61 protein-coding genes are annotated in these 57,671 nt (G+C 37.1%); 47 read left to right on the top strand and 14 right to left on the bottom strand.

Annotated features, from left to right (window positions below; all coding sequences use genetic code 11):
* Positions 1-85 precede the first annotated feature (85 nt).
* Positions 86-286, top strand: a complete 201-nt coding sequence (locus H6G83_RS25590; RefSeq protein WP_190477215.1) for a hypothetical protein — start codon at positions 86-88, stop codon at positions 284-286.
* Positions 287-332: 46 nt separating this feature from the next.
* Here H6G83_RS25590 and H6G83_RS25585 read toward each other — a convergent pair whose 3' ends face one another.
* Both H6G83_RS25585 and H6G83_RS25580 read right to left on the bottom strand, forming a co-directional pair.
* Positions 333-1,358 (bottom strand): hypothetical protein, encoded by a 1,026-nt coding sequence (locus tag H6G83_RS25585; RefSeq protein WP_190477214.1) that lies wholly within the window; start codon positions 1,356-1,358, stop codon positions 333-335.
* A gap of 84 nt (positions 1,359-1,442) precedes the next feature.
* The gene (locus H6G83_RS25580) at positions 1,443-2,459 is read right to left on the bottom strand and encodes a protelomerase family protein (protein WP_190477212.1); all 1,017 of its coding nucleotides are present in this window, start codon (positions 2,457-2,459) and stop codon (positions 1,443-1,445) included.
* 366 nt (positions 2,460-2,825) lie between these two features.
* On the opposite strand from H6G83_RS25580, the gene H6G83_RS25575 reads away from it, so the two are divergent.
* The gene (locus H6G83_RS25575) at positions 2,826-4,793 is read left to right on the top strand and encodes a UvrD-helicase domain-containing protein (RefSeq protein WP_190477210.1); all 1,968 of its coding nucleotides are present in this window, start codon (positions 2,826-2,828) and stop codon (positions 4,791-4,793) included.
* Positions 4,794-4,795: 2 nt separating this feature from the next.
* On the opposite strand, the gene H6G83_RS25570 is transcribed toward H6G83_RS25575, so the two are convergent.
* From H6G83_RS25570 to H6G83_RS25555, 4 genes are all read right to left on the bottom strand, one after another.
* Positions 4,796-5,020: a hypothetical protein gene (locus tag H6G83_RS25570; RefSeq protein WP_190477208.1), complete on the bottom strand. Its 225-nt coding sequence runs from the start codon at positions 5,018-5,020 to the stop codon at positions 4,796-4,798.
* Positions 5,021-5,068: 48 nt separating this feature from the next.
* Positions 5,069-5,275 (bottom strand): hypothetical protein, encoded by a 207-nt coding sequence (locus H6G83_RS25565; protein WP_190477206.1) that lies wholly within the window; start codon positions 5,273-5,275, stop codon positions 5,069-5,071.
* Positions 5,276-5,432: 157 nt separating this feature from the next.
* The gene (locus tag H6G83_RS25560) at positions 5,433-5,615 is read right to left on the bottom strand and encodes a hypothetical protein (protein ID WP_190477204.1); all 183 of its coding nucleotides are present in this window, start codon (positions 5,613-5,615) and stop codon (positions 5,433-5,435) included.
* A 149-nt stretch (positions 5,616-5,764) separates the two neighbouring features.
* On the bottom strand, positions 5,765-6,070 hold the full coding sequence (locus tag H6G83_RS25555; RefSeq protein WP_190477202.1) for a hypothetical protein: 306 nt from the start codon (positions 6,068-6,070) through the stop codon (positions 5,765-5,767).
* A 730-nt stretch (positions 6,071-6,800) separates the two neighbouring features.
* On the opposite strand from H6G83_RS25555, the gene H6G83_RS25545 reads away from it, so the two are divergent.
* The 13 genes from H6G83_RS25545 (at position 6,801) to H6G83_RS25485 (ending at position 20,388) form a co-directional block, all read left to right on the top strand.
* On the top strand, positions 6,801-7,301 hold the full coding sequence (locus H6G83_RS25545; protein WP_190477199.1) for a hypothetical protein: 501 nt from the start codon (positions 6,801-6,803) through the stop codon (positions 7,299-7,301).
* Entirely contained in the window at positions 7,255-7,866 is a 612-nt protein-coding gene (locus tag H6G83_RS25540) for a hypothetical protein (RefSeq protein WP_190477197.1), read from the top strand. The genes H6G83_RS25545 and H6G83_RS25540 overlap by 47 nt, the downstream gene beginning before the upstream one ends.
* A gap of 107 nt (positions 7,867-7,973) precedes the next feature.
* Positions 7,974-8,375: a hypothetical protein gene (locus tag H6G83_RS25535; RefSeq protein ID WP_190477195.1), complete on the top strand. Its 402-nt coding sequence runs from the start codon at positions 7,974-7,976 to the stop codon at positions 8,373-8,375.
* Positions 8,341-8,778: a hypothetical protein gene (locus tag H6G83_RS25530; RefSeq protein WP_190477193.1), complete on the top strand. Its 438-nt coding sequence runs from the start codon at positions 8,341-8,343 to the stop codon at positions 8,776-8,778. Before H6G83_RS25535 ends, H6G83_RS25530 begins: the two co-directional genes overlap by 35 nt.
* Before the next feature lie 15 nt (positions 8,779-8,793).
* Complete coding sequence (locus H6G83_RS25525; protein ID WP_190477191.1) at positions 8,794-9,012, top strand: hypothetical protein; 219 nt, start codon at positions 8,794-8,796, stop codon at positions 9,010-9,012.
* An 80-nt stretch (positions 9,013-9,092) separates the two neighbouring features.
* A complete protein-coding gene (locus H6G83_RS25520; protein ID WP_190477188.1) occupies positions 9,093-9,410 on the top strand; it encodes a hypothetical protein in 318 nt (105 codons plus the stop codon).
* A gap of 9 nt (positions 9,411-9,419) precedes the next feature.
* On the top strand, positions 9,420-10,904 hold the full coding sequence (locus H6G83_RS25515; RefSeq protein WP_190477186.1) for a hypothetical protein: 1,485 nt from the start codon (positions 9,420-9,422) through the stop codon (positions 10,902-10,904).
* A 469-nt stretch (positions 10,905-11,373) separates the two neighbouring features.
* Positions 11,374-14,874: a plasmid replication protein, CyRepA1 family gene (locus H6G83_RS25510; RefSeq protein WP_190477184.1), complete on the top strand. Its 3,501-nt coding sequence runs from the start codon at positions 11,374-11,376 to the stop codon at positions 14,872-14,874.
* Positions 14,875-14,943: 69 nt separating this feature from the next.
* Complete coding sequence (locus H6G83_RS25505; protein WP_190477182.1) at positions 14,944-15,516, top strand: hypothetical protein; 573 nt, start codon at positions 14,944-14,946, stop codon at positions 15,514-15,516.
* A gap of 10 nt (positions 15,517-15,526) precedes the next feature.
* Positions 15,527-17,542 carry a tRNA-guanine transglycosylase DpdA gene (gene dpdA / locus H6G83_RS36295; protein ID WP_199328596.1) on the top strand — a complete coding sequence of 672 codons (2,016 nt, stop codon included), beginning with the start codon at positions 15,527-15,529 and terminating at the stop codon, positions 17,540-17,542.
* Between the two features lie 183 nt (positions 17,543-17,725).
* On the top strand, positions 17,726-18,025 hold the full coding sequence (locus tag H6G83_RS25495; protein ID WP_190477180.1) for a hypothetical protein: 300 nt from the start codon (positions 17,726-17,728) through the stop codon (positions 18,023-18,025).
* Between the two features lie 80 nt (positions 18,026-18,105).
* Entirely contained in the window at positions 18,106-18,765 is a 660-nt protein-coding gene (locus H6G83_RS25490) for a DNA-methyltransferase (RefSeq protein WP_190477178.1), read from the top strand.
* 81 nt (positions 18,766-18,846) lie between these two features.
* A complete protein-coding gene (locus H6G83_RS25485) occupies positions 18,847-20,388 on the top strand; it encodes a winged helix-turn-helix transcriptional regulator (RefSeq protein ID WP_206759004.1) in 1,542 nt (513 codons plus the stop codon).
* A gap of 87 nt (positions 20,389-20,475) precedes the next feature.
* Here the strand turns inward: H6G83_RS25485 and H6G83_RS25480 are convergent, their stop codons facing one another.
* Positions 20,476-20,694 carry a hypothetical protein gene (locus H6G83_RS25480; RefSeq protein WP_190477174.1) on the bottom strand — a complete coding sequence of 73 codons (219 nt, stop codon included), beginning with the start codon at positions 20,692-20,694 and terminating at the stop codon, positions 20,476-20,478.
* 171 nt (positions 20,695-20,865) lie between these two features.
* On the opposite strand from H6G83_RS25480, the gene H6G83_RS25475 reads away from it, so the two are divergent.
* From H6G83_RS25475 to H6G83_RS25385, 19 genes are all read left to right on the top strand, one after another.
* Positions 20,866-21,174, top strand: a complete 309-nt coding sequence (locus tag H6G83_RS25475; protein ID WP_190477173.1) for a hypothetical protein — start codon at positions 20,866-20,868, stop codon at positions 21,172-21,174.
* Positions 21,175-21,179: 5 nt separating this feature from the next.
* The gene (locus H6G83_RS25470; protein WP_190477171.1) at positions 21,180-21,563 is read left to right on the top strand and encodes an ASCH domain-containing protein; all 384 of its coding nucleotides are present in this window, start codon (positions 21,180-21,182) and stop codon (positions 21,561-21,563) included.
* 42 nt (positions 21,564-21,605) lie between these two features.
* Positions 21,606-23,003, top strand: coding sequence for a DNA cytosine methyltransferase (locus tag H6G83_RS25465; RefSeq protein WP_190477169.1), 1,398 nt, complete (start codon positions 21,606-21,608; stop codon positions 23,001-23,003).
* Between the two features lie 29 nt (positions 23,004-23,032).
* The gene (locus H6G83_RS25460; protein WP_190477167.1) at positions 23,033-23,542 is read left to right on the top strand and encodes a DUF1392 family protein; all 510 of its coding nucleotides are present in this window, start codon (positions 23,033-23,035) and stop codon (positions 23,540-23,542) included.
* Positions 23,543-24,148, top strand: coding sequence for a DUF488 family protein, N3 subclade (locus H6G83_RS25455; protein WP_190477165.1), 606 nt, complete (start codon positions 23,543-23,545; stop codon positions 24,146-24,148).
* Positions 24,149-24,191: 43 nt separating this feature from the next.
* Positions 24,192-24,638 carry a hypothetical protein gene (locus H6G83_RS25450; RefSeq protein ID WP_190477164.1) on the top strand — a complete coding sequence of 149 codons (447 nt, stop codon included), beginning with the start codon at positions 24,192-24,194 and terminating at the stop codon, positions 24,636-24,638.
* Positions 24,639-24,662: 24 nt separating this feature from the next.
* A complete protein-coding gene (locus H6G83_RS25445) occupies positions 24,663-24,917 on the top strand; it encodes a hypothetical protein (RefSeq protein WP_190477162.1) in 255 nt (84 codons plus the stop codon).
* Between the two features lie 244 nt (positions 24,918-25,161).
* Positions 25,162-25,533 carry a response regulator gene (locus H6G83_RS25440; RefSeq protein ID WP_190477160.1) on the top strand — a complete coding sequence of 124 codons (372 nt, stop codon included), beginning with the start codon at positions 25,162-25,164 and terminating at the stop codon, positions 25,531-25,533.
* A gap of 933 nt (positions 25,534-26,466) precedes the next feature.
* Entirely contained in the window at positions 26,467-29,526 is a 3,060-nt protein-coding gene (locus H6G83_RS25435) for a helicase HerA domain-containing protein (RefSeq protein ID WP_190477158.1), read from the top strand.
* 3 nt (positions 29,527-29,529) lie between these two features.
* Entirely contained in the window at positions 29,530-30,084 is a 555-nt protein-coding gene (locus H6G83_RS25430) for a hypothetical protein (protein ID WP_190477150.1), read from the top strand.
* A gap of 100 nt (positions 30,085-30,184) precedes the next feature.
* Positions 30,185-30,775 (top strand): hypothetical protein, encoded by a 591-nt coding sequence (locus H6G83_RS35530; protein ID WP_242044803.1) that lies wholly within the window; start codon positions 30,185-30,187, stop codon positions 30,773-30,775.
* On the top strand, positions 30,772-31,812 hold the full coding sequence (locus H6G83_RS25420; protein WP_190477147.1) for a type IV secretion system protein: 1,041 nt from the start codon (positions 30,772-30,774) through the stop codon (positions 31,810-31,812). Before H6G83_RS35530 ends, H6G83_RS25420 begins: the two co-directional genes overlap by 4 nt.
* Entirely contained in the window at positions 31,809-32,528 is a 720-nt protein-coding gene (locus tag H6G83_RS25415) for a hypothetical protein (protein ID WP_190477145.1), read from the top strand. The genes H6G83_RS25420 and H6G83_RS25415 overlap by 4 nt, the downstream gene beginning before the upstream one ends.
* 2 nt (positions 32,529-32,530) lie before the next feature.
* The gene (locus H6G83_RS25410; protein ID WP_190477143.1) at positions 32,531-34,045 is read left to right on the top strand and encodes a TrbI/VirB10 family protein; all 1,515 of its coding nucleotides are present in this window, start codon (positions 32,531-32,533) and stop codon (positions 34,043-34,045) included.
* Positions 34,042-34,974: a hypothetical protein gene (locus tag H6G83_RS25405; protein WP_190477141.1), complete on the top strand. Its 933-nt coding sequence runs from the start codon at positions 34,042-34,044 to the stop codon at positions 34,972-34,974. The genes H6G83_RS25410 and H6G83_RS25405 overlap by 4 nt, the downstream gene beginning before the upstream one ends.
* Positions 34,974-36,158, top strand: a complete 1,185-nt coding sequence (locus H6G83_RS25400) for a hypothetical protein (RefSeq protein ID WP_242044802.1) — start codon at positions 34,974-34,976, stop codon at positions 36,156-36,158. Before H6G83_RS25405 ends, H6G83_RS25400 begins: the two co-directional genes overlap by 1 nt.
* 60 nt (positions 36,159-36,218) lie before the next feature.
* Complete coding sequence (locus H6G83_RS25395) at positions 36,219-38,066, top strand: type IV secretory system conjugative DNA transfer family protein (protein ID WP_190477137.1); 1,848 nt, start codon at positions 36,219-36,221, stop codon at positions 38,064-38,066.
* Positions 38,063-38,470: a hypothetical protein gene (locus tag H6G83_RS25390; RefSeq protein ID WP_190477135.1), complete on the top strand. Its 408-nt coding sequence runs from the start codon at positions 38,063-38,065 to the stop codon at positions 38,468-38,470. Before H6G83_RS25395 ends, H6G83_RS25390 begins: the two co-directional genes overlap by 4 nt.
* A gap of 7 nt (positions 38,471-38,477) precedes the next feature.
* Complete coding sequence (locus tag H6G83_RS25385; RefSeq protein ID WP_242044800.1) at positions 38,478-39,917, top strand: GumC domain-containing protein; 1,440 nt, start codon at positions 38,478-38,480, stop codon at positions 39,915-39,917.
* 795 nt (positions 39,918-40,712) lie between these two features.
* Here the strand turns inward: H6G83_RS25385 and H6G83_RS35005 are convergent.
* Positions 40,713-40,991: a hypothetical protein gene (locus tag H6G83_RS35005; RefSeq protein ID WP_206759003.1), complete on the bottom strand. Its 279-nt coding sequence runs from the start codon at positions 40,989-40,991 to the stop codon at positions 40,713-40,715.
* A gap of 301 nt (positions 40,992-41,292) precedes the next feature.
* Between H6G83_RS35005 and H6G83_RS25375 the strand changes: the two genes are divergently transcribed.
* Positions 41,293-41,577, top strand: a complete 285-nt coding sequence (locus H6G83_RS25375) for a hypothetical protein (protein ID WP_190477131.1) — start codon at positions 41,293-41,295, stop codon at positions 41,575-41,577.
* On the opposite strand, the gene mobF is transcribed toward H6G83_RS25375, so the two are convergent.
* Positions 41,578-46,821 (bottom strand): MobF family relaxase, encoded by a 5,244-nt coding sequence (gene mobF, locus H6G83_RS25370; protein WP_190477129.1) that lies wholly within the window; start codon positions 46,819-46,821, stop codon positions 41,578-41,580.
* A gap of 362 nt (positions 46,822-47,183) precedes the next feature.
* Between mobF and H6G83_RS25365 the strand changes: the two genes are divergently transcribed.
* The 4 genes from H6G83_RS25365 (at position 47,184) to H6G83_RS25350 (ending at position 49,981) form a co-directional block, all read left to right on the top strand.
* Positions 47,184-48,305, top strand: a complete 1,122-nt coding sequence (locus H6G83_RS25365; RefSeq protein WP_190477119.1) for a ParM/StbA family protein — start codon at positions 47,184-47,186, stop codon at positions 48,303-48,305.
* Positions 48,298-48,738, top strand: a complete 441-nt coding sequence (locus tag H6G83_RS25360) for a hypothetical protein (protein WP_190477117.1) — start codon at positions 48,298-48,300, stop codon at positions 48,736-48,738. Before H6G83_RS25365 ends, H6G83_RS25360 begins: the two co-directional genes overlap by 8 nt.
* 17 nt (positions 48,739-48,755) lie before the next feature.
* Positions 48,756-49,586, top strand: a complete 831-nt coding sequence (locus H6G83_RS25355) for a hypothetical protein (protein ID WP_190477115.1) — start codon at positions 48,756-48,758, stop codon at positions 49,584-49,586.
* A 167-nt stretch (positions 49,587-49,753) separates the two neighbouring features.
* Complete coding sequence (locus H6G83_RS25350) at positions 49,754-49,981, top strand: hypothetical protein (RefSeq protein ID WP_199328595.1); 228 nt, start codon at positions 49,754-49,756, stop codon at positions 49,979-49,981.
* A gap of 62 nt (positions 49,982-50,043) precedes the next feature.
* Here H6G83_RS25350 and H6G83_RS25345 read toward each other — a convergent pair whose 3' ends face one another.
* The 3 genes from H6G83_RS25345 to H6G83_RS25335 all read right to left on the bottom strand — a co-directional run bounded on the left by H6G83_RS25345 (position 50,044) and on the right by H6G83_RS25335 (position 52,171).
* A complete protein-coding gene (locus H6G83_RS25345) occupies positions 50,044-51,006 on the bottom strand; it encodes a DUF3560 domain-containing protein (RefSeq protein ID WP_190477114.1) in 963 nt (320 codons plus the stop codon).
* 135 nt (positions 51,007-51,141) lie between these two features.
* On the bottom strand, positions 51,142-51,912 hold the full coding sequence (locus H6G83_RS25340) for an antirestriction protein ArdA (RefSeq protein WP_199328594.1): 771 nt from the start codon (positions 51,910-51,912) through the stop codon (positions 51,142-51,144).
* An 85-nt stretch (positions 51,913-51,997) separates the two neighbouring features.
* Positions 51,998-52,171: a hypothetical protein gene (locus H6G83_RS25335; RefSeq protein ID WP_190477112.1), complete on the bottom strand. Its 174-nt coding sequence runs from the start codon at positions 52,169-52,171 to the stop codon at positions 51,998-52,000.
* A gap of 250 nt (positions 52,172-52,421) precedes the next feature.
* Here H6G83_RS25335 and H6G83_RS25330 point away from each other — a divergent pair, with 250 nt between their 5' ends.
* The 7 genes from H6G83_RS25330 (at position 52,422) to H6G83_RS25300 (ending at position 56,075) form a co-directional block, all read left to right on the top strand.
* Positions 52,422-52,637 carry a hypothetical protein gene (locus tag H6G83_RS25330; protein ID WP_190477110.1) on the top strand — a complete coding sequence of 72 codons (216 nt, stop codon included), beginning with the start codon at positions 52,422-52,424 and terminating at the stop codon, positions 52,635-52,637.
* Positions 52,638-52,681: 44 nt separating this feature from the next.
* Positions 52,682-53,083 carry a hypothetical protein gene (locus H6G83_RS25325; protein WP_190477108.1) on the top strand — a complete coding sequence of 134 codons (402 nt, stop codon included), beginning with the start codon at positions 52,682-52,684 and terminating at the stop codon, positions 53,081-53,083.
* A gap of 163 nt (positions 53,084-53,246) precedes the next feature.
* Positions 53,247-53,663, top strand: coding sequence for a hypothetical protein (locus H6G83_RS25320; RefSeq protein ID WP_190477106.1), 417 nt, complete (start codon positions 53,247-53,249; stop codon positions 53,661-53,663).
* Between the two features lie 84 nt (positions 53,664-53,747).
* The gene (locus H6G83_RS25315; RefSeq protein ID WP_190477104.1) at positions 53,748-54,035 is read left to right on the top strand and encodes a hypothetical protein; all 288 of its coding nucleotides are present in this window, start codon (positions 53,748-53,750) and stop codon (positions 54,033-54,035) included.
* A 41-nt stretch (positions 54,036-54,076) separates the two neighbouring features.
* On the top strand, positions 54,077-55,147 hold the full coding sequence (locus H6G83_RS25310; protein WP_190477102.1) for a phosphoadenosine phosphosulfate reductase family protein: 1,071 nt from the start codon (positions 54,077-54,079) through the stop codon (positions 55,145-55,147).
* Between the two features lie 158 nt (positions 55,148-55,305).
* A complete protein-coding gene (locus H6G83_RS25305) occupies positions 55,306-55,650 on the top strand; it encodes a DUF2958 domain-containing protein (RefSeq protein WP_206759002.1) in 345 nt (114 codons plus the stop codon).
* Positions 55,651-55,742: 92 nt separating this feature from the next.
* Positions 55,743-56,075: a GIY-YIG nuclease family protein gene (locus H6G83_RS25300; RefSeq protein WP_190477098.1), complete on the top strand. Its 333-nt coding sequence runs from the start codon at positions 55,743-55,745 to the stop codon at positions 56,073-56,075.
* A 504-nt stretch (positions 56,076-56,579) separates the two neighbouring features.
* Here the strand turns inward: H6G83_RS25300 and H6G83_RS25295 are convergent.
* Entirely contained in the window at positions 56,580-56,786 is a 207-nt protein-coding gene (locus tag H6G83_RS25295; RefSeq protein ID WP_190477096.1) for a hypothetical protein, read from the bottom strand.
* Between the two features lie 250 nt (positions 56,787-57,036).
* Here H6G83_RS25295 and H6G83_RS25290 point away from each other — a divergent pair, with 250 nt between their 5' ends.
* Positions 57,037-57,201 carry a hypothetical protein gene (locus H6G83_RS25290; protein WP_190477094.1) on the top strand — a complete coding sequence of 55 codons (165 nt, stop codon included), beginning with the start codon at positions 57,037-57,039 and terminating at the stop codon, positions 57,199-57,201.
* Here the strand turns inward: H6G83_RS25290 and H6G83_RS36055 are convergent.
* Positions 57,198-57,332, bottom strand: coding sequence for a hypothetical protein (locus H6G83_RS36055; RefSeq protein WP_277876423.1), 135 nt, complete (start codon positions 57,330-57,332; stop codon positions 57,198-57,200). The genes H6G83_RS25290 and H6G83_RS36055 overlap by 4 nt on opposite strands.
* Positions 57,333-57,671: the final 339 nt, after the last annotated feature.

Here is a 57,671-nt window from a genome sequence, read left to right as displayed (position 1 = left end):
TTAGTATTTTTATCAACAATGAAAATTTGGAAACCAGTTTACGAAAAACTTACAGTCCTATAAATTAAGAAAATCAGGAGTAAATATGGAGCAGATAGTACCTGATAACATAGAATTAATGCAGCAGTCACCGTCTGTAAAATCTCTAGGGCTACTAAGGGGCAAGGAAGATATTTCAATTTTCATTCCTACAAGTATAGCTGATGATTTTAGTATGGTTTGTGATTATAAAAATCTTCTAAAAATAGAGCCTGAGCCGGAGTTGATTGTTCTAAATTATAAGTAATTCCTGACAAAATAAAGGGTAGATAAATATCTACCCTTTATTGAATTTAAGCAACATCTAAACCGTCGGGAACAACCTTAGCTAAATCAATAGCTTCTGTTATTTTTATTTTTTTATTACGGTTGTCGTAGGGGTTTAAATCATGTTTTTTGTTATGGTCATCGAGCCTAGTTTGATAGGATTCTAAGATTTTGTTAATGGTAGCTGGTTTACTTCCAGTTAATTTCTGAATGGCAGTTTGATTAACGTGCCATTTTTGTTCTTTTTCAGTGCATTGATTATTGTGATTCTCTAATGCAAAAATAGCTCTCCTGGTGAGTTCAACCGCCCTGTTAGGATGGGTTTTGTATTTTTCACTTGTTAACAATTCCTGGGTAGGAACTGCACTTAAATCTTCGACCGCCATTTTACTCTTACCCGCTACTGTCTTGGCATAGACAGAGCAAGCCCTTTGAACAAATTCAGGCAAAGGAATACCTGCTATGGCGATCGCTTCTTCCACCAGTTGAGTGTCTTCCTCGCCCAGCAATAGCTGAGGTAAATCTTTTATGTCTGTTACGGTTACTTCCTTCACCTGCGGCATTATTTCCTCCGCCTGCTGATTGTTAGTAGCTTCCTGGGACGGCTGATCGACTGCCTGCCCATCCTCAAAGCTTGCCCTATACTTTTCTCTTGCCTCATCCCCGACAACATCCCATCTGCTTTCATTGCTAGTTGCAAACCAGAAAGCCAGATGCTCATATCTCTGTCGCTGCTCCTTTGGAAGTTTGCTATATTCCCTTTCTCTAGAAGATGTGTAGTAATAGCCGGGGGTTGCTTTGTCTACATCTGGAAACACAGATGCAATTTGAGCAACAAATGTAGTCCTGACTCTTCTAATAGAGTCAGTGCGAATTTCTTCTCTAATCGGACTCCAGTATTTTAATACAATTTCTCTTATAGATTGTTCATCAGTAATACCGTTAAGTTCATGGGCGCAGATGCCCCCTAATCTAGCTCCCCAGGCATCATTGCTTTCTCCGCGTAGTTTTTGTATATTTTCGCTCATAACACTAATAACACTTTGGTTCATAATTATATATTGCAACTTTAAGTTTGTATCCCTATACTAGTTAGCTTGTTTTTAAATGTCAAGAGGATTAGTATAGGGATTTAGCTATGCTTTGGTCACTGTCCCTGCCTTGATTGAAAATCGTTGATAGGTTTGGATGGTATTTTCGTCCTCGTCTCCCAAAATTTTCTTAGCATAGGAGATGTAATCAAACGGATCAATCGCAGCATTAATAATGCTTGCTCTAAAATAAGCAGCTCTAAATTTGTGGTAGGTCATTTCTGGAATAATTTCCCAATCCTTGGCGGCTTGATTGAGAACTTTAGACCAACGGCGATTAACCCTGTCCGTGTCTTCGTCAGGTGGCAGGCGTTTATTTTTACTGTTCAGCCAGTTTAAGGCAAAACAGACAAGCTTGGCTGGTAAAAGGGTTGGTATGCGAAAAATGACATCTTTAAGGCTTTTACCTTCAATTCGCCTGCTTTTACCCTTAAGTTGACCATTAAACGCGATTTCATACTCACCAACTAGCTCAAACTTAGCTGATAGATGAACTTCTGCCATTCGGCGGCCTGTGGCCAGTGCGATCGCGCAGCTAACATCTTTCCAATCAATACCTTCCTCATCCCCGGAGGCAATCCTAGTTAATAAGTTGTTGGCTCTATTTAGGTAAGAGGTAAGGTCTATTTCAATCCTAGACTCTGGTTGGCTTCGTTCTTTAACCTGCTGTTTGTAAACAAAATTTTGACGCTCCTTGTAACTAGCAAACTGATAAGAGAGTGCTTCCCCAAAGTGAGTAATAATCGTTAAAACTGGATTGTAAAGCGCTTTGTCGTTAAGCTGTGTTTTTGCAGATGCCCTAAGTGCTTTTTTGAGGGCTGTAATCTGCCTCAAACAAGTGCCATAAGTTTTCTCATCTTCCGGCCTATCGTCTGGATAGGCAATTTTAAGATTTTTCGCTTCAATCGCCGCTAATCTCTCCCAGCCCAGTAAATCACCAGTTCCTTTTTTACGCTGGCTTATCTTAAAAGGCGCTAGTGCCTCAAATTGAGGTAGTAAACTTGCAACACGTTCATCTATGTAAGTGTTTTCTACCTGACAACCAAGTTTAGCTTTATTCATTCCTTGTTTACCTACTAAATAACTAGATAATATACTTATTTTAAAGTAAATAAGGAATATACAAAAGTATTTATATATAGATAAATCTTTTAATACAAGAATGTGGAATAGATATATGCTTATACAAAACCTCTTGTCATAAAATTACAAATGGTTTAGTATATAAATAAATTTTTCGGCACTCAAAACTAGAGTGTTAGAAGAAATAGCAGTTAAATTCAGATTTTATTAAATTGAATAATATAGCCAATTCGGAAAGTAAGAATGTAGTCGTAATTTAGTGTTATTCAGACATATTTAATAGCTGATATGCCGTGTACACAGCATATAAGCTATTATTTACTTAATATTAAAAAGCCAAATGCTATGGCAAGAGGAAATCCAAATCCAAAAACAGATCATTTACCAAAGCAGAAGACTATTTGGAACAATCTACCTACAGAACTTGGGAGATATCCCCAAGTTTTTAAAGAAAACATTTCAACATATGCCAGGGCGCTTGATGGGCAATGTAGCCCGTTCGAGGCGATTATTCCTTTGTTAGATAAACTTAGCAAGGATGAGTTAGAGCAAATTAAACTGGCTATAGAATGCTTGTCTAGTGCTAACACCACACAAGAATCTCAGAAGCAGGAAAATTCGCCTCCTACAGTTGAGCGATCGCTTCAAGTCACAGAGTCTTCCCATAGCCTAAAGAGTGAAATTGCTGTGTACACAGCAAATAAGGACACAACAGAGTTAAACCCTGTAGAAATAGAAGAACTACGGTCGAAATATGGCTTTTTACCTTCCAAATACCAATTAGGGATTATTGAGTGGGTGCTGAGTGGAAAGGGAAACGGCTGCTGTAATGCGGTCGCGGGTTCTGGGAAGAGTACCACGCTTCTGATAGTCGCTAAGGCCCTTTGGCAAGCAGGTTTCAAACCTAACGATATTAAGATTTGTGTTTTTGGGAAAAATAACTCAAATCATTTAATTAAGAAGTTTGGCCCCCTGTGGAAAAGCTCAATAAGCACGCTTCATAGTGCAGCGTTTAGTTTGGTTCGCCGGGAGCTTAATGTTAAACATAGTGAAGAAATCACAGTTTCTAAGCTGAAATATCAACGTATTGCCCAGAGCCTAGACTTAATTCCTAAACGTGGTTTGAAAGTAGGTAGACTTTGGGCAGAAAACATAATTAGCAATGATGATGATTTTCTTAAGTTAATTGATTTAGTGCGGCTGTCTCATCAACAGCCCACAGCAGAAGTTGTGAATGCGATCGCTGCACATCACGAAATTGAAACTGTACAGCAGCCTCAGCTAGTTGCCCAGTGGATTGCTCGTTGCCTTCAGATTGGCGAAGAGTGGGCAATTACACAAAAAAAGCTAGATTTTACTGACCAGATTTGGCTGGCTGTTAAATGGCGATTACACGAACGTCCTTGGTTTAAGCCTTACAGATTTGTCCTTGTTGATGAGTGCCAAGACCTGAACCCGTTGCAACTAACGTTTGTTTTAAGTCTCATAGGTAACATTGGTCGTATTCTAGGGGTCGGAGATCCGCAGCAGAGCATCTTTGGCTATGCCGGGGCTGATAATCAAAGCTACTATAATCTAGTCAGGCTGACCCAAGCAGCAGAACTCCCTTTATCAATATGCTATCGTTGTCCGCGCAGCCATATTGCGTTGGTTAAAAAGATTTTTCCTCACATCCCAATTGAACCGGCCCCAGATGCTATTGAGGGAGTAATCCATCAAATAGAAGAAAAAGGTGTTGAAAATTTCCTTCAAAACGGTGACGTAATCATCAGCCGCAAAAATGCTCCATTAGTTAGCTTGTGCATTAAATTAATCGGCTTGGGGATGAAGGCAAATGTTTTGGGTCGTGATGTTGGCGATTCTCTTAAAAAGGAACTCGATTTAATAGCAAAATTACCAGGGTATAGTTTTCAATTTTTTAATGATGCGATCGCCCAATACCAAGCTGTGAAACTAGAGCGTTATCGTGACTTAGATAATGAGGATGAACTGAGACAGAAATTGTTAGATAAATTGGAAGCAATTTTAACTATCTACCAATCTCACACAGCAGCTACAAGTATTGAAAATTTAAAATCTTATATCGATGAAATATTCAGTGATGAGAAATCTGCAATAACTTTATCTAATATCCACAAGTTTAAAGGAGGTGAAGGTGAAAGAATAGTTATTTATAAACCTAAAGATGTGCCTATGACATGGAGAAATCAACTTGCTTGGCAGGAGGAGCAAGAGAGAAATTTATTATATGTTGCGTTAACCCGCAGTAAAAGAGAGTTATTTATTGTTGGTGAAGCAAATTGGTTTAATTAACATTACAATTGAGTTTCATCTATTTCTTCTTGCTGCCAGGGTCTTTCAGCTTGAGTAATAGCATTTTCCAAAAAATTACGTGCATCGGTAATACGTCCTTGATTTATTTCATGTAGTGCGTATCTACAATACTCTAAAACTTCGATAAATCGGGTTTCGTAAGTATCGGGAATATTTTTTTTATTTATATACTCTAGTGCATCGCCGCCGATGTGGGGATTAGTCATAAATTTAAAGTAAGTAAACAAAAACAAATATTAGTATTATACCCTTGATCAATCAGGAAATTTTAACTCTCTCTTATCATTGCATTGAATTACATCGAAGATAAACTCAGGGTCTATTCCAAGCATCTCTACGGTTTCCTGAGCTTTTTGATAGTCAGGGGTACTCCAAGCAGCTTCTAAATCAGTAGTACGCCTACCATTCTTTGCCAACCAAGCACCATTTAGTAAAATTACAAATTCTGACAATGGAACCATGTTAAATCTATGTAAATAACACAATTATTTGTCCCGATTACCAATACTGTATCTTTATAGAAAGACGAGTTCAACTCGCCTTTTTTCTATTCAATATGGTTTCCGGCTTTAATTAAAACCGGAATTAAACCACAATATTCTGAAAGAATGAAACTAATTACTCAATTATTTCTACTGCTGTCTCTAGGTCTTGAATTGCAAAATCTAACTGTTCAATAAAATTTTCATCTACATTTTCGTCATCTTCATCATTAATAATTTGCTGAATTTCAGCAATTAAATTATTAACTTTTTCTACAAGTTCTGGTTTCTTTTTCATGGTGTCAAGTAGATAATTCATTATCTATACACTAACCCATTTATAAATAGATTACAAGGGAGTTTGTATAGAGATATTTACAGGTTTTATGTTTAAACCAATTGATTTATCTATGGACTAGTGCTTTTATACAGTTTTAACTTTGAATCCTACGAGGATTATGGAAACGTCTAATTTATTTCTTGAGATTCGATTATATCCCAAGCGACAATTTTGGGTTCGTGGGTAAAAATATCAAGGTCAATAATAAATTCATAGATATTGAGACTTTTTTCAATTTCGTCTTCGGCAAGATGTTTGAAAGTAATGACGGCATCTACCCAAAATTTTTTGCGATCGCCGTCATCATATTTAATTTCTGTATCAATAATCTCAACAGATAAACATAAACTTTGCTCAAATAGCAGCCCTTGTAATGACAGCAGCCATTGATGGGCTAAAACTAAAAATTCGTCACTTTGACTAGGTGGACTCATATAAAGTTGATGCAGCTTATATGGTCTTCAAAATACCCCTTTTTAGGCATTTTTCAGCATTTTTGAGTATGGTTGTATAAAGCGGCGAAAATGCTGTTAGCCTGCTACAGCAAGCGATGTATGAGTCTGCATCACTATAAAAGCATCAAAAATATCATTATTAAATGGTAAAATTTTGCGCCGAGCCAGTTGCTTGTAACATGACTGTAACTATTGCTAGAAACTAAATGTGCAGGTGTGCAAGGATAAAGCAGAAAGGTCTGCATAGTACAACGAAAATTCAATACTTCTGTACTATGAGCAAAGATAATTCTAGCGGCGCTGCGGCGGCTCTAGGTTGCTAATCCGATTTGCCCAAATTGTCATAGTAATTAGTAAGTATGTATGCGGCCTGGGACGAAACACTTCTCATCTCCTGCTGTGATTCACTTACAAGCTTTACGTAAATATCTTCTGGCAAGATAACAGTAACTTTCTTCGGTTTTTGGCTTTGATTTTCACTCATGACATTAAATATTTGTACTCTTAACAGAATAACCCCATACCAGATATTCCAAGCATTTATCAGAATTTTCCAGATTCTCTTACCGGATATTCTAGTGATTTATAACAATTTTCGGCTTTTTTCTTATAGAATATGAGTTTTTCAGCTTTTATGAATTTTTCGGAGTTTTTCAGAACTTTTCAGAATTTTCTGCTATAGTGAATCCATGCAGACAGGATGAAGGAGATGATTAAGACGAAAAAATCGGCTGTTTACCGCTACGCCAAGGAACATAAGCAGTATGAGAAGTTTCTAGGAAGCAATAGACGCAAAGTCAAAGTCTCTCAAACTGCTTTCAGGCGTATAAGAAGGTTATTGGAATCTCAGAATATGCCAATAACTACAGAAAACTTATACATTATTGCGAAATTGAAGCAAGAAGCTAAGGCACACAATTTGAGGTTGGATTTTCTACTTTCCTCATTCTTAACGTTCTCAGCTTTATTGCCTGCTGAAAAAAACGGGCAATTGACTGGTGAGGCGCTGTATTTGTGGCTAAGTAATGCCACTAAAAATAAGCCGCATCGGACAACCATTCAAAGATGGATACCGAATTATAAGGCCTTAAATAATTACAATTTCTATCAAGTTTCAATAGCAGTGGTTCACGCATTCTCTTACAATCTCAGGAGTAATACCAATGGCTTTAGAACGGAAGGATTACGAAGCAGTAAGATATCAGCTTAAGAAGCTTGTTGGGGAAGACAAGTACAACCTCAACAAGTATACTAATAACGAGATTAGAATTGCAGCCGAAAATTTTCAAGAATTTGACCCTGTAGCAATAGCTAACCAGGTAGTAGCAAATCGCTCTACTGAAATAGTTCAAGAAACAAATGCAGAGATAGAAAGTGAACAATCAAAAGCACTGACTATTTCTGAGAAGCGTTCCCTAGCAAAGATGCAAGCTAGTTATATGGGAATTGCTTTAAGTGAAATTGAAATAGAACAAATAGTAAGCAGTGCAAGCAATGAAATAACAGATAATATTGAATTTCTATTAGAAGTTAAAGGGCTTATACAAGCCTACTTGGCAAATAGAAATGCCATGTTTCAAAGACAAACATCTGGGATTGTTGAAGACATTGTAGACGTGATAAACGCTGGCAACGATGAGTTAGCCAGAATTACAGAGGACACCAATGAGACATTGAGAGGCATTGTTGAAAAATGCAATGGAATGAAAGAGGATTACAAAAGTCCCTACAAATCTCGTTTGGAAAGTATACGAGAGCTACTTAAGGTTCCTTAAATTCCCGTATTATCAATCAATTCATACCAAGGAATCTAATAATCTATGTATGTCTTACAAATTGATACTTTCAATAATTCTTGCCTTTTCTATAGCGGTTCTTTTTTATGGAACGGCCTCCCATAGACCAAGAGCAGACCGAGAAACGGAGACAATCGGCATCCCGGTTTATCCGGCCACAAATTACCCTATCCGATAATGGGGATTTGATAATTAAGGGGGAAATTCCCCCTGAACAAATTCAAGCCCTTACAGATGCAGCTATCCTTAAACAAAAGCTGTTTCAGGAACAGAATAAGGCTCTTAGAGATGCAGCGATTCTTAAGGAACAGCTATTTCAGGAGTACCAGCAAGAAATTAAACGTTCAAGCGATCGCACAGCTTTATTAATAGGAGCAATGTTAGCTGGTTTGTTAGGGTTATCAGTTTTTATGGTTTGTAACACTAAACCGCAACCAACATTAGGAGATAACAATGCTGTCCAGTCTGTTCCCGTCTTTTTTCGGTAAAAGCGATAATGGAGGTACAAATTTAAGCTCTGGAGGAACCCCAGGACAACTTAATGGCGACACTAAAAATGTAATCTTTAGCTATGCAAGTATTCCTGATACAGTAAGCCAAAAAGATGTCGATGAAGTAGCTAGAGATTGTGGTGAAATTGAAGCGGATGGAGTTCTTATGAAAGTCTGGAGCGAACACGCCCTTAACGCACAGAGGGCAGCTTTAAGTAATTTGGATACCAGAATTAATCATGCCCAAGCTGCAATGGGCAATGAAGAAAATTACAGGAAAAAAATTTCTAAACATGGCAAAAACTATTTAGCACATCGAATAGATGTTAATGCCACTAAACAAAATTTTGACGGTTATCAAAACGTTTTGAGTAACGCTGAATCAACGATTGCATTCTAAGAGGTAAAATGACCAATGGCTAGAGATATAAGGATGGTAAGTAATTGTGTTTCGATTGAATTAACTCTGATAAATAAAATTGAGGTTCTTAAGGAGACAGCAAGGCTTATCTTAGAAGATAATCAATATAAGGAAATCGCAAATTCATACTCTCCTGATGTAGCAATTCCAGATGTAATTACTGCATCAGATGAACTGCTAAGTGAGATTGCAAGCAGAAATCAAATTAAGTGATTAATGAAATGTCATTAATCACAGCAATTAAGCAACTTAATTTGTATTTAGGTTGCTTAATTTACTTAAAGGGTTAATATATGGAAAACAAAACAGAAGATAAAAAACAGCGAATTGATGACATAACTAGGATGATTTCATATAGTTTCGCAGGATTTTCATTATCCCAATTATTGGGATTTTTACAGACTGCATTTAACTTTTGGCAAGCATCATTAATTATGGGATTAATAATGATGGTTTCCCTAGTACCGGGATTGCTAGAGCATTCGACAACACAATCAAAATTTAATGGAAACCTGCATAAACCATTAATTATCAGCTTTTACATTCCTTCACTAGTTTTAATTGGAATACTTTTTGCTGGCTTTGTTATAGGTTCAATTGTAGCATTATGAGAGTTATTTATGAGTAGCATACTTGATTTTGATAAGATTTCTCTTTCTCTAAATAGGAAGAAAACACTCAGAAATATAATAATAATTAGTGCAATAATCCTAAATTTTCTTCCCCTATTCCTGAAAGACAAAATTAATCAAAATGCAAAATTGATGCTTATGTTGGGAGGAGTAATCACTTCTTTTATGTGTTTAAAATTGCCTGATATTGAGCATGAGAGCAAGATAGAAAAAACACGTAAAGACACAGAATTAAAGTTCTTAAAAACTGCTCTTACTGGAGAGGTCGCTAAAAAACAGACAATCTTGGAGATTGCAAATCAGCAAGAAATTACCCAAATAGTAGAGCGTGTACCTTTCTGGCAGAAAGGCTATTTTGCCGTAAAATATGGTGTCCAGAACCTTCTTACACCTGAAATATCTCATAGTGAAGATGAAGAACCTATAGAAGAAACACCATCTGTAATTGTAAAAAAAAGTATATTTGAATCTACTATAGAACGGGCTGAGGAAGAAAGCGGTATCATCCTTGATTGGATGAAAAAAGCTTTAACACAATCCTGTTTTCTAGGCGGTAAAAAACGAAGTGGAAAAACTTATTTGATGAAGTGGTTATTGGGGGCATATACTTCTCAATGCCGAGAGCATGATATATTTTTTATAAGTGACCCTCACTATGACAATGTTGATTTCGATGATCCCTGGATTAATGAAGAAGCTGATAAGAAGCTAATTTCAGTAGGTCGTTTGGTGAAATCTGAGAAAGACACCCTAAAAATGCTGAATGAGGTTTTAGGGCTATTTGAAACTAGAAAAACTAAAGGATTAACGATTAAAAAAGGTGTGGGCTTAGTTAGGTTGTTTTTAGATGAGGTAGATTCTTATTCTCCAGAGAGCCAGGAAGTAATATCAGCTATTGTAAAAACCATTGAATATGAAGCGGCTAAGTACGGCTTTACTTGTGTTGTTGGTGTCCATTCCATCAAGAAAGGCGAAATGGGAATAGATTCGTCAGTTGTTGATTCTATGTTACAGATACTATTCGCCGGAATAGTTCTTGATTCTAATAGCGTTTTGTCCGGGGCCTTCCCCGGAATGCCAGCCCGTAAAAGGGCTATAGAAGCCTATAAGAGAGAGTTCAATACAAGTCGTATTGTTTACATAAAATACGATACCGATTGCTTTATTTCACACATACCTGATTTGGTTTTACCTCAAATCGAAATAGTTGATGAAACAAGCGATGTTGACGATTCAAATGAAAATTATCAACAAGCGGATAATCAATCTGATAAATCTCCTGAAAAAGAAAAAATAGACCCGATAGCACGAATTGAAAAATGGTGCATCCTCTGTATGGATGAGTTTCAAAGATATCCTAATAAATCGCAAATCAGGCAAGCATGGAAGGAATATACAGGAGTTATCCTGCATGATCTGGGGCTAGAATTGCTATTGAGCGAACTTAAGAAAAAGGGTATTGACATAACTTGACAAACGCTTAGTTTTGCGATCGCTCAATAAAGCCAAAGAAAAGTAATTTTTTGATTTTATCTTTGTAGTTCAACTAAAAAATGATTAAATATTTCTATATACAAAATATGTACTTTATGAAAAAATACTGAGTTAATTTAATACATCGGTTACAGGCAGGTAAAAAAAATGGCAACCTCTAGATAAAAGGGCGTTTCCTGTCCTGTAGGTAGTAGAACTAGATCCGCGTACAGATTACCAGTCTGTCCTTTAACTAGAAGAAACCACTTCTAAGTTAATGTTATTCAAAAATTCTACTATCTACATTAGCAAGAAATTGAAAATTTATCTAGTGGTTGTCCAAAAAAATGGACAACTATATGCGTAAAAACCTTATTTTTCGTCAAAATCAGAATAATTCAGAAATTATTAACCCATTTCAGATAATTTCTTTCAATCAACTTAATAAAGCATCCCAGGAGGCAAGTGTATGAAGCCTCAAGGGTTTGCGAAAGTAAAATCACTACGGAAATCACTACAGCAACAGACCAGACAGATTTTCAGGGATATAAGGCTAGGGGAAAGAAAATACAGTCTAAGCCCCTTACAGGAAATCTCACAAATTGAATCTACTCATCAATCCCCTGATAACATCGGACAGCCAGAAAAACCGATTTTAATTGAGGCACAAGAACTAAAATATCCAGCCTTAGAAGAAGATTTGATTTTTGGCGAAATCAACAATGCCCTATGGAAAGAATTTAGGGAAAGCGCGATCGCCGACGACATCGCCCTTTTAAATTTCAAGGAACTGGAGGGCAACACACCATTTGAATATCTCCTGTACTCCGATAAAATCAGCCGCCGCAATGACGGACGGCTGCGCGACGGCGACATGAGGCGATATGCCCACCTATCAAACGGCGGCTGGTGGTGCAGTGGTATCAATATCCTGAATTGGCAAGATGCCGAGTGGGGATGCTTCAAGCCAAATACCCCCCGCATCGATGAGGAGAAAGGGAAGCCAATTAAGTACGAACACCCACCCAAAGTTGACACAGAGATTTTCGCCCTACGTGTCCCCCGGCGCATTTGGGAGTTGGTCAGCCGCCGCTACGAAGTGGAGTTGCCAGATGATTATCTGGAGTCGTCAACTTACAGTGATTTCTGGTATTGGGTACGGGATGATGCCAGGATTCCCATAATTATTTGTGAAGGCGCTAAGAAAGCTGCTGCTATTCTCAGCTGTGGGTATGTGGCGATCGCATTGCCGGGGATTCGGAATGGATATCGCCAGCCTAAAAATGAGTACGGCGAAATTTCCGGCCCTCCAAGATTAATCCCCCAGCTTGCGGCCTTAGCCCAGCAGGGGAGACGGATCTATTTCTGCTTTGATGCCGACACGAAGCGGAATACCATTAGAGATGTAAATCATGCGATCGCCAAAACTGCAAAGCTTTTCTCCCTACGGGGCTGCGAAATTAGAATCATGGCTTGGCATTCGGCGTTGGGGAAAGGGATTGATGATGTGTTGGCTGCTTATGGCAGTAACCAACTCGACAAAATTTATATTGATGCTCTTACCCTTGACGAGTGGAATACTAAGCAGCTAAAGCGCCTCACATACACGCCGGATTTGAGCCTAGACCAGCGATACCTGGGGGAAATACAAATTCCCCAAGATAAGCAGCTAATAGCCCTTAAATCCCCAAAAAATACAGGAAAAACTTATTTCTTCGCCTGGGCAACAGACCCAGTGATACGCAGTGGCGAGAGAAAGGTACTTGTCATTACCCACAGGGTACAGTTGGGGCTGCAAATAGTTGAGCGGCTAGGACTACCCTTTGTTACGGAAACTGGGCAGAGTTACCAGGGTTCTCATTTTGGCATGGGGCTTTGTATTGATAGCTTACACCCCAAATCACAGGCTAAATTCAATCCTGATGATTGGAAAGGATGCTGGATAATTTTAGATGAAATCATGCAGTTGATTTGGCATCTTATGAATAGTTCTACTTGCTCAAAAGAGCGAGTAGCTATTATCAAAACGTTTAAGCAATTACTTTTTAATGTTGTTAATTATGGTGGAAAGATTTTTATTGCTGATGCCGACTTAAATGATATTGCAATTGATTTTATAAAAGGTGTCTTAGGGGAAGATATTGACACTTTTATAGTAGAAAACACCTTTAAATTTGTACAGCCCTGGAAAGTCAGCTTAGTTAGTGGTCGTAATCCAGCAAGATTAATAAACATCCTAACTGAGAAAATAAAAGAGGGTAAAAAATGCTTTGTCTGTCTTTCAGGTCAAAGACCTAGTTCTCGCTGGGGTTCCTCTAATCTGGAATCATACTATCAAAAGAAATTTCCTGAATTAAAAATATTAAGAATTGATTCCAAGACTGTAGAAAATCCTAAGCATCCTGCTTTTGGTTGTACTGCTAAATTGAATGAAATAGTTAAAGATTATGATTTAATTCTTAGTACACCAACTATTGAAACTGGTGTATCAATTGAGGTTGAACAATTTGATTTCGTTTTTGGTATATTTCAAGGTGTCCAAACACCGGATAGTGTAAGACAACATCTATCACGTTATCGCCCTCCGGTTCCCAGATTTATTTGGTTAAATGGCATAGGAATTAATAAAGTTGGCAATGGTTCAAACAACGTTAAAGTCCTGCTGTCTGGGGAATACAGGAAAAATAGGGCGAACATTAAAAAGCTGTCTGAATTAGGTTTTGAAGATGAGATAGAAACTGGGTTTGAGAACATCTATGTGAATACTTGGGGCAAACTAGGGGCAATAATTAATGATGGAATGAACAAGTATTCTAAACAGATTATTGCTGACTTAAAAGAGGAAGGACATATAATTTCTGAGTACGAAATCGAGGAGAATAAAGAGGCTGAAGTAGAAGCGACAAAGCAAGAAGTTTACGAGAATAGGGATGAAGAATATTTAAAACATTGTGAGAAAGTGGCAGCATCCGAATCTGTCTCTGATGAAAAATTTCAGAAATTAGATAAGCAACGGTGTAAGACAGAAGAAGAACAGTTGCAGCATCGAAAAGGGGAGTTAGAAAGGCGATACTTAACAACAATTACGCCCAATATAGTTGAAAAAGACGATAGTAAGTGGCACTCGCAAATTAGATTACATTACTATTTTGATGCTGGTAGAGAGTTTTTATCGGACAGAGACAAGGGGTTGATGTCTAATGCTTTGAGAAATGGTGACGGCGACTATTTCATGATTGATACAAATAAAAATTTTATCAGTAAAAAGATAGACGCTCTGAATTGGTTAAAATTTGACCAGTTGCTCAAGTCCAAAGAAATTAGTAATAACGATGAATTTGCGATAGAATTATTCAATAAATGTAAGAGATTCTCTTATGATTTAAAATTAATCCTGGGGATTAATTTCTTAAAAACAAACACCCCAATTGAGGTAATTCAGAGATTACTTTCATTAATTGGGTATAAACTCCCAATGCTACGCAAGCAAGGGAAGCGTGGCAATCAGGTAAGAATTTACGGTACGCCAGCACCAGATTTCAAGAAAAAGGATGATGGTAAGTTAATCCTTGTTGACGGTGCAGCCGTACCAGTCCCCGATAATCGTGATGATGTATTTGCTGCATGGTTACAACGAGATGCCCTAACCAGAGAAAAAGCTTTAATTGCAAAACTGGAAGCAGAGGCACAGGCGGCCGCCATGATGCAAGATGTGATCGCAGATATGCCAAAGCTTTTACAAGTAGGAAGTGAGAAATCATCAGTTCAAATGTCGCACAGTATTTCATTTACTGTAGAGGAATGGACTGAAGAGAATAGCTTGAATTACTTAATTGAGTGCTTACTGCTGTGCGATTCGGCGGAAATGTTAGGCGAATTGAAAGAGGTTTTCCCTGCGATCGCTGTCAAAGTAGCCGTTGAAAAGCTGCCCATAGAAAAGCAGGAGATGATAAACAGATGGCAAGAATAAGCCTCTACTAGCAATTCATTTCATTAATTTTATTAGGCAAACCAAAAATTTACTTTCTTGGAGTTAAACATGAATAAACTTAGTAATTTGCAACAACAAAGAAGCATAAGTCTGTTGCTAATGATAGCAGGTATTGGAATATTGTTGTTTACTAGTATGTCTGGTTATGATAGCATTAATAAAAATAGTTTAAGCCAATTTATACTTATTATTTTTTCGGGGATTTTCTCAAGTCTTGTTACTATTTTTATATTGAAATTCAAGCATAGACAAGAAATAAAAAAATTAGAACAAAAATATAGTCAATTAGAAAATACTATAAACTTTAATTTTAGTACAAATGGAGTGCAAATATATTCCTCATCAGTAGTTGTAATTAACTATGATGGAAGTTGTAATCATTGCCCTACAGTTAGTGCTATTGGTAAATATTCTTCTTGTGAAGATTATTTAAAAAATGGAGTGATTCGTTATTTAGAAGAGGAATCGTTAGCTATTACTCCTAGTGCTAGTAAAGTATTAGTCAGTATTGTAGAAGGAAAAATCTCACATAACGGATTAATTGAAAAAACCGGAGGGCTAGATAAAATTTTGTATGTGTATTTTTATATAGGGTCTAGAAAACTAATAGAGTTTAATTAGGAGAATAATTGTGATTCGTACATTAATAATTACTTCGTGTACTGGAGAAAAAAGGCATCAAGTTAGTAACCAATTAACAATAAATGATTTTAAAGAACCATCTAAAATTAATGACCGTTCAGAAGAATTATCACAATTTCGCCAGCCAGCAGCGCAAATGTACACAGGCTTACAGCATTTAAAGGTAATGGACGCTGTAAATACATTTAGGCTATCTCTTGGGCAAGATGCCGTATCGCTGAAAATAATTTCAGCAGGATATGGTTTAATTTCAGAGAACAAAGAAATCGTTCCTTATTCAGTCACTTTCAATACTATGAAAAGTGCTGAAATAGATTCATGGTCAAGCTTTTTAAAATTGCATGATGATTTTCAAGCAGCTATTAGTGAATATGATTTAGTTTTTGTTTTATTAGGAGATAAATATTTAAGAGCTTTGAATCTGCCTGTACAAACAAGACCAAATCAAACTTTAATATTTCTATGCTCTAATCAAAGTACAAAATTTATAGACCCTGGTAAAGCGAAGTATTATGTATTGCCATTATCAAATAGTGATGCCTCTCGCTTTGGTTGTGCTTTGGTAGGGTTGAAAGGTAAGTTATTAGAAAAAATTTCTAATGAAGTTGCAAAAAGAAAGGGTGTACTAGAAGAAATATATCACGAACCTGCTATGGTTTCGGAGATATTTAAACCAAAACAAAAACAACTGGAATTGTTTGTAATAGAGTCGGATATCTCTGAGGAAAAGCAAATTAAACTGAAAAAAAGCAATGACCTTGAAAAAATTCTATTGTTACCAGCAGCAGTAAATCAACATTTAAAAATGGAATACTTTATTCCAGACTGGGATGATAAAGTTGATGAATTTTACGATTTTATAAATGATAAATTCAGTCCTAATCGCAAAACTCAAAATGATATATATGCCCATGAATTATATTCAGAACCTACTTATGATGGGATTTTGGTATCTAAGACTGTTATGGACAAGTCTAAATACAAAATTGCCCATATCCAAAATTTAGGAGGCATTCACAAATATCTAAGATTCCCTGGTAAAGTTATGGGTGATTGTGGGGCATTTGGATATATAAAACTTCAAAACCCACCTTACACTACTGGAGAAATCTTAGACTATTATGAAAAGCTAGGATTTGACTATGGAGTGAGTATCGATCACCTTATAGTCGGGCCGTTTAAGGAACCGGGAATTAGAGAACATCGATATGAATTAACTCTCAGCAATGCAGAAGATTTCATCACCAAACACAATAATTTAGGCTATAATTTCACTCCTATTGGAGTCGCGCAAGGATGGAACGCGGAAAGCTATGGTAACGCTGCTAAATCCTTGATTGAGATGGGTTATCAGTATATAGCAGTAGGGGGAGTTGCTATGTCCCCGACCATAGAGATTTTAGAAATTTTACAAGAGGTCTACAAACATTTAAAACCTGATACTAAACTGCATCTATTTGGAGTAGGGCGTATTGATGCACTACCTTACTTCCGCCATTTAGGGGTAACAAGCTTCGATTCGTCTAGCCCCTTACGTAAAGCATGGCTAGATGCAAAAGATAACTATCATTTGGATGGGAAAGCCTATGCAGCCGTCCGTATCCCATATGTGGATAAACCTTCTTCTACTATCAACCATTTACTATCTGAAGGTAAGTGCGATCGCGTAAAGCTTAAGGAGCTTGAACAGAGAGCATTGGAAGTTATTCGTAACTACGATTCAGGCATTGTGTCACTAGAAGATGCCCTTAGTAGTTTGATGGATTATGATGAAGTGCTACAAATTGCTCGTAATGGTAAAAAACAATCCAGAAATCGGGAACTTTATAAAGAATTATTAGAAGTAAAACCTTGGCAAAGATGCGAATGTGAAATATGTAGAAAATACGGAGTAGAGATAAGTATTTTTAGGGGTAGTGACCGCAACAGAAGGCGAGGATTTCACAATACTTACATTTTTTATAAGAGATTTCAACAGTTTCTTGCAAGTAAAGGTTTTGAATAAGGTGTATTTATGAGGCCATCTAAGCAATTCTTGGTAGTAGATATTTGCTTCTCATTTACGTTGTTATTTTTAGGAGGTATAAATTTAGGAAATGAAAACTATTTGCTTTCTTTACTGTTAATATTGCCGTCTATAATATTGTTAGTCAGTATCTATAAAAGGATTAAAAAAGGGGTCTAAAATATGTTGCTTCTCATTAAAGTTCCAATTAAAGAAAACTGGACAGAAGAAATTCAAGAAATAATTGCGCCTGTAGTTGCTTATCAAGAAAATCATGCTTTTAAAATTTGGCATTTTCATAATTTTCCTATTTCTTTAAAGAATCATAACAATTACCCTTTAATTGCTAGTCTTACAAAAACTAGAAGTGGTGAATTTATTTTGTTCATTAAAATAGTTGATGGAGGAGAGGAAAATATAGGCTTCACTCAATTTAGAAATATTGAAGTGAAAGAAGTTGACAATTTTACGTCAATTTATTGAAGCATATTAAATCGTATTTACCGTTATGTATTTGCTGTGTACACAGCAAATCAGCAAAATCTAGCAAAGTTTATTTAGTTATGAAGCCATACTATCAAGATGAGTACGTTGTTTTATACAACGATGATTGTAGGAACGTATTACCTAACCTTAAAGGAAGTTATTTTGGCTGGACTGATCCACCATATAACACTAATAAAAACTACGGGGTATGGAATGACAATTTACCAAATTATGAATACTTAATATTCTGCGATTACTGGATATCTCAGTATAAGTCATTATGTAGTGAGATATGCGTTTTTGCTCCTCATAAATATTTCTTAGATTATTGGCAGATGTTAGGCAGAGAATATAAGCCAATAATCCTAACATGGAGTCCAGAAGGGGCTATTAGAAATGGATTTATAAACCAGTATGCTGGACTTTTAACAAATGCCAAGCCCAAGAAACGAACAAAAGATGTCTGGCATAATTTACAACTACCGGGGCTGGGGTGGTTTTTCAAAGAAGAGAAGTACGGGCATCCTGGTTATACTTCTCAGCATTTGACAAATCAAGTTCTATTAAATTTAGCTGAGGAATCAACAGTAATACTTGATCCGTTTGCTGGTACTGGGACTACGCTGAAATGTGCGAAAGATTTTAATAGAAAAGCAATTGGCATTGAAATCAGTGAACAGTATTGTGAGATAGCTGCTAAACGCCTATCTCAGCAAGTTCTACCACTATTTCAATAAAAATATCTCAGAGTAATTGTTATAAACAGGGTGCAGAAAATAGTGATTGTAAACATTTGAATTAATTCATTGGTGATTAAAATGATGATTTTCCCCTTTACTCCTAGCCAAACTTCCGAAGAAGCATTAGAAAATATTTTCGTGCAACATCAAGAATTAGTGATTTATTTAATTCAAAGTATTCGTAATAGTGCTTTGACAGAATCAAGACAATATCACTTATTAATTGGCAGAAATGGAATAGGGAAATCTCACCTCATCTCTCTCATATATAATCGCCTCCGCAGCATGGAGGATTTACAAGGCTTGTTGATAGCTAGGCTTAAGGAAGAAGAATTTGGTATCAATTCCTTTCTTGATTTATTGATACGGATTATTAAGGCTTTAGATGAATCCTTACAGAATCAAAGGCTGGCAGACTTATATAAGATGCCAGTAGAACAAGCTCAAGCAAATGCCCTGCAAATACTAAGGGAGGCGGCAGGGGGGCGGAAAATTGCTCTTATTGTAGAAAACTTACAAGAGGTCTTTGCTGGTTTGGGTGCGGAAGGACAATCACAGCTTCGTAGCTTTCTGGATGAGGGTACTTGCTGCACGATATTGGCAACCTCTCAAAGCTTATTCAGTAATGTCACTAGCCACAAATCAGCATTCTACGGTTTTTTCAGTGTAAGGACTCTACCCGAACTGACAACAGAAGAAGCAGCACACCTACTAGCTAATATTGCCAACTTAGAACAAAAAACAGAGTTAGAGGATTTTATCAAAACATCCAATGGGCGCGATCGCATCCGGGTAATTCACTATTTATTAGGCGGTATTCCGCGCTTTTATGTCGTCCTGTCAAGGTTCATTGATAATTATCAATCTCTAGACGAGCTAGAAGAACCATTACTGGCAATGGTTGACGCTGTAACGCCATACTGTAGCGTAAAAATGCAGTGGCTATCACGCCAGCAAAGAAAAATAGTGGAAATCTTAGCTGATTATGGATATGCGCTATCAGTAAAGGAAATTGCACAAAGATGTTTTACCTCTCACCAAACAGTGTCTAGCCAGTTAAAAGATTTAAGAGAGATTAACTTTGTGGTTTCAGAAGCGATAGGGCGAGAGTCATTTTACGAACTGAAAGATCCCGTTATAGGATTCTGGCTAAATTTAAGAAGAGGACAAAGTAAACGCATAGGATTATTAATACATTTTTTGAAAATCTGGTTTGATGAGGAGAAATTAATTGATCAATCAACAACGTCAATAAACGAAGCATCTTTACGTTGTCGGATTGTATTTGGTAACTATAGTGAAGAAAATGCCTGGAGAAGCGCAGTTAGAAACCTAATAGAGTTTTTCAGTATTAGCAATTCCGTAACATTATTATCACAAGGATTAGTAAGAACTATCCCTATTATCATGAGTGGTAATGTTACCAATGAATTAGCTCAATTGTGGCTAAATATCTGGCAAGATTCAGTTGGGTTAGATGACAACTTTTTCATTGCCTTGGAAATGTTACATATTGCAATTCAATACAAACTGGCGAATGGCGATCGCAGGATATTATTAAGACTTCCTATCAGCGAACGTTATTTGTTAAAAAGCTTGTTACTTATAAGCAATAATTAGTTTCTAATTTGGCAAAGCCAAAGTTTTCGTAATCTATGAAATTGTAAAAACTTTGGCTAACAGATAAAAAAATAGTGAACAACAAGATTATTCATTAGATAGAAATGACTGTAATTGCTCAATCAATTGTACTGCTTGAGCTTTTGTAATCGCAATATCAACAGATAGTTCTTCTTCTACGTTTATTTTTTTGTGTGCTTCCCCAGTAGCCGCAAAGCAAACCATACAAAGATATTGATCATATCCGTTCCTACCAGTTAAATCACCAACTAGAATATTGCTTGAGGGATTGGCTTTAAATGACATATTTAGGGCTTGATATTTTACAAATAACTATTATAATCCACTTGTACATAGATTGCAGGTGGTTTAGTATAAAGAAATAAAAGGTTTTGTACTTTAATAACAGGATTTATCTATAGATAAATCCTGTTTTGCATGATAAAATCGAAATGTAACGCACTTATGGGCATAACGATGAATAAAGTAATAACTACAGAACTCCCAACAAGAGAAGAATTAATCGCATTATGCCAAAGGGCAATTGTTAAAGAATCGAATTGGAGAAATAGAGATTCGTTTCTTTCACAGGAAAATATCGGGCGTTGCTGGGCGCTCTTGCAAGCTGACTGCCAATATGAAATTGTAGAAAATAGCCGGACATGGGATTTAGAGTTTGAGGTTAGGGGATTCCAGTATTTTGAAATTGGAGAAATAGAAATAGTTTCAGGTTATATACCCAAACAAGAATTATTGGATGCTAAATCAGGAAACGATTGGTATTAATAAATATGAAGGCGTTGTCTGTTCGTCGCCCTTGGTCATGGGCAATAATTTATGCCAACAAAGATATTGAAAACAGAGATTGGCCTATTCATTACCGGGGCGATATTCTCATCCATGCGGGATTAAAATGCACCAAAAAAGAGTATGTATTGGCTAAAGAATTTTGTCAAAGACTCGGCGTTATCGTACCACCCCTAGAACTGCTTAGTTGCGGTGAAATTATTGGTGTGGTTAGAGTTGTTGGTTGTTTATACTCCACAACTGCCTCTGGTTGGGGGATGCCCGAACAATATCACTGGAAATTGGAAAATCCTCGTGCCATTACCCCTATTCCCTACACCGGGCAACTGGGGCTTTTCAATGTTCCTGATGAATTAATTAGTGCTTGAGTGAAACTCTCATAGTTGGTTGCTGTTGCAGGGTGTTTAGTTATGGCAAAGTCATCTTCAATACACGAAAAATTCTTAGAGGATGACTCCAAAGCGTTAAATCTTCAAGGAAGGGGCTGTCTTTATCAGTATACCGAAACTAAAAAGCTACTCGATGGCTCAATAGTTGTTTATCCGCGCGTTATTGGAGAGCGTGATCCCAATAATCCAAAGCATTGGCGCTGGGGGTTTAATTGGGAGCAGAAAGTTAATGGAGTTTGGAAAGGGCGCAGTATTGGCTCTATCCCGAATGGCGCAATATCAATGATTCGTGAGATGCAGCTTCAAGGAGCTAGTAGGGATGAAATTATAAGCTTTATTAAACGAGCAAAAGCCAAAAAAACAAATCTTAAACCAAAATTACCCACCCATGCACCGACAGCCGTAGTTTTGTTTGCTGGGGGTGGTGGTCTTGACGCTGGAATGGTGGATGCTGGCATTCGCATAGAGGTTGCTGTTGAATATGACCCAACGAAACCAGAGTTGAGTCGGGCGATCGCTCAAGCACACCACCATAATTTCAGTGAGTACGGCTGTAAAATCATCCAATTAACAGTACAAGAGGTCGCAAAAGAAGGATTCATCGGATTTCCACAAAGACCCGACTATCTTCATGCGTCGCCAGTCTGCTCTAATTTTAGTCAAGCTCATACTGCAAAAGCAGGTATTGGCTTGGAATCACCAGATGACCTGACAGCAGCGCAAGCTGTAGCCCTTGCTATTCAACAATTACGCCCAAGGGTTTTTACTCTTGAAAATGTCCCACGATACCAAGATAGTCAAAGCTTCGCCATTATCCTCTTCACATTGGAATCATTGGGGTACAAAGTCAATTACAGCGTGGTCAATATGGCTGATTACGCTCTACCCCAGGCGCGGAAACGTCTAGTGCTTGTGGCCTGTGAAGATTTGGCACTGACACTACCACCTACATCTAAAAAAATTGGATGGTATGAAGCGATTGGTCATCTCATCGCCACGATGAATGACTCCTATTTATTAGCCAAACAAAAACAAGCTCTAGAGATATTTTTAGCAACAAATGAACCAACACCGCTTTTGATTGAAAGAGTTGGGGTGCGGGGGCTGCCAAAATTAAAGCCGGGGGCTGAACCAGCCAATACTATACTGCGATCGCAATTCACAGATCACAAAGGTGGCAACCGTAACCTATTCGCTGATATTTGGCTTCCTGATGGAACTGTCAAGTCTCTATCTATCGAAGGAGCAGCAGCTTTGCAAGGATTTCCCCCTTGGTATCAACTCCCAAAGGAAGCTGCTGTAGCAGGTTCCATAATTGGATATTCAGTACCCCCTTCTTTTGCTTATCAATTATTCACGGATATACAAAAGCAGTTAAGAAATCACGATTTATCAAGAAATTTACTACACCAATCATAGAAATCAAAACATTAAAACTGGAGTGGTTTATGTATTATCAGAGTAACATTAGTTTTTTAGAAACTTGCTGGTATCTATCCCCTCCTTGGGGGTCAGAAATTCCCCAAGCGAAAGTCAACATATTTGAAAAAGTGTATATGTCAATAGCTTCTAAGATGGAAGAAATTGGTTATTGCTGTGGCTTCGAGTGCGATAATGGGTCTTTGAGGTATTTGGTTGTTAGCGATGTAGGTATTGTTCCTCTAATGCCAGAGGAAGTTATTTCTTCAGGGGAATTGAAAAGGCTGAATATTGAGAAACCTAAATTTAAGTTAGGTCAAGTCGTTGAATATAAATTTGCATCAGAAATATCAAAAATACGCATTATCCAGGGATTACTATTTATTAATAATTCGTATTTTTACCAAGTAGAAGTACGTTCTCCTCAACTGCCTTATTTACAATTTCCTGATGAAGAATCTTGTGTATTTCCTAAATCTTCCAAGAAAAATCTTAGTACGACTTCGTGGGCTGCATCTGAGGATTTAAAGGAGTTGTAAATGATTTACACATCATATTACGGTAGTAAGAAAGCTATAGGTCGAAAAATTTCTATTTCTCTCTATCCCCCTAATGGATGGGAAGGAGAACACCTAACATTGTTTGCGCCTACACCAAATTTGTTGAAATGGTGGAAGTCTTCAGCCAAGGATAAGGAAGCTGAGGAAGAATATAAAAGTAAGTTCAGAGAAATTCTTCATTCTCGGAAAGTTTTGATAAAAGCTTGGATTGAAGCTCAAAAAGAAAGTCCCACAGACATGACTTTCTTCTGCTTTGAAGCAAAAGGATTATGTCATCGTCATCAGGTAGGAGAGGAAATAATACTAAAATATTTACCAGAAATGTGGGGTGGCGAGATTAGCATTGCTCCTGAGTATAGAGTTCCCGCTACCTATCCTAGAGAAATTATGCAGATGATTCAGAGATGCCATCAAACAGGGCATCAGGTAATATGCGATCGCATCCCTTGCGGGTATTATCAAATATCTCTAAATGGGCAACACTTGGGGGTTTGGTCGGAATTAGGTACTAAGCAAATTCTTTCTCAGTTAAATCATGATTTCTATCAGAAGCGTATAATTGCTACGACAGCAGCCAACCAATGAAATCAAACGAATGTAAACTTCAATAAAATTAAAGTAATTGAAAATGAGCAATAATAACTTCGTTTGTTTATATATTAAAACTTTTAGAGGATGGAGTTTTCAAGGTTTTTACAAATATCGTGCATATGCTATGAAGACTACTAGGCTTTTAGAAGCCAATGGCAAGGAGGTAAAACTTGTTCAATTTTGCTATGATGGAGAGTACACTTTTTACAGAACATCTGAAAGAAATAATAGATACTCTATGAAGAGACATTTTATTTATAAACTATTACAAACCTCAGCAATAGTTTCTGCTATTAGCGTGGTTTCTTTACAAGCAATATTGTTTGCAAGATTTAGTGAAAAACACAACATTAGTCGTGAATTTCAATTTCAAAATCAAAATTATGTTTTGTTACGGCAAATGTGGATAGGCGTTGCAGTTTTTGGAATAAGTACATTAATCGGAGGACATTATTTTGGTTCTAATCGAAGAATTGATAATTAAATGTTACTAAAAGGAAATGTTTGTATGAAACAAGAATACTTAACAGAAGATTATCCATATCCAATCGAAGTATTGGATGACATGACTCAACTAGTACAAAGAATAAGATTTAAACTTTATAAGAAAAAATGTTCTTTTGGAGAAGCTTGCCAAGTGGCAGCAATAGTTTTAAGAAAAGCTATTAGCAAAGAAATAGATTTGGAAAGTTTAAAATCAATGCTTCCAAGTTTCTTAGAGAATGTAAGGATGAGTAACAAATTTTGTGAGTTGGAGGACTAAGATAGTTAATTGCAAATACTGGGACGGTGTGTGGTTGTCGCTACTAGCTTGCTTTTATATAGTCAGTTTGTAACCAAAAGTATTTTATTGAATTGCGTGTCATTGGCATTAGACGCAGAGTTTGTGTTTCATTGCTGAAGACACGCTTTAAAATTAGTGGTTAGGGTCGCAAGTGGCGATCGCTTGCTTCAAAGCACAACAATCAGCAAAGCAGTACAATATTTTTATTTTGAAGTAACTAATAATGATAAAAATTTTAATAATTGAAGATCATGAAGATATTCGCACCAACATTAAAGAAATCCTGGTTGCGGAAAATTTTGAAATTGTGGACACAAATGACGGAGAGGCTGGGATTGAATTAATACAAAGAGAAATTCCAGATTTGATTATTTGCGATGTCACCCTGCCTAAACTAAACGGATATCAAGTAGTATCGTGGGCGCGTGCAAACCCAGCGACTGAAGCAATTCCTTTTATTTTCATGACGGGGAAAGGTTCTCAAGACGATATTCTTCAGGCCAGAGAATTAGGAGCGAATGATTATTTGATTAAGCCATTCACGAGAGCAGAATTACTAAAGGCAATTACGAGCAGGCTAGAGAAAAGAGAGTAAACATATTGTGTTTTATAAGTTTCTGCTTCCTGAGCCGACTTCCTTAAGTAGATAATTGCAGATATACGTCACTTTCAACTGATATCTGCTTACTAAAACAATTGCAGATATACGTCACTTTCAACTGATATCTGCAATTGTAAGTAATCCAACTGAGAGGTACATAAATAAATCTAATGGTTCAGGGGTAAACCATTGCTAGACATAAATGATACTGCTTAAAAAGTAAGAAAAATTAAGTATAAATTCTGATAACAACTATCGAAAGTCATAAAATATATGTAATTTTCAGCAAAAATTACTAGTTTGTGAAGAAATGTATCTTTTATGACTTTTTGCTATTTCGATTAATTTATGTTATTTATACTTAAGTTCTTGTTAAAAACGTAAAGAACGCTTAAAGTTTCAAGACAAAAGTAATTTCGAGTAAAACCAATCTACTTGGTCAAATTATGCTAATAAAAACATCTTTTTCGTTCTACCGATTACTGTATAAATATCGGTGGCAGATAGTTTCTGTTGTTTGCAGTTTGTTAATAGTTTTACGCCCTACTCCGGCAAAAGCAAATATATTCACAACTGCAAGAAACGCCATGACCTGCATGATAACCAAAGCATCATCAGGGGGTGAGATCAGTACAACAGTTTTGAATAATTTGCCAGTCTTTTTGTTTACAGGACTAACTGTAATTTTATTCGGATATTTTTGCTTTAGTGTTTATCAAGGTGTGGCGGCATACGGAAGAGGTGAAGAGGTGTCAAATGTCATACAGCAGCCGATATTTACTTTCATTTCCGTAATAATAATTGTGCTGTTCCAGTCTCTTCTTTTCGGTTCGGATCTATGCACTTAAGTTAAGAAATTAAATCGCACACTTTCCATATTCTCTATATGAGGATATGGAAGTTAATATATGCAAGGATAAGCTGAGTATGAGTGGTGAAGCAAAAAAAATCAATCAAAGCTTAGGTGAAAGTCCAAAGTTTGGCCCATTCACAGGGAGACAATTTGTAATTTTTGCCGGGGTCTTTTCTGTGATTTTTGGCATTCTTTATCTTATTCTTGGTATAAACGTTTTTTGGAGTTTGGGATTTACATTTTGGGCTAGTATGTCCGTGGCTCTATTATCAGGAGATAAGCCTCATATTTACTGGTCTAAACTGTATCCAATAGTTCCAAAATGGACAAGAGGATACCTAACTTATAAAACTCCTGAAAAGAAAGAAAAAATAGGAAATAAAAGGGTCAAATTAACTCGTTCTTCTAAACCAAAAATACTGAACCCGTTTGAAGATTTTTTAGATTTAACAACAATAGTTAGACTTAAAAAAGATTCTTATGTAATAGGAGGTTATTTATTAAGCAAAAAGAATTTAGGAGAAAGTAGTAATACTTTACAAGTTATATTTGGGTTTTCCTGTAATGGGATACACCCTGTCTTCGCGTCTGAAGGGGAAATCAAAGCAGCAGCAGAAAAATTTGAAAATGGCTGTAAGGAAATTCCTCAAGGGGAAAAAATAACCTTTAGGTGGAGTTCATTTTGTGATGATAGTGATGCTGAAGAATATTTAATGAACCGGATTAAGAATCCATATTCACCAGAATGTGAATTTTTAGATTGGGGCAGGCTTGCCCGAACTAAAAAATTAACTAAAGAAAAAGTAAGAAAAGATATACAATTAAATGTTTACATATCATTTACGATAAATTCAGAATTATTAGAAACTTCAGATCCAGTAGATAAATTTTTGGCTAAGTTAGCAGCTTTTGTTCAAAGGAGATTTACCGATTCAGGGAGCAGCCAACTAACCAAAAAGAAATTTACTCAAATTCTAACTAAAGCTCTAGAAGCCTCATTGAGATATAGGCAAATATTAATAGGAATGGGGCTAAATCCGCAAGTTAAAACAGATAAAGAATTGTGGCAAGAGCTTTGTAAAAATGTGGGTGGTATGGCTGTCATTCCGCCACATACTTTAGTTTTTGACACTCAAGAAGGACTTACAGAAGAAATAGATGAGAAAGCAGTATTTGATAAACCAGTTGAGGTTGTTAATCAAGCTCATTTAAGCTCAATAGTTCTTAATAATGGGGTTCCTTTTGCTGATAAACGTTGGGTGTGTCTGACAAAGGGAGATAAGAAAAAATTTGTAGCAGTGATGGTACTGACGCGCAAGCCAGAAATTTTTGCGTCTACTAAACATCAGATTAGATTTCTATGGGATATCTTCTCAAGGAATAACATCTACGATGTGGAAGTTATTACAGAATTTACTCCTGCTGACAGGGGCATAACCCGTGCAGCACAACAAATGATTACTAAACGCTCAAGAGCATTAGATTTAAACGTACAGCAGAAAAAATCAATAGATGTTTCTGCCCAGATCAATGTGGAGCGTTCAGTAGAAGCGCAAAGGCAACTCTATACAGGAGATGCGCCTTTGAACTTAAGTTTAGTAGTTTTAGTTTATAGAGATACACCAGAGGAATTAGATGATGCCTGCCGATTAATTTCTGGCTACATTGCTCAACCTACGGAACTTACCCGTGAAGCTGAATACGCTTGGTTGATCTGGCTGCAAACTTTATTGATTCGGCTGGAACCAATTTTGCTACGTCCATACAAGCGAACCATAACTTTCTTTGCCAGTGAAGTTTTAGGACTAACCAACTTAGTACAGAATACTAGAATTAATAATACTGGCTTTGAGCTTCTTGCAGATGAAGGCCAATCACCAATTAATATTGATTTGTCAAAAACTAAAAATATTTTAGTTTTAGGAACTACAGGTTCAGGGAAATCAGTCCTAGTATCTTCCATCCTTGCAGAATGTCAGGCTCAGGGAATGAGCGTCTTGATGATTGACCTTCCAAATGATGATGGTACAGGAACATTTGGCGACTACACGCCATATCATAATGGATTTTATTTTGACATTTCTAGAGAATCTAATAATCTCGTTCAACCATTAGATTTATCAAAAATTCCCGAAGAAGAATGGGAAGAAAGAATCAAGGATCATAGAGACGATGTAAATTCAATTATCCTTCAGTTAGTATTAGGTTCTCAGCAACTAGATGGCTTTCTATCAAGTACAATTCAGTCTTTAATTCCATTGGGAACGAAAGCATTTTATGACGACCCTGATATTAAAAGGCGATTTGCAGAAGCCAGAGCAGGAGGCTTAGGGTCTAGTGCTTGGGCTAATACACCAACACTAGTGGACATGGATAAATTCTTTAGTGAAGAATATATAAAATTAGGATATGAAGATGAGAATGTTGAAAAAGCATTAAACTACATAAAATTGCGTTTTCAATATTGGCAGAATAGTACAATCGGAGATGCAATCTGTAAGCCATCAACTTTTGATGCAGATGGTAAATTAATAACTTTTGCGCTGACAAATTTAAGGTCTAGTAGTGATGCAGAAATATTTGGTATGTCAGCTTATATAGCCGCATCTCGCCAATCCTTATCATCTGCAAATAGTGTCTTTTTTATGGATGAGGCAAGTGTTCTATTAGAATTTGCGTCACTGTCGGATTTAGTAGGTAGAAAATGTGCAACTGCTAGAAAAAGTGGATGCCGTGTCATGCTGGCTGCACAGGATATCAGTTCAATAGCTAAATCAAAGGCAGGAACTAAAATATTAGATAATATGCCCTGCCGATTAATTGGAAAAATAGTTAGAGGAGCAGCAAAAAATTATGTACAGCATATAGACATTCCTAAAGAAATTATTGAGCAAAACGAAGGCTTTGCGCCGAACCTACAGGAATTGTACACTTTATGGTTGCTAGACTATGAATACAAATATGTTAGGTGTAGATATTACCCATCATATGTAATGCTGGCACTTGTTGCTAACAATAGAGATGAACAAGCAGCCCGTGACAGATTTAAAAACAAATACTCAGATAAGTTTAAATGGGTATCTGAGTTTGCAAAATATTATTTAGAGTGCATTCAACAAAATAAACCTTTATAAACTATGAAAAAACTAGAAATTGCAACTGGGTTTGCACATTACAAAGTTTTACTAGCTATTTTAGGAGTTTTAGTAAGTGGATTCTCATTTGAAGTTTGGAAGTGGAATAAAGAACGAAATGAGAAAGAAATTGCTGAAAGAGAAAAGCAGTGTCAACAAAGGTTAGACAGTGCTAATAAATATGTTCAAGGAGATAGATTTTTAAAAGCAGCCTATTATGCTGCAAAGTCACTAGATACCGTTGATATTAAACTTAATAAACCTAGAGAAGATAATTTTAAAGTGGGGAAAGAATATGTATTAATATATGATAGACCAATAAATTTAATACCTGATAATCCCAGGTATGAAGGTAAGCTTTTTGAAACTTTATCAAGAATGCCTGAGAAATACCCTCCTCAGCCATTGTTGGTATCTGGAAATAAATTTTTAGGAGACAAGATAGAAGTAATTTCAGTTTGTTCTCCAATTCCTTTTTTAGTACCTACTACTTACTTGTATGAAATCAACCAGAAGTTGGATATTACCCCCTATTTATCTCCGTTTAGCAGTTTTTAGTTTTGCTGTAGGATTCAGCATATTTTTTAATTTACGAGCTAATGCACAACTTTCTTTTTTGGAGCAAGTTCAGCAAATTGTAACTAGCCTCCAGGGATACATGAACGAATATAAAGAAGAATTTAGCAAACAGTGGGAAGGACTAAATTCAGATATTAAAGCCGCAATTGACTCAACCGTTGGAGATTTAGGGATACCTGATCCTTTAGAATCAGGCAAAAAAATCAGGGGAATAGTTGAAGGGAGGGAAGTAGATTTAGTGCAAACTAGCTCCCAAGCACAAGGGAGAGATGCACAGAGGAGTTGGAATCAATCTTATACATATAGCCTATCTCAGTCGGTTTTAGGTGGTGACGGACAAAAGACACAAGCAAGAGAAATTGAAGTTGGAAATGATGCTGTCCAAACCTCATCTGATTTGTCAGATGAAGCACAAAATGATGTTATAACACAGGACATTTTGAAAAAAATGGCAGTTCAAAATGTTCAGTCTGTATCATTACAAAAGTTATTGCAAAGTGAAGAGCAAAAACAAACCAGACTTATGGCAGCAGCAGGAATTAACTTAAGTGATATGTCCTCTCGACTAGATGAGCAGTCCAGAAGAGAACAAGCACAAAGTAATAGTAGTGCGGTTCAAATCCTCAATACTGCTGCTTTTGCTGATGCTTTTTGGGAAAAAAGGCCATGATTAATTTTTATTCCTTATTGACAGTCACAGGCGATACTAATGCAGAAGATATTGTAGAGGGAGCTATTAACGGTTCAAGGTTGGTAGTTTCCTCGTTTAATCAAGATTGGCAAGATTTAGCTACTGGACAAAGTGAAGCTTATAAAGCAGTAGTATCTGTTTCAGCATTAGTTGCAGTAGTTTTAGTAGCTTTTTGGTCTGTAGGATGGGCATCAAAATTATCTGAAGAGGGATTGAATCATGAAATAATTAATGAAATAGTTTACCCATTAATAGTGTGCCTGATGCTAACAATTAATAATGGAGAATTACTTGCAAATACTTCACTAGCATTTAGAAATATAGCAGTTAATCTTAATGACAGGGTATTGAGCATAACGCGGAATGGCGTTACTTTGAGGGATGCCATTAGAACTACAAATATGGATCAAGCATTCTCAATAGCCGTGCAAAATCAGCTACAACAATGCGAGTCCGAACCGGAAAGCGGAGTAAACGACCAGGGAGATCAAATCAATCCTAGAGAGAGATGTAGAGAAGAAAAAATTAATCAGGCCAAGCAAGCTGCTCAAGAATACAAACAAAAGAATGGGCTATCCTCTTATTCAAATAGCTGGAATCCTGTAGAAATAGCTGGACAAGCTATTAATTCAGCCGTCCAAGCTCTTTCATGGATTATCTTTAGTGGTTTGCAAGCAGCTTTTCAGTATGTGGTGCAAGTGGCTTTTTTATTAAATGCTTATACTGCACCTATATTTTTAGCTCTTTCGCTTTTTCCATTTGGATCTAAGCCGATTTACGCATGGATAGCTGGGTGGGTAGCGCTCACTTTAGTGCTGATATGCTACTCAATTTTGTGTGGCATAGCTGCAAGCTCAATCGTAAATTCTAGCAATAGCAATCCGTTATTTTTGCAATTGGTGCAGGCAATCTTATCGCCAATTTTAGCAGTAGCTATGGGGGCTGGAGGGGGAATGTCGGTGTTCTCTGTTTTTTCTAGTAGTGCTAGATTAGTTGCTGGGAGGATATTTGGATGAGGGTACTAGACAAGAAAGAAATAAACCTTACCCCACTTCTATCAATAGGGCAGACAATAATACTGATACTAATATTTTTTATAAGCCTAGCTAATTCAGGTAGATTAGGTAAAATTTCTAGTACAAAACCAACTCTAGTTGAATTACAAGATGGTACTTCTATCAGAGCAATTCCAATTGGAGAAAAAGAGCGTTCTAATGCCGCAATTATGAATTTTGTGGGTAGAACAATGATGAATTTAATGAGTTGGAATGCCGTTCCCAAGGTATCAGAAGAAACCGATCCAAGAAAGATAAAACTAGATAATGGTGTCCCCGTTGGTACTGGCGATAAAAAGTTAACTACTAATGCCTGGGAAGCTGGATTTGCGTTATCAGAAGATTTCCGAGCCAGCTTTTTAAGAGAAATAGCTAGCTTAACTCCTACTGATGTTTTCAGGGGAGATACCCAGTCGGCTTTGTTAGTTAGACACATCTCTGAACCAGAAAAGATTTCTGAAGGTAATTGGAGAATTAAACTCGTATCTACAATAGTTTTTTTTCAAAAGAAAGACGAGTCTGGTAAAGGTATCTCATTTAATAAAGATATTTATATTAGGGCGGTAGATACTCCTCCTCTACCAAATAATCCTTCTAGGCAGCTTATAGCTGCATATAATGCTAGAAAAGCAGGAATGGAGATTTATAAAATTCAAGATTTGGATTTAGGAAGGTAATTATGTCAAATACTTTAGTTAATAAAGATAAAGAGCAAAAAAATGAAGGGCGAAGTAGTGAATTTGCTCAAATGAATGGGCTGGAAATAAATGAATTAAAAGTGGATTCAAATACTGATATTAATATTTCACCTTCACCCCAAGAGGAAATACAAGTAGAAGAAGTTGTAACAACTCGTCCGGTGGCAGGGCATCCCTTGTTAAAAGGAATGACAGTATCAGGTGGGGTATTGATATTAGTTATAGTATTTGGGTCAATGATTGGTGGTCTTTCATCATCTATATCTAATCCGACTCAACAACCTGTTGCTGATAAAAGTAAGGAGGAAACTAATTTAAAGGAAGAAGATGATAAAGGGGAACTTAAAACAGCGATCGCAATTACATCTCAGAAGGGGGAATTGGCAGCGATCGCAAACAGGAAGAGTAGCAGCAGCCCTACACCATCAGTTTCACCTTCTCCGGCCCAAACACAGGCTATACCTACAGCTACTCCTACTACAAGCCGCCCTATTACGGTGAGGAGAGAACCACCATCACGTACTTATCAGCCGACATCACCAAGGACTACAACAAACAACTATAATCCTCAACCTATACCTCAGCGTCAGCCTCAAATTCAACGTCAGCCTCAAATTCAAAGACAGACATTTGTTCCTAGAGCAGAACGTACAACTTTTTCTCCTCAATCTTTACCTTTCAATAGGGCAAATCAAAAAGACCCTATGCAGGAATGGCTAGCGGCCGGAAATGTGGGGAATTACTCTGCTGGAGATGGCGCTGTAAGTGATTATGAGCAATCCAATTTAAAAAATGCTCAAGTGGAAGGTGGGACAGGAAATTTTAAGAATGTTAATCAAACGACAACACCAAACTATGAAGGTAAAAGGGTTCTTGTAGGCACTCGTGCATCTGGTGTACTAGAAACCCCAATAGCATGGGTAGGGAGTGTTCAAGGACAAGGACAACCGCAGACATCTTTAATTAGGTTGTCACAACCCCTGAAAGGATTTGACGGGCAAGAAGTTTTGCCGAAGGGTTCTTACATTGTTGCCAATTTTAGCCCAAATAATTCAGAAGTTGTGCAGATGACGGCAGTGGCAGCTTTGGTTATTAATCTTGAGGGTAAGACTCAGGAAAAACCGATAACACCAAATTCGATTTTGGTGTTGGGTAGAAACGGTACTTTATTAAAAGCCCAATCACGCAGAGGTGGTAGTGGATTAGGAAATTCTTTAATGGCATCACTACTATCTGGATTATCAAGGGCATCTGAAATTCAAAATCGTAGTAATTCTCAAATCACAGTTAGCAACGGAACAACAGTAACAAGTACCAGCAACGAAAACAGAAACGTCTTGGCTGGGTTCACTGAAGGAAGTATAAATGAAATTTTGAGCAGAATGAAAAATTCAAATGAAAGACAAATTCAAAACGTACAGCAGCAACAGCAAGTATTTGTTCTTGATGCAAACACAGAAGTACAAATTTTTGTAAATAAGACTACTATGATATGAAGATTTTAGGAGCTTTACTAAGTGCGGTAATTATACTCGATGCAAATGATACACTTGCATTGCCAGCAGCCAGAAATGTATCTTCTCAAGATGCACAAGCAACAACAGGTAGAGGAATAGACTTAAAAGTTTGGCAAGGTTACGGACTAACTATAAGTTTTATTCCGGTAGGGGAAACTATTAAGCAAGTTTGGCTTGGCGACCCTTCTAGATTCGCTCTAAGCTCCAATGGCAGTTTATGCCAGCAAGGTTCTAACAATCAAGAAACCTGTGGAGTTGGGGGAGCTACTGTACTTTTTATCAGGCAAATAAAGCCAATAAGTTTCCCTTCGCTGACTAACAGCAAGGATGGTAGCACTGTCATTACTATACTAACGTCTAGTGGAGAGGGACAAGGACAAAAACATTATCAATTCAAACTAACTCCGGCTACAGGAAATCCGCAGTATACATCATTAATCATTCATCCTTCTGATTCTAAACCTAGAACAATTTTAGTTGATAGTCCTATTAGAAATGTTCCTAAATTGGCACAGGTTAGGACACAGGAAAAACCTAGTAATAATGAAAATCCTCAACCTACTTCGGAACCAGAAAAACTGAATAATTCAACAAATTCTCAGAGTAATTCAAGTAACAATGAATTACCCAAAGAAAATAATTTGCAGGTTGAAACTAAGAAAAATACTATACAATCCAGCAGTTTACAAGTAGGAACTGTATTAAAAAGAAATGATGCTAATGCGGTTGCTTATGGGCTAGGTGTGGCACTCAACAGGGGGATAATAAAGCCGCAATCGAAAGAATGGAATAAAGCACAAGATGCTATCCGCTTGCTTAGAAGGGGAAAAAATAGGACTGATGCTGTAAGGCTATCAGGAATTAGCCAAGAGCTTTTTAATAAATTAGTTGAATGGGGGCAAAACTGATGCTTCTGAAAAAAATAATTTTATCAGCTTTTTTGACTGCTGCTATATCCTTATGCCCAGGATTATCATTAGCAGAAGTTCCAACAGTTACATACAATTCTGGAAAATTTCAATTAAAATCACCTGATTGGTCGAGAATATCTTGGTCTAATTTAGATGCTGTCCAAGAAGGTGGATTTATTAATGTATCCTCAGATATTGTAAGACAATTAGGATACAACCCCTCACGCTCTTGGAATGCTGGGCAAACTATAGATTCTATTATCATGCTAGGAGACGTAGACGAAGCATTTGAGCAAAGCAAATTTACTTTGAATAGGATATCTGCAATAACTAACATTTCTACTAAGGAATTAACATTAGACAAATTTGGGTTAATGAAGTGGCAAGATTTAGGTTCTTTAAGTAGGGCTGTCCCTAACTTAAGAAATGTTAATATTAGTAGAATAAAACCAGTACAAGATTTATTACAAAGAAACGGAATAAATGCGGGTGGCACATTAGGACAAGTGCTATCTTCTTATAATGAAGCTAGTAATCTGTCTTTGGGAGATTTAGACTTATCAAAATATTCAATAAATTCAATTCCTAGATTGGGAGAAACGCAAATCGGCAGGTTTCAAAATTGGCAGCAGACTTTGATTAAAGAAATACCTGGATTAAACAAAGTTCCCTTTGATAAAATGCCAATACCAATTGATTCAGGCTTAAATGTTGTGGGGATAGCATCTGTAGTTTTAGGTGAATCGGAGCGTGGAGATTCTAGAGCTAGGGATAATTATTTTGTTTCTGGAAAAATAAATCGTTCAAATGAAACAGTAATAGTTCCTTGTGAAGTAGGTAAAGAATGTTCTTATTTAGAATTAGGAGATGTAGCTGGTTCTCAGGGACTTTACGGTAAAAGGTGGGCTTCTGGTTCTTCACAGCAAGTAGATGGTGGGTTTGGAATATTGCAGGCTGTAAACGGAGGGAAAGAACCCACGGGAAGGCTTGTTTATGGCCCAGCTTTTAAAGTTGTGCTGACAGGGGTAAATGAGGCTACAGGTACGGCTAATTTTGGTATATTTTTTAGAGTTTGTATTAGATTTTTCTGGGGTGGAAGGTCTTGTACTCCGTACTTTATTGGGCCTGTCCCTTGGATTCCAGTTAAAGAGAATAATTTAGTTATTCTTGGAGGCAATTGAAGAAAATAGCTGATTTAGGATTTATAAGTAGATATTAAATAATTTTAGAAGTCAAATTTTATGAAACAAGAGACAAGAAGAAATGTTAATAATAACAAATTAGTTGACATATCAACTGATGCTTCTGTATCTCAGTCTTCAAAATCTCAGACTTCAAATGTTGACCAACTGCTACCAAAGGAATTTCAGGATACTCTATTTTCACCAATGGGTTTCGGGTTGATTGCAAGTATTGCAGTATTAATAATAGCTAAGGTAGTAGACGGAAGAGGAAAAAACAACAAACTGGCAAGAGCAAGATGGGCAGGAGCTAGAGAGAGAAATGTAGCCCGGAAAATTGCTTGTAAGCAAATTAAGGAACGCAGACATAATAGGGTAGCTCTGTACATAGGAACTCCTAAAGGCGCTACCTTTGAAGTAGTGGGCAATAGAAGAATTACAAACCTGCCAGAAGATAAAACCAGACTATACTTACCAGACGCGCAAAGAGGTATTTTTATTAGCGGCGGGCCTGGCTCTGGAAAGACCTTTTCAGTAAATAATCCTTTGGTGCGATCTGGCATAGAGCAGGGAAAACCAATTATTCTCTATGATTTCAAATACGCGCATCAGGAATCAGAAAATTCTCCAGCCAAGGGACAAGCAGCTAAGTTAGCCGGATATGCAGCAATGCACGGCTACGAAGTAACGGTATTGGCTCCTGGATTTGAAGAATCTTGCATTGCAAACCCTCTTGACTTTATCAAAGATGAGAGTGACGCAGAAATGGCAAGGCAGCTATCAATCGTTCTGAACCGTAATTTTAAATTGTCCGGTGGCGATTCTTCAGATAGCAGCTTTTTTGCTAATGCAGGTGATCAACTGGCACAGGCTATTTTCCAATTAGCAAAACTTACTAGGTATCCCGATATCATGATGTGCAGTACGATTCTGGGCCTACCTAATCTTATAGAGAGGATTCAAAGGGCAGATTTAAATTATTGGGTTAAAGTTGCATTTAGCCAATTTTTATCGGTGGCTGGCAGTCCTGAAACGGCAGCTAGTATCGTGGGTACTACAAGCGGCACGTTCAGCAGATTTATGACTCCATCATCACTATCAGCGTTTTACGGCAAAACAAACATACCCTTAGATTTAAAGGGTAGAAAGATGGTGGTTTTTGGGATGAACAAAGAGAAGCGTGATGTTATTGGGCCTTTGCTAGTTTCAATACTTCACCTTCTCGTAAGTAGAAATATTGCTGGTAAAAGAACAGATCCCTTACTTTTGTCATTGGACGAAGTTCCGACAATATACTTGCCAGCAATCGTTGACTGGTTGAACCAGAACAGAGAGGACGGACTTGTTTGTATATTGGGACTGCAAAATTTGTCACAGCTTGAAAAAGCTTACTCTCCAGAAATTACAAGTGCCATATTCGGCGGCTGTGCTACTAAATTTTTCTTCAATCCACAAGATGATACTGCGGCCAAGCGATTTAGCGAATTTTTAGGTAAAGAGCAAATTGGCCATAGAGAGCGATCGCGCAGTAGTGGGGGGAAAGGAGGATCAAGTACATCAATATCGGAACAGAACAGTACAAGGGATTTATTTGAGCCAAATCAGTTTAATACTTTAGGGGAAGGTAGGGCTGTAATTATTAGTCCGGGATTCGCCAACCGAAAGGAAATTTCGCTGCCACTGTTAGAGAAAATCAATATTCCAAAAGCTGATATTGATTTGGAAGCAAAAAGTGTTGCTGAATGGTACAAATTACAACAACGTTTAATTCAAAATTCAGTTTTAAAACAGCCAACAGAAAAGGAGTTAAGGGATAGACTATTAGAGGCAGAAAGAATATTGCCTTTAAATCCAGAAAAAAAAGATGCAGTTAAGGATAAATTGAAAAAAATAGGAGCAAAAAAATGAATAATTCTACCAACAATTTTAATGAATATGAACTAGGATTATTGAGCAAGTTGCCATTAGATATTGTAGCTCTTGCTGGAAAGTATCGAACAGATATTTTAAATGCAGCAGAATTTTGTGATGAGCCGCCTTTTGAAAATGGTTACGTACCAGAGTTGATAGAAATTTATTATGGGGACGCAGAAAGCTCCCATGTATTTGTCAAAGACGGCATTTTGCAAGAGTACAACTTAATCGATTTAGATTCTAATAGTAAATCTATATCGGTTCAAATTGATAGCCAATGGGCTTACATCGAAATTGAAGGGCAGGTAATTCTTGATAGACTTGGTGGAGTAAAACTACCAGAAGTCATTGTTAATCCTGCTGCTTTAACTAAATCTGCATTACAAGTTCAGGAGTAAATAAATCATGGATGAGGTCAAAGCTGAAAAATCACAGGTGCAATCAGATTACCTGGAAATATTGAATGATATCCTTTCAAAAATTCAAGAAAAGGGAAAATTCAAAGAAATTGATACTAAAAATGTATCAATTTTGATTGGGAAAGACCTTAAATATAAATCTCAAGATGGAAAAGTTCTAACTAATTCAATGTCACCTGACCTTGTTGATAAGCTAAATAAGGCCATTAACCAGCCGGAGCAAGTCAAAGGTTCAGTAAGAATTATGATAGGTAAGGAAGTTGCTTATCATGTAAGAGACGGTAAAGTTTTAACTGACAAGCTGGGGTTAAATAATCAAGTTAATGAAGCCGAAAAACAAACTAAAAGTCAAAGTACCCAAACAAATGAAACTGTAGAACCAACTGTAGAACCAAAAAATGAGAATGAAAATGTAACTGTTGAGGATTTACAAAAGCAAATAGACTCATTAAAAGAAAGAGTCAAAGAGCAAGAAAAATTCATAGACAGTATAAAAATGAGTTCAGTTTCACAAGATGATTTAAAAGAATTATCTGAGAAACTGACTAATGATATTAACAGTTTGAAAAATACTCTTCAGTCACAGCAGGAGGCAATTAATAGAGTAGAGCAAGGGTTAAATAAAATTAGTAATTCAAAAGGAATTAAGGTACAAAATAATTCCTTAAAAGATTGGCTGAACAAGGTAGAAAGTAATATTAAGGAGTCCGCGCAAGGAATCACTGAAAAAGTGAAATCTACGTTGACCCCAAAAATAAACGAGATAAAATCTCAGATTCAGTCTGCTTTAACTCCAAAAGTAGACAAGGTTAAGGCAGACCTTGAAAGACAAATAGAATCTCTTAAATCTGAAGTACAATCTCAGATGGAAGAATTTAAAAGTACAATCAAGAATGAGCTAAAAACTCAGGGAGAGGTTGTAAAAACAGGGATTGAAGAGGTTAAAGAGATAATAAATAATGAGATTAAAAAAGGTGCTGAACGTCATGGAGAAGCAGTAGGTGCTGTTACTGGAAAAATAAATGAAGAAATAAGTACAGTTAATAAACAGTTTACTTCTGCTGTTGCAGACATAGGCTCTAACCTCAACAATACGGTCAAAGAAAATGTAACTAAAGTTACTAATGCAATAAAGGAGACAAAGGCGAAAGCGATCGCAAAATCAGTAGACACTATGTTGAAAGTTTATGGAGATCGGAATGCAGACGGGTCAATGAGCTTTCAAAGTGAAGGGTATAATTTTACTCAGAAGGAGAATAGTATTACGATTACTGCAAAAGATGGCCGCCCAGTAATGCAGGATAATCAGCTTACATCTGAGGCAAACGAGGATGATATTGAATCTTTAGATTCAATTGAAGGGATAGTTTCAGAATCCTTAAAGCCAGAGGAAAAAGAAAATATGTCTAGGGCAGCTAGAAGATAACTTTGTTTAATAAAGGGGAGTTATAAATTCTCTCCTTTATTAAACTAATGTCTATTACAAAATAATTATGAAATTAAGAAAACAATTTGATACATCTTTATTAAAAAGAATTAATATTTTATCATTTAAATAATCTATCTATTTAATACAAGATAAAAATAAATTAGAATCTCCTATAATTGACGTTATTCTTAATATAAGAATCATAACCAAGATAATAAAAACTCTATTGTATTCTTGCAGAATTTTATCTGAATTAGTAGTAAAATATTCAGTTATTTTAAAAATAATATAAATTAAATAAACAAAAATCAACATTTGAATAGAAAAGTCAATAGATTTCGCAACTGAAATGATTAATGCTTTATTAGAAATGAATAGAGGCGTAAAACAGTTGAGAATTTTTAAAATAAGGTGTATCATTTTATTATGATAAATATGGGTGGGTAATAGAAAATGAAAAATAAGAACGAAAATCAAGATGCTAACCTAGACCTAAATAATAATATGTATTTGAGGTTTTGCAAATGCAAGGCTCTTCCTGATAGTAAGAGTTCTACTCCGTACTTTATTGGGAGTATAAATATTATCAAAAAAGTCCTAAAAAGTTGATTAAAATCTGACTTTTCACGGGAAGTTATCAAACAGGAAAACAACGTAAATTTTCCATAGCTTAATTGTCGATAGCTTTAAAGTAATGAAAATGGTAACGTAAATATCAGGGTTTGAGAAAATCTCAAAATAGCGTTTTCCAAATGCGGTGAAAAGTCAGATTTTAATTTCATATTTAAATTTTTAATTTCTATCTAAATAGTTTATTTTTGTTTGGTATTTATTTATTCTACTATTCATTAATACAATTTGTTGTTTGAGATTATTGACAGTTGATTCGTGTTCAGCCATTTTTATTTGCAGTCGGCGCTGATTAATAGTAGTTAATAAAAGCGATATAGCTAGTGGTAGTGCCATGATAAGAAATTGATTAGTTGTAGTTCCTAAAATGATTCCTATAAATGAAACAACAACTGATGCACATTGGCTCAAATATAGCCAGTCAGGATTGCTTTTAAACATTGATATATTTCTCAAAGTATAATAAAATCTAGAAATCATATATTTTAAGGGGGGGTTTAAGAGTTTATCAATAATTTTGATTGTGTATGTATTACCATGATGTTTAATTATATAAGATTATAAGATATTGTAGTATAACAAAAGTAAATAAAAAGAATTGTCACACTTATAAAATCAATAGCTTTTGCTATTGAAATAATTAATGTATGAAAATGAAATGATGTATCAAAGCATTTGAGTAACTTAAAAAGGAGATATACTATAACGAAACTCCTAATTTAGATATTAAAAGGATTTTAACATGAGCGAAAAGAGTATTAAAAAAGTTTTTACTTATATTATATTTTATTTGATGCTTTGGATGCGACCAATTATTATAAGGATTGGTAAATTAATTGCTGGGTTTTTAATGATTGTTTTTATTGTAGGGGTGATCCAATTGTTTGTGCTACCTAATAATATTGGTTGGTCACGTATTTTGGGATTTGGGCTAACAAGTTTTATTATATTTATGCTAACTGAATATTATGATAATATTCTTTTAAAAATAAATCCCACAGGTAATAGATTATTTCTAGGTAAATAGTTATCTTCTTAATCTAATAGATTTAGATGGTTTTAAGGTATTATGTATTGTAGTTTCTATATTGGCTTGTTGTTGCTGTTCTTGCATTATGGTATTTAATCGTTTTTGAATCTGCGGAGACTGTAGAGTTTCTGAGAAAAGGTTCATTTCAATAGTTTCCTTTTTCTGCGCCCAGGCTTCATAATTTTGAGTCTGGGTTTTCCATTCTTGTATTGAGTTTTCTAATTGTTGTTTCTGAATAAATAATTTATTAATAGTATTAATAGTATTTAATTGTTGATTCACAAGAGAATTGTATTTTTTGCTTAATTCATGTAGTGGTAAACGTTCCATGAATTTAATAGTTTTTTCTTGTTCAGCGTGCTGCATCCATAGACTGTCAATCTGAGATTTTAAATTATTAACTTGATGCTCAATACTTTGTTTGTCAATTGGTGTAGGAATTTGAGTTTCTGAGAGATATTCGTTTACAATTTGTTCTAAATAAAGTAAATCTTGGTCTGAAAGGGAATCTATAAAAGAGGCGATCGCTGGTAATTGATCCAACTCTTTACTGCTGGGGAGTTGCTTCAACTGTTCTATGACCTGACCAGCAGCCTGGGCAATTTCTGAACTCTCGACTTGTGACAACTCAACGTATTCTGAAATCGCTTTCAACGCTTTGTCATAGGCTAGTTGCTGACTGCTGGGGAGTTGCTTCAACTGTTCTATGACCTGCCCGACAGCCTGGGCAATTTCGGGCCTTTCAACCTGTGACAACTCAACGTATTCTGAAATCGCTTTCAACGCTTTGTCATAGGCTGGTTGCTGACTGGGGGGGAGTTGCTTCAACTGTTCTATGACCTGCCCGACAGCCTGGGCAATTTCGGGACTTTCAACCTGTGACAACTCAACGTATTCTGAAATCGCTTTCAACGCTTTGTCATAGGCTGGTTGCTGACTGGGGGGGAGTTGCTTCAACTGTTCTATGACCTGCCCGACAGCCTGGGCAATTTCGGGACTTTCAACCTGTGACAACTCAACGTATTCTGAAATCGCTTTCAACGCTTTGTCATAGGCTGGTTGCTGACTGGGGGGGAGTTGCTTCAACTGTTCTATGACCTGCCCGACAGCCTGGGCAATTTCGGGACTTTCAACCTGTGACAACTCAACGTATTCTGAAATCGCTTTCAACGCTTTGTCATGGACTGATTCATTGTCTAGCTTGGGTCGTTTTTCTCTTTCTCCAACAGTGACATTACTTTCTGGGCTGCTAGGAATTGTTGTATTGAATTGTTGAGCGCTGTCGCTTGCTGGCGCTGCTCCTTCACCTCGAAGCCCACTTCTGATAATGTCTCGGTTAATTTCTCCAATAATTCCTGCAATCCGCTCGATTTCTTGGAGTTCAATATATCTGCTAATTGATTCAAGAATTCGGTCAAGGCCGTTGATTGAGATTCTTCGAGATGCTGAATTTTCGATTCCAATTGCTCGATCCGTAGTATCAGCCTCTCGTGATTCGCTAATAGCTGTTCCATTTCCCCCGATGGCTGATTGCTGGGATTGTTGGTAGTTGTCATTGTTTTGCTCCTGGTCAGGTTTTTGAGATTTGGGTAAAGGTTGCTGAAAGGCTTGCTTTGTTTGATTGCGCCATTCTCGTAGGGTTTTGGCTTCAAAATTCACCTTCTCATAAGCAAGCGCCCCCTGGGAAACAATCAAGTCATCAACACCTTTATCTGTCCCTGGCAAGGTTGCAACTTTAACCTTTGCCCCTTGTTTTTGTAGCAACGCCCCGGTACGCGAGATAGCAATATCTATATTGCGCTTAGTATCGGGCTTGGTTTCATAATCAAAGCAGAAAGTTATTTTTCTATCTGGAGTGCCGAAAACAGCTAATTCATCCATGAGCTTGGCCTTCACCTTTTCGCCAAATTCATCTTTACTGCGGTAGCCAGCATAAATCCCAGGCAAGCCGATAGCAGCGTGACCTTGGGTTAAAAGACTAGCAGCTTTCTTAGCTCCCTCAGTAATTGTGACTGGAATGTTGTGTTTCCAAACACAGTACCAAAAACCACTAGCGCGATCGCTTTGGCTTGGTTCTACTCCATACTTCTTATATATGCGATCCGCTATTTCATCGGGGACATCAAGAAGGAAGATACTTAAGTCAGTTTTGGGTGGATGCTCATATTTAATGAACTTACCGGGTTTGTCGGGTTTTTCTCTGGGATTGTTGGGTTTGTAGCATCCCCATAATGTCTTATCAGGTTTGTCCCCCGACTGTAAATTAGTAAAAGATTTAGGGTTAACCCCAGCATCACACCACCAGCCGCCATCCTCGATGTGAGAATATTTGGTAATCATGCCTGTTGAGAGTCGCCCTGTGTTTGTGCGTGGCAGATTTTCACTATACATTAGATACTCCCACGCTTCATGCTCCCACTCGAAACCCTGTTGCAGAGATTTGAAATTAAGAGTTGCGATCGCTGGATGAATTGCGCTTCCTTCTACAAGTTCCCGCCAATGTTTAGGGTCAAGTCGTTCCGGTGGCTCCTCGGTATTGGTAGGAGTCCAAAATGGTATTTCAGGTAATTTTTTAAGAATTGGTGGGCTGAAAGTAGTGGAATTTTCTGATGATGTCTTGGCATCACTTGGAGAACTGGTTTTTGTTTTCGTAGCGACAGTTCCACCATTCTCAAACTGCTCTAATCGCTGTTTTTCTAATTCCTTCTGACGTAGTAAATATAGTGCATTTTCTTTGGATTTGCTGGACTGAGCCAAAGATAGTAATTCTTCTTTGTCTTCTGTATAAATTTTTAAGTCATACTTAGCACGACTAACAGCAACATAAAAGCTTTCTTGCCCAATAGTAGTATCAGCCGACACTAGAACCTTATCAGCCGTTTTTCCTTGGCTACTATAAGTAGTGCTGACAAGTGCATAGTCTAAATGCTGTGCATCGGATAAATTAATTGATTCAGTTTGGTTACTGTCTAAATATTGAATTTCAGCAGTATTTCCAGAAATTGACCTAACTATAAACTCTTGTCCGTTGCGTCGCCCTAGTTGTCGGTCGTTTTTCGTCCAGCGTAGGCGATCGCCCTCAGCTATTTCGATATGCTGTAGCTGATAAACTGCCTTACGAAATTCCGTATCTACTTGAAAGTGTTGCCCATCAGGAGATTCGAGGGTTAGTTTATCTTTGGCTTTGCCTACCACTTTATAGAGCTTGCCTTTCTCCAGCCCCCGGCGTTTGTAACTGCGAGTGGGCATCACTGTATCACCCACCTCAAAATTGTGGGTGTAGCGCATTTGTACTGAAGTTAGGTCTTTGGCTTTGAGTTGGGTGATGCTGATAGCAGTGCCTAAAGTGCCTTCAGCTTTCAATTTTTCTCGAATGGCTTGTGTGATTGCCAAGCGTTCAAAGTTTGTTCCTGCTAGTACAAGCGTTCGCTTTCTTTCTGAAGGGGTAGCGGCTACATAGTCATTGGCGATCGCCTCGACCTTGGAATCTGAAGAAACAATATTAATGTAGCCATTTTCATCAAGGCGCTTAAAACCCTCCTCAATAGCACCGGAAGCCACCAAATCAACGGCTAATTTTAATTGCGGCGCACGTTGCCGATTTGATTGGTTTAAGTAACTGGTTTTGATTCCTGCCTGTTGCAATGATTTGAATGGGTTCCCGGCGTTGACACTAGATAATTGTTTTGTGTCGCCCACCATCAAGAGCCTAGCCTGTTCAAGTTTAGCCCTTTGTAAAAGCGTAAGTGCATCTTCGGCACTGAGCAATCCAGCTTCATCCACCAACCAAATTTGATTAAGCTCAATTTCTTCTGGAGGTTCGGAAGATAACAAACTGGCGACAGTCTCAGCTTGTATATCAAGCTCTTTGCCCAAAACATTAGCAGCCATCGAACTAGGAGCAAAGCCCTTGATGGTGTACCCTGAAGCGGCGGCGATAGCTTTAAATTCTTTAAGAGCAAAGGTTTTTCCAGCACCAGCTACCCCTTGCCAAGCAACAAACTGGTCAGAGGTTGTGGCTGCATCAAAAACAGCTTTACGCTGGTCGCTGTTTAAAGATGTTTGTTGTAAATGAGCTTCGGCAATTTCTGGGTGAGCAATCGAGGACACTTTATCTTGTCCAGATTGCATCAATCTAATGGTGGCTATTTCTCGCTGAACCGCCTTAAGGGTAGTAAAGTCTCGGTTTTCGGTAGATAGGCTAAGTAATTCCGAATTTTCTTTAATTAAATCGTCTATTTGGCTAATATCAGTGGCTAGTCCTTGCTCAAGGATAAATTTTTCTAAGTCTTCTTGACTAAAAGCTACATCTCTCTCAGAGCAGTGAGCGATCGCTGCATCTAGGTGTTCTTGGGTGATGATGGCTGGACGAAATTCAGGTTGCGGGGAATGAAAATCTACAAATTGAATATCTAAAGCCTCAGCTTCTTCTTGCCATTTAGCCTTTAATTCCTCTGGGGGAACTTTCTGTTTTGCTTTGCGGGTGATATTCCAAGCCCCCTCTCGTTGCGCCCATGTTGAATTTTCGGGGACAACTTTCAATATCTGCTGTCTGCGTTTAGAGAACTCTTCTAAATCCTGTTCGCGGAAACCCTTAATTTCAAATTGCCCGTGTCGTCTAGGTTCCACTTCATAGCCCAGCCGTTGGACTTCAAGGGCTAGATTGTGCTGGTAAACCATGCCCAGGAATTTCTTATTCCTGAAAATATCCTGATTCGATAGACTCTGCCATTTCCCATCCTCAAGCTGAGTCATATTGATAACCAAAGCATGAGTATGTAAATGGGGGTCTAGTTCTCTACTTTCAATATGGTCAAATTCTGCCACTATTAAATTGCCCGTTTTAACTACTTTCCGCCCTGCATCTGTAGTTATCCTGGTGTGGCTGTAGCGTTCCTCAATGAGTTTTAGGGTTTTTCTGACAGCTAAACGGTGAGCATCAATCAGCCTTTCATCTCCTCCTACTAAAGCTTGTAGGCTGACGCTTTTGGGGGCGGAGAAGGTAAAATCTGTAGCTGCACGGCGTTCTGATGAGTTTAGTGTCCTGGCACATAATGCTTGAGTTCCATCTGGCGATCGCCCATTAACAATATTGGCGAAAACTTCTTTATTGTTAATGGGGCCTGATAAACCTAGTTTCTTAGCCGCCTTACCAGACCAGCGAGAATTTAGTTCATGGTCGGCATCCTCCATGAAGTAATCTACTGCTTGCTGTGGTTGGGTGTTTTTGGCGGTCAGCATTAACCCAGTAATACTACTTTTGTAGTTTTATATGTTTCAAAAACTCAATGAAAGATTTTTGGCTAATTAAATTTTAAAACTTGGGGGTGATTTTTGGGACAAATTTTTAGGCGTAATGTGCGAAACCGAGAAAATTTAAACTGACATAAATTTGACATGGATTTAACATGAAAATAACGTCAACTGACATGAATTTGACATGGATTTAACATTGTTCCATTTTGGACAGATACGAGTTACCATGAATTTGACATGGATTTAACATGAAAATAACGTCAACTGACATGAATTTGACATGAAACAGGCATTGTACACTGATAAGTTTTAATACTGGTTTTTTACTGTACTGAGTCATCAAAATTATGAGTCAAATTACGCTGGCAATAGATCCGGGCGGTTCTTACTCGAAATGTTTTTACACGTTAGAGAGTTTCAAACCAGAACTGATTCTAATGGAGCCAGAAGTAGCGACTGTTCCGTTAGAGAGTTTGCAAGCATACGAAGAAAGTAAGATAGGAAATTCATCCCCAGAAAATAGTGCTTGGATACAGTATCAGGGTAAATCCCAATCTGTAGGCTTTTTAGCGAGAAAGCGTTTTTATGCAGATTTGCAATTGCAAAAGCGAAAATTTGAATTGGCGTTACCTAAAGTTTTAGCGATAGTAGGAGCGATCGCAGAAAAACACAATCTACCAAACGACTCATCTATCAACTTGGGGATGCTTTTACCTTGGGGAGAATATCAAGATAGAGTATTGTTTAAAGATTTAGTCACAAAGGCTCTGGAAGATTATTACTTCAAGGAAAACCATAAATCTTTTAAAGTTAATACTTTTCTGTGCCTGCCAGAAGGTGGTGGCATTTTAACTAGAGGCCGCGCCCCCGGTTCCAGCATCAAAGACCAGACCATTGCTGTAGTAATGCTGGGTTATAGGGATACTTCAGTATTGTTGGTCGAGAGAGGCGAGATGAGGGAGGGTAAAACAGCTTCATTGGGATTTTCCAAAATGATAGATGCTGTAATTGGGCAAACTTCAGGCTTGAATGCGACTCAATTAGTACCTGCTATTTGTAAAGCAGGGACAAACATAAACGTCAAGTATTTTGATGATTTAGTAAATCTTGAAGGAGATTATAAAAAATATGAATTGGAGAAAATTAGAAGTGCGGTAGATAATGGTAGAAAAGAATATTGGATGATGCTTTCTAATTGGTTATCTCTACAAATTCCAAAAGAAGTTGATGAAATTATGGTTAGTGGCGGGACTGCGAATTATTTTAAGTCTCACATAACAAAATATTTTAAAGGTAAAAAAATCAATTGGTGTGATACGCTTGAATCACAACTAAGTAGCAACTTCTCGCAAGTTCAAGCAAAATCTTTGCAATACAGATTAACAGACGTTTACGGATTATTTTTCTATCTTTGTGGTAATGCCGCAAAGAATAAATTAGGTACTGCGAAAGGTACTGCAAATGGATAACAAACCTATTGAATATCGTTGTCGAATAGCTTTAGAACCAGAAGATTTTAATAGTGCATTAGTACAGTTTTTAAAAGCTAAAGATAGTAAAGCTTTCACTGAAAGAGATAAAGTTTACTCTGCTGTGGCTGCTTATTGGATGCCTTTTGCAATGCGGAATGCTGGATTTACGGATGATGAATCAAAACAGTCTGCTAAAGAGGCAGTTTATAGACTGACTTTGCACATTAGATATCTAGCCCAAAGCTTTGGGCTAGAGTTGGAAGAAGCTACACCACAATTATCATCTAATTCTAAATCACTTCCATCTTTAACAAAAGATGAGGATTTTGAGGACAGTATTGAATCTTTATCAACATCAGAATCGGAGGATGTATCGGAACCATCGATACACCATGATGATGATAGCGCCTTTGAGGAAATGTTTAGTTAATTAGTGAGGATTCAAAAATGCCATATACAAAAGAATCATTGCAAAGTCTGTATGATTTATCTGTAGATGAAATTAATGAGGTAATAGCAATATGCCAACTAAATATTGAGAGTAGTGAATATAGTGACGAGGAAATTAGTTCTGTTAATTTTGAAAATGTAGCTAACTCAATAAAACAGAAACGTTTGGAAAATAATGATTTGCAAGTAGATAATGTAGATAATTCTACAAATACAGAAGGCAAGAAAAAGAGAAAAGGTAAATCAGAAAAACCGATAGATATAAGTGAATTATTAAGTAAAGCAAAAAGTAGAGAAATTAAGCTTTCACTTATGGAAGCAATGCAAGTGTTGGAAGCTTGCGGATTAGGGGAGAAGGAAGAATATTCTCAAGCTGAGTGCGATCGCTTCCTTGAGGGCATCGATTTGTTTAAAAAACAAAATAAACCTCTTCAGGAAATCGCCCAACATTTTGGAGTTGAGCTAGTAACGCATGAATCAGTTAACAAATCGGCTGATGAATCCGCACCAAATTTAGACCTAAGTACAGAAGATATTTTCAAACAACTAGGAGAGATTACGGCTTCATTAGGTGAAGAGGAAATAAAGGTAATCAAGGACATAATAGAGCAAAAGGCTAAAGGGGATGTGGCAGACTTGCCCAAGCTATACTTGCAGACCTTGTTAAAGGAGATGCAATCGCCAGAATTTCAGCGACAGGCACAACAACTTAGAGCTGCTTTACAAGGTGCGATTATGGGAAAAAAGTCAAATTCTCAGAGCTTGCAATTGCAGCCGAATTTCCTCAGCTTGCCGCCGACCTCCGAGAATGGCTCAATTTCCGAATAGATGAAGAAAAACGGACTATTGAAGTAAAAGCCCAAAAAGTTATAGAAAGTAAGGCTAATGCTCGTGCTGTAACGATAGCTATTAACAAGCTCAACGAATCGCAGCAATGGGTTCAAACCGAGGCCAAACGGTTACAACTCAAAAAAGAGCGATCGCAACAGTTTAGGATGAGCCTTATTAATTTTGGGCGTTGGATAGGGTCGGGTTGGTCGGGTTGGCTGGTTTATCTGGGGTCGTTTATTACAGCTTTGTCCATTGGTTATGTAAGCGGGATAAATGCCCCTTCTGCGATCGCCTGTCCCAGTGATAAAAGCTGGTGCTATATTCTCCGGTTGGCTAAAGAGTCTGTAATTGTTAGCCCTCAGCCGAAGACCAACCAGCAAAAAAGTGAATAGCTTATCCAATTGTGTAAACAACCCCACCCGCAAGTTAGCCGAGTGGGGTTGTTCATGTAAAATTAATCAGGCAAATTTTGTAATGCTTTAATAACTAAATTTTTGGCAAATTCACTAGAGTTATTAAGGTAACGTTGCCATGCTCCCTCGCCACCACTCCAGCGAAACCCATGATCCTTGAGAATTTTTCTAACTTCCTGTGGTGGTTTAGTGTCAAACACTATTTGTAGTCGGTTGATTTCCCGATTATTTATCACGGTGAGTTTTAAGTCTGGATACTGCTGTTGTGTGTTTCCTTGCTCAACAGCCTCTATAAGTGATTGCTTCAACTCGCTAATTCTTTCTTTAATGCGGCGAATATTGGCGTTGTTATTTTGCAGCCGATAATCAGCAAACCCAATGCGCTGACAAAAATCAGGTTCTAGTAGCTTGTATCCTGCTTTTTCAGGAATGCCGAGCGATCGCATTTGTTCTACTTTCTGAGCATCAGTTAAATTTTTCTTACGAATAATTTTATTTGCAGATTTCATCAACTCTTGGAAAGATTCTAGTTCTTGCAGCCTTGCCTCTAGCTTAGAAATTGCGTCTGGGTCGTCGCTGCTAATAGAATCATTAGATTCCATAGCCGCTAAACGCTCGGCATAATATTCAGCCGTATTTTGATGCTCAATCGACTTACGCATATTGTTATCAATTCGCTCGGCATCCCGTCTATGACGGCGCTCTGAATGGTGTCCAACCAGAATTGGCTGGCCAAAGGGTATCATGTCACCTATGCGTTTTGCTGCTTGGTAAGACGAGTTAGATAATTGTGAATGTTTCTGCTGTAGTCGCTGGTATGCCTCTGCTCTCCGTTCCCGCCTTTCTTCAAAGCGATCGCGTCTGAGTTCTAGTAGTTCAGCTAATTCCTTATCATTATCATCCCATAGTGATAGCTGCACAGGTTCATAAGTGATTGATTCGCTTATTACCTCATATGCAGGCTGTAAAAATGATAACTGAATATACTTGTATTCGGTAGTCATAGAAATAGAAAATCCTTTTTTGTTGTACGAACGTTGGCGCGTTTTATTTATATCTATATACTAATTGATTTGTAAGTAAATTACAAGTGGTTTTGTATAGGTATTTATTATTGATTTTTCCTCGTATAAAAGCTTTTATCTATAGATGAACCGATTTAAAAATAAATAATTATAAACGGCGAAAAACATAAACTTTATTATTTTTTCTATGGAATAAAACGAGCTAATAAACCAATCAGTAGCTATAGCAGTTAAATTAATATAAGAGCTAGAAATTCCTAACTTCTCTAATTGTTCTAATGCTCCATTTTGCTCTAATTCTTCATATACAAAATCTTCTTCACTGTCATACACTCCACAGTAAATTTCTTCAAATTTTTCTAAATAAGCTGAAGTGGAATCATACTGATAATAAGCTGCGTAAGCCTCACCATGTTTTAATAATGCTTGAGAAAGTTCACTTAAATTTTCTATATCTTCATATTCATTAATATGAACACCTTGCCAATTTTCATAAGCATGAATTGCCCAATCTTCACAGGCACTATATTGACGGCAAGGCGACCAAGAAAGCATCCATCTTATATCTGCTTCAATCTTTTCTGCATCTTGTGTACAATCTATCCACATACCATGAGATAGACCACTATTATAAGAAGATAAACAGACTACGTAAATTTGTGGTGCATTTTCATTTTGGCATTCTCGTTCATACCCTGGAAAGGCTAATAGACAAGATGCCCCCTCAGTTATTGGTATTTCAACACCAGCTAAACCAATTGCTAAATCTACTGCTAATTGTTCTTGTTCAGGAACCTTTAAAATATTGTTTTCAACATGGCAATTGTAGAGATGTTGTGCCACTAAATTAGCGTCCGATGTGGAGTAAAACATAATGGTAATCATATTGATTTTCCCATATTAAAAAGTTTTTAGTAAATTTTGATAAATCCGTCAGGCGGCGAGGCCGCCCAACAAATAAATAATTGTTTTAAAAGGGTGTGTTGCCTGTTTCGGCAGTATAGGCTAAATAGCCCTGGTAGTATTCTGGGTTGATGTATCTAGCTGGTAGTCCTATAGAAGCGTCAAAGTATCCGGCTGCAAAATCATTGTCTATTAATTGGCTGTTGTTAATTGTTGTTGAAGCTGTAGCTGTTAAAATCATATAAATCCTTTTTTTCGTTGTGGTGACGTTGGCGCGTTCCCTATTCCTTACATCTATATACTAACCAATTTGTATTGTTATGACAAGGGGTTTTGTATAGACATATTTTATTGTTGATAATTAGCCAAATAAGTTTTATCTATAGATAAATAATCTTGTACAGTCTTGACATTTAATTACAAGTTAGTTAGTATAGAGATGCAAACGGTTATCGCTACAAAACCGAGCTACAGAATTAAGGAGTGAACAAATGCAAGTATTAGATATTGTTTTTACTGGTATTATTTTTATCTCATTTAGCTACATAGTTATTGATTTCTTGTTAGGGCTGTCTGACCTATGGGATCGATCCCAGCCAACATTAAAGCCTTACTATTCCTCATTCCCAATGTTGTCAAGTTCTTCATCTGAGCTATTGGGGCTAGAAGAGAAGCAATCGCTAATTCCTAAAGCGATGGTCAGCTAGTTTAGGTTATGCCTTAAACTAATTGATTAGACATAATTCCAATTATGGATAATCAAGTTGAAACAATAATTGAAAAATTACGGGAGTTAAAGCGCGAACGGGACAGGCTGTTAAACAGTAAATTGTCTCCCCCTGGAGCCTGGATACATGAATATCCAGTACATCGTTATTATCCAGGTAGTGGAGTAGTGCATACTTTTATCTATGCAAAGTGGCAAGCTAAAGATCCGATTTTTGAGCGAAACCCTAAAAAATTTGGGCGCAGAGGGAAAGGAAAATACACTAGGCATAAGCACATTGGTAGGGTAGATAGCACTACAGATTTACCCATAGATGAGCGTGTAGATGAGGCTTATGAGGCTTGGAATAATCGCAAGCGTTTAGAAGAGATAGAAAATGCCTTGCGGGAAATAGAAGCGATTTTGAAGAAATTTACCACTAATTGATGGCGATCGCTTTAATAATTACAAGATGGTTTATCCATAGATAAATGTTTAAGTATAAGGCAATATTACTTATATTTCCTTATACAAAACCTCTTGTTATACTATTACAAATCGATTAGTATATATATAAGAAAGCGCCAAATTACACAACAAAAGAGGATTTATGGATTCTAATTTGACCGCAGCAGATAAATGTTTATTCATTTTAAGTAATACCAATGATGGTGAAAAACTATCGCCAAGGCATTTAACTTTAATACAGCTTGTAGTAAATAATTTAGCAAATGAAGCAGGGTTAAATGAGCTTCAAAGAGTTTATGAAATGGTGAATAATAATAATTATACTGATTGGTTTTATGGTATTGAAAACTTAAAAAAAGACCATCAAGGATACATTTACTGGCGAAATAAATATATTGAGCATTTCTCATATAAAGATGATTATGAAGGAGAAAGATTAGCTGCTGAGAAATTAGCAAGTAGATGTAAGCATCTAGAATCAATTGGAGTAGAGATAGATATTGATTCTGTGGTTTTTAGGTGGGAAGAATACGAAAGTATCCAGTCCACTGTTAATTAAAACTTAAAATTAATTGTTTAATACAGTTCTAAATGTATTAAACAATTAATTTTAAGCTATTTGCTTATAAATTTTAGGAATGTTATGGAATTAATAAACAATTCAACGATTGCAATGAGTATTGGCTTACATTTATTATTTCAGGTTCATAGATTGAATTTATCGGAAGAAATTCGTTTTTATTTAGATGTTGCACAAGATTTAAAATTTTTGTGTGACTGGGATTTATTAGATAATAAGTTAATATTAATTTACTCTGAAGGAACTACAAAACTTTTAGATCCAAAATCACCTATTACCTGCGAATTTTTAAAAGGAGAAGTTGAGTTATTTTGCAAAGTTATTTCGACTCATGGAAATAGATTTTCTTAGCTCAAAACTGTAATTTGCCCAAACAAGGTTTATTAAATATTATGAAAGCTATTCAACTTGCTTTAGATTTAGGAATAGAATTTCAGGAAATTATTACTAAGTTTGATATCAATAGAATTATTGATTATGATTATATAATTATATCATTTAGTGGAGGAAAAGACAGTTTAGCTTGCTTGCTTTATATTTTAGAGTTAATTAAAAAATTCAACATTTCAAAGGATAAAGTCGAGTGCTGGCATCATCTCGTAGATGGAAATACAGAGGATAATTTTTTTGATTATCCTATAACGTCTGATTATTGTAAAAAAGTTTGTGAGGCGTTAGGAGTAAAACTTTATTTTTCTTGGCGAGAAGGCGGAATAAAACGGGAAATGCTTAGAGTAAATGATATAACTGCACCAGTTTTCTATGAGACTCCTGATGGTATAAAAAGCTCTGGAGGGAAGAGCAAAAGTTTTAATACCCGCTTGCGTTTCCCACAAAAGGGAAACAAAATGAAAACTAGATGGTGTTCTAGCGTTGTGAAAATTGCTGTAGGATATTCAGCGATCGCCGGGCAAGATAGATTTAAGGGGAAGAAAACGTTATTTATTACGGGTGAGCGTAGGGAAGAATCGGCGGCAAGAGCAGAGTATGAAGAGTTTAAGTCTCATGAGACAAATGCAAAATGTCGTCATGTAGACCATTGGAGAGCCATACTGGATTGGCGTGAGAGTCAAGTGTGGGAAATTATTAAAAGACAGGGCATTAGACCTCATCCAAGTTACGAGCTAGGTTTTCCTCGATGCTCTTGTATAAACTGCATTTTCATTAATGACCATCAATTAGCATCAGTAAATCTAATTGCTTCTAGTGTAGTTAGTGAAATGGCCAAGTATGAAAAAGAATTTAATGATCATTGGATTAATCAGGGTAAAGAAGGCTATACAATCGACCCTGATAGACGGACAGTTATGGAACGTGTAGCAACTGGTCAACCGTACAATATGCGTCCAGAGATTGTTAGATTAGCTTTGTCCCATAAATATTATGAATCCGTAATAGTTTCTTCAGAGGAATGGAGGTTGCCACCAGGGGCATTTAGTAAAGAAAATGGTGGCCCTACTTAAAACTCTACAAACTAATTTATCCATAAATAAAAACCCTTTTATATTAATGTTGTGATTAAATCTGTCTATACAAGACCTCTTGTATTATTTATACAAGTCGTTTAGTATACAGATATAGATAAGGACGCGCCAACGTCTTCACAACAAAAAAAGGATTTATGGAAATGCAATCAACAAGATTATTGACTCCTGAAATCATAGATCAATTACCTGAACTCTATTCTCAGGAAAAAGTAACTGATCCGTTAGTACACATAAAATTTTTTGCTCCTGAAAGTAGTTGGTCTTGGTACGTGATTGAATACGATAAGGAAGATGAAGATACTTTATTTGGTTTAGTTAACGGTTTTGAAGAGGAATTAGGCTATTTTAGCCTTTCTGAATTGGAAGAATACAGAAGCCCTTTAGGTTTAGGAGTAGAAAGGGATTTAAGCTTTGTTCCAACAAGGTTATCAGACCTTCGTAGACAATTATCACAACTTCGTAAGAACGCTAATACTTAATATCCCATAAACGCAGATATAAGCAATTTTTAAAATTTATATCTGCGTTAATCACAAACATAATTTTGTAAATTGAAATATTGGGCTGAGTCATGTCTTACGTCTACCTCATTCATTTTAGCGAGGCTATCGGAGGCTTGGGAAAAGCTAGTGCAAAGCATTATATAGGCTATGCAAAATCTAGCTTAAGAAGAAGGCTTAAAGAACATCGTAGTGGCGAAGGTTCAAAAATTTGTCGTGCTGCTGTTTTTCAATATGGTAGAGAGTTAATATTAGCAAGGTATTGGCGCAATGGTGACAGAGAGCTAGAACGCAAACTAAAAAAACAGCATAACCATGCTCGGTTTTGTCCTTTATGCAACCCTGAAATTAGTCGTTTCATAGAAAGTGAAAAATCACGTCCTGGGGTGAGGAGGAAGAAATAGCGAAAAACAGCAGTTTGCAAAGATGCGACTGCTGTTAACGTAAAACAATAAGTGCAGTCCGTAGGGAGAGGCGATCGCTGATTAGGTGATTAATGAGAATAGGAAGCGCCGGGGGAAAGGTTATGCCGTAGTCAGGATTAAAAAGCATAACTATAAAATGTAACTGGTGATACCCGTGAAATTCTTAGAGGATAGCTAGGGGGGTAGGGGAGGGTTAGCGGCGGCTGTCAATGGTTGGGCTGGTAGTCACGCTTTAAAAGTGAGGCGCAGCCAGGGGCAAGCCGAAAGCGAAAAGCTTGATTTGTGGGCATCCCAGATATTAAAAGTATGGGAAATGATTGGTAGTCACGTTAGATTATTTGATCAATATTATTAATATAGAGGGCGTGACTACGGGGGCAGATATCAGTAGTGGCTACATAGTAGAGTATAAAAGAAGGTATGTAAGAAATTAGTTGATTTTAGCGGTCTAGGAGTAGGAGAGTAGGGGGAAGACTGGTTTAGTTAACTTTGTGGCGGTGGTGTCATCAGAGGCAAAGGGGAAGGGGTAGCGGTGGTTATTGGGGGAGAATAGGGGGAAGGGGGGAGGCGACGCAATTGAGTAAAAGTAGGCCGGAGGGTTACGGTGATATTAGATGTAATTTGCAATACGCGAAAAATTCTTAGAGGATGGTAGGGGGGGTTAGCGGCGGCCTTTGGGGTAGTAGTCACGGTAAGTAATTTGATCAATATTATTAATATAGAGGGGGTGACTACGGGATTATTGAGGGGGTAGGTAGTGAGTCATGAGTAGAGAGTGGGGAGTAGGGAGTGAGAAGTAGGGAGTAGGCGATCGCAATAGTATCTATAGACAAGAGGACTTTTAAAAATATCTCAGTCTAGAACTTGACAAGAGGGTAAGTATAGAGATAATATAGATATTAAGACAAGAGGGTTATTACAGACATAAGGAGGAAAATCGATGATAACAGAAACCCAGAGGCAAATAATCACAGGGCTGAGGCAGGGGCTTAAACTATCTGATTTAAAGCCAAAACCCGAAGATATTGACCAATTAATTGCGGCTGGCTGGTTAGTGCTTACGGGGGTGGAAAACGAGTATTTAGTTTCCAAGGCACTGTTTTAACTGACGGAGTGCGATCGCATTGGTAGAGTATTTAGGTGGCGAGTAGGGGGTAGTCGGTAGGTTGTAGAGAAAACAGGAATGGGGTGTGAAGCCGAGGGAAGCGATCGCAATGACGGCATATCTATAGACAAGAGGGCTTTTAAAAATATTTTAGTTTGGGGCTTGACAAGAGGGTAAGTATAGAGATAATATGAATATATGAGTTAGACAAGAGGGTTTATGCAGGGATGAGAGACAAAAAAGAGGATTAACGCAGACATACAAGGTAGTACAAAAGGGAATGTACAGGGATGGAAGGAGAAAGAACGCAGACATAAGAGGTGAGACAGGGGATTAACGCAGACATACAAGATAGTACAAGGGGGTATGTGCAGGGATAAGGGGATATGTGCATACATAAGCCCATACAAGAGGACTTGTATAGTCCTTGGTTACTATCCTTGTTCTCTAGAGAACAAGGATAGTAACCA

The organism is Anabaena azotica FACHB-119, assembly GCF_014697625.1.
Classification (GTDB): Bacteria; Cyanobacteriota; Cyanobacteriia; order Cyanobacteriales; family Nostocaceae; genus Trichormus; species Trichormus azoticus_A.
Note: the sequence above shows the minus strand (reverse complement) of the source record. Positions and strands in the feature narration are given on the sequence as shown.

Coding starts and splice junctions, on each gene's coding strand:
- H6G83_RS25445 (WP_190477162.1), top strand. CDS start 24,663: ATGAAACAAGAATACTTAACAGAAGATTATCCATATCCAATCGAAGTA.
- H6G83_RS25475 (WP_190477173.1), top strand. CDS start 20,866: ATGAATAAAGTAATAACTACAGAACTCCCAACAAGAGAAGAATTAATC.
- H6G83_RS25305 (WP_206759002.1), top strand. CDS start 55,306: ATGGAAATGCAATCAACAAGATTATTGACTCCTGAAATCATAGATCAA.
- H6G83_RS25540 (WP_190477197.1), top strand. CDS start 7,255: ATGGCTTTAGAACGGAAGGATTACGAAGCAGTAAGATATCAGCTTAAG.
- H6G83_RS25440 (WP_190477160.1), top strand. CDS start 25,162: ATGATAAAAATTTTAATAATTGAAGATCATGAAGATATTCGCACCAAC.
- H6G83_RS25490 (WP_190477178.1), top strand. CDS start 18,106: ATGAAGCCATACTATCAAGATGAGTACGTTGTTTTATACAACGATGAT.
- H6G83_RS25395 (WP_190477137.1), top strand. CDS start 36,219: ATGAAACAAGAGACAAGAAGAAATGTTAATAATAACAAATTAGTTGAC.
- H6G83_RS25470 (WP_190477171.1), top strand. CDS start 21,180: ATGAAGGCGTTGTCTGTTCGTCGCCCTTGGTCATGGGCAATAATTTAT.
- H6G83_RS25590 (WP_190477215.1), top strand. CDS start 86: ATGGAGCAGATAGTACCTGATAACATAGAATTAATGCAGCAGTCACCG.
- H6G83_RS25325 (WP_190477108.1), top strand. CDS start 52,682: ATGGATAATCAAGTTGAAACAATAATTGAAAAATTACGGGAGTTAAAG.
- H6G83_RS25505 (WP_190477182.1), top strand. CDS start 14,944: ATGAATAAACTTAGTAATTTGCAACAACAAAGAAGCATAAGTCTGTTG.
- H6G83_RS25420 (WP_190477147.1), top strand. CDS start 30,772: ATGATTAATTTTTATTCCTTATTGACAGTCACAGGCGATACTAATGCA.
- H6G83_RS25430 (WP_190477150.1), top strand. CDS start 29,530: ATGAAAAAACTAGAAATTGCAACTGGGTTTGCACATTACAAAGTTTTA.
- H6G83_RS25580 (WP_190477212.1), bottom strand. CDS start 2,459: ATGAATAAAGCTAAACTTGGTTGTCAGGTAGAAAACACTTACATAGAT.
- H6G83_RS25335 (WP_190477112.1), bottom strand. CDS start 52,171: ATGATTTTAACAGCTACAGCTTCAACAACAATTAACAACAGCCAATTA.
- H6G83_RS25415 (WP_190477145.1), top strand. CDS start 31,809: ATGAGGGTACTAGACAAGAAAGAAATAAACCTTACCCCACTTCTATCA.
- H6G83_RS25480 (WP_190477174.1), bottom strand. CDS start 20,694: ATGTCATTTAAAGCCAATCCCTCAAGCAATATTCTAGTTGGTGATTTA.
- H6G83_RS25385 (WP_242044800.1), top strand. CDS start 38,478: ATGGATGAGGTCAAAGCTGAAAAATCACAGGTGCAATCAGATTACCTG.
- H6G83_RS25560 (WP_190477204.1), bottom strand. CDS start 5,615: ATGAATTATCTACTTGACACCATGAAAAAGAAACCAGAACTTGTAGAA.
- H6G83_RS25535 (WP_190477195.1), top strand. CDS start 7,974: ATGGAACGGCCTCCCATAGACCAAGAGCAGACCGAGAAACGGAGACAA.
- H6G83_RS25465 (WP_190477169.1), top strand. CDS start 21,606: ATGGCAAAGTCATCTTCAATACACGAAAAATTCTTAGAGGATGACTCC.
- H6G83_RS25450 (WP_190477164.1), top strand. CDS start 24,192: ATGAGCAATAATAACTTCGTTTGTTTATATATTAAAACTTTTAGAGGA.
- H6G83_RS25345 (WP_190477114.1), bottom strand. CDS start 51,006: ATGACTACCGAATACAAGTATATTCAGTTATCATTTTTACAGCCTGCA.
- H6G83_RS25530 (WP_190477193.1), top strand. CDS start 8,341: ATGCTGTCCAGTCTGTTCCCGTCTTTTTTCGGTAAAAGCGATAATGGA.
- H6G83_RS25520 (WP_190477188.1), top strand. CDS start 9,093: ATGGAAAACAAAACAGAAGATAAAAAACAGCGAATTGATGACATAACT.
- H6G83_RS25570 (WP_190477208.1), bottom strand. CDS start 5,020: ATGACTAATCCCCACATCGGCGGCGATGCACTAGAGTATATAAATAAA.
- H6G83_RS35530 (WP_242044803.1), top strand. CDS start 30,185: ATGAACGAATATAAAGAAGAATTTAGCAAACAGTGGGAAGGACTAAAT.
- H6G83_RS25375 (WP_190477131.1), top strand. CDS start 41,293: ATGAGCGAAAAGAGTATTAAAAAAGTTTTTACTTATATTATATTTTAT.
- H6G83_RS25510 (WP_190477184.1), top strand. CDS start 11,374: ATGAAGCCTCAAGGGTTTGCGAAAGTAAAATCACTACGGAAATCACTA.
- H6G83_RS25435 (WP_190477158.1), top strand. CDS start 26,467: ATGAGTGGTGAAGCAAAAAAAATCAATCAAAGCTTAGGTGAAAGTCCA.
- H6G83_RS25300 (WP_190477098.1), top strand. CDS start 55,743: ATGTCTTACGTCTACCTCATTCATTTTAGCGAGGCTATCGGAGGCTTG.
- H6G83_RS25350 (WP_199328595.1), top strand. CDS start 49,754: ATGAGCCTTATTAATTTTGGGCGTTGGATAGGGTCGGGTTGGTCGGGT.
- H6G83_RS25555 (WP_190477202.1), bottom strand. CDS start 6,070: ATGAGTCCACCTAGTCAAAGTGACGAATTTTTAGTTTTAGCCCATCAA.
- H6G83_RS25400 (WP_242044802.1), top strand. CDS start 34,974: ATGCTTCTGAAAAAAATAATTTTATCAGCTTTTTTGACTGCTGCTATA.
- H6G83_RS25565 (WP_190477206.1), bottom strand. CDS start 5,275: ATGGTTCCATTGTCAGAATTTGTAATTTTACTAAATGGTGCTTGGTTG.
- H6G83_RS25585 (WP_190477214.1), bottom strand. CDS start 1,358: ATGAACCAAAGTGTTATTAGTGTTATGAGCGAAAATATACAAAAACTA.
- H6G83_RS25355 (WP_190477115.1), top strand. CDS start 48,756: ATGCCATATACAAAAGAATCATTGCAAAGTCTGTATGATTTATCTGTA.
- H6G83_RS25575 (WP_190477210.1), top strand. CDS start 2,826: ATGGCAAGAGGAAATCCAAATCCAAAAACAGATCATTTACCAAAGCAG.
- H6G83_RS25455 (WP_190477165.1), top strand. CDS start 23,543: ATGATTTACACATCATATTACGGTAGTAAGAAAGCTATAGGTCGAAAA.
- H6G83_RS25460 (WP_190477167.1), top strand. CDS start 23,033: ATGTATTATCAGAGTAACATTAGTTTTTTAGAAACTTGCTGGTATCTA.
- H6G83_RS25310 (WP_190477102.1), top strand. CDS start 54,077: ATGAAAGCTATTCAACTTGCTTTAGATTTAGGAATAGAATTTCAGGAA.
- H6G83_RS25545 (WP_190477199.1), top strand. CDS start 6,801: ATGATTAAGACGAAAAAATCGGCTGTTTACCGCTACGCCAAGGAACAT.
- H6G83_RS25410 (WP_190477143.1), top strand. CDS start 32,531: ATGTCAAATACTTTAGTTAATAAAGATAAAGAGCAAAAAAATGAAGGG.
- H6G83_RS25390 (WP_190477135.1), top strand. CDS start 38,063: ATGAATAATTCTACCAACAATTTTAATGAATATGAACTAGGATTATTG.
- H6G83_RS25315 (WP_190477104.1), top strand. CDS start 53,748: ATGGAATTAATAAACAATTCAACGATTGCAATGAGTATTGGCTTACAT.
- H6G83_RS25365 (WP_190477119.1), top strand. CDS start 47,184: ATGAGTCAAATTACGCTGGCAATAGATCCGGGCGGTTCTTACTCGAAA.
- H6G83_RS25320 (WP_190477106.1), top strand. CDS start 53,247: ATGGATTCTAATTTGACCGCAGCAGATAAATGTTTATTCATTTTAAGT.
- H6G83_RS25340 (WP_199328594.1), bottom strand. CDS start 51,912: ATGATTACCATTATGTTTTACTCCACATCGGACGCTAATTTAGTGGCA.
- H6G83_RS25330 (WP_190477110.1), top strand. CDS start 52,422: ATGCAAGTATTAGATATTGTTTTTACTGGTATTATTTTTATCTCATTT.
- H6G83_RS25525 (WP_190477191.1), top strand. CDS start 8,794: ATGGCTAGAGATATAAGGATGGTAAGTAATTGTGTTTCGATTGAATTA.
- H6G83_RS25485 (WP_206759004.1), top strand. CDS start 18,847: ATGATGATTTTCCCCTTTACTCCTAGCCAAACTTCCGAAGAAGCATTA.
- H6G83_RS25290 (WP_190477094.1), top strand. CDS start 57,037: ATGATAACAGAAACCCAGAGGCAAATAATCACAGGGCTGAGGCAGGGG.
- H6G83_RS35005 (WP_206759003.1), bottom strand. CDS start 40,991: ATGTTTAAAAGCAATCCTGACTGGCTATATTTGAGCCAATGTGCATCA.
- mobF (WP_190477129.1), bottom strand. CDS start 46,821: ATGCTGACCGCCAAAAACACCCAACCACAGCAAGCAGTAGATTACTTC.
- H6G83_RS25515 (WP_190477186.1), top strand. CDS start 9,420: ATGAGTAGCATACTTGATTTTGATAAGATTTCTCTTTCTCTAAATAGG.
- H6G83_RS25360 (WP_190477117.1), top strand. CDS start 48,298: ATGGATAACAAACCTATTGAATATCGTTGTCGAATAGCTTTAGAACCA.
- H6G83_RS25405 (WP_190477141.1), top strand. CDS start 34,042: ATGAAGATTTTAGGAGCTTTACTAAGTGCGGTAATTATACTCGATGCA.
- H6G83_RS25495 (WP_190477180.1), top strand. CDS start 17,726: ATGTTGCTTCTCATTAAAGTTCCAATTAAAGAAAACTGGACAGAAGAA.